Annotated in this window: 51 protein-coding genes (2 of these 51 cut by a window edge); 35 read left to right on the forward strand and 16 right to left on the reverse strand. The window is 42.4% G+C overall.

The features are described from left to right. Positions 1-2,093 carry the 3' portion of an ABC transporter ATP-binding protein gene (locus ACYQ5K_RS06420; RefSeq protein WP_459777383.1) on the forward strand. It extends 301 nt beyond the left edge of the window, so only the last 2,093 of its 2,394 coding nucleotides appear in the window; the start codon falls outside the window, past its left edge; the stop codon is at positions 2,091-2,093. Position 2,094: 1 nt separating this feature from the next. Then, on the forward strand, positions 2,095-3,942 hold the full coding sequence (locus tag ACYQ5K_RS06425; protein WP_207719281.1) for an ABC transporter ATP-binding protein: 1,848 nt from the start codon (positions 2,095-2,097) through the stop codon (positions 3,940-3,942). A gap of 216 nt (positions 3,943-4,158) precedes the next feature. Here the strand turns inward: ACYQ5K_RS06425 and ACYQ5K_RS06430 are convergent, their stop codons facing one another. The 5 genes from ACYQ5K_RS06430 to ACYQ5K_RS06450 all read right to left on the reverse strand — a co-directional run bounded on the left by ACYQ5K_RS06430 (position 4,159) and on the right by ACYQ5K_RS06450 (position 8,159). Further along, positions 4,159-4,353 carry a hypothetical protein gene (locus tag ACYQ5K_RS06430; RefSeq protein WP_173698967.1) on the reverse strand — a complete coding sequence of 65 codons (195 nt, stop codon included), beginning with the start codon at positions 4,351-4,353 and terminating at the stop codon, positions 4,159-4,161. A gap of 205 nt (positions 4,354-4,558) precedes the next feature. Then, positions 4,559-5,236, reverse strand: coding sequence for a hypothetical protein (locus tag ACYQ5K_RS06435; RefSeq protein ID WP_459777384.1), 678 nt, complete (start codon positions 5,234-5,236; stop codon positions 4,559-4,561). Positions 5,237-5,240: 4 nt separating this feature from the next. Beyond that, positions 5,241-6,017, reverse strand: coding sequence for a carbohydrate ABC transporter permease (locus ACYQ5K_RS06440; protein WP_022220100.1), 777 nt, complete (start codon positions 6,015-6,017; stop codon positions 5,241-5,243). Next, positions 6,010-6,867: a carbohydrate ABC transporter permease gene (locus tag ACYQ5K_RS06445; protein WP_195231165.1), complete on the reverse strand. Its 858-nt coding sequence runs from the start codon at positions 6,865-6,867 to the stop codon at positions 6,010-6,012. Before ACYQ5K_RS06445 ends, ACYQ5K_RS06440 begins: the two co-directional genes overlap by 8 nt. 26 nt (positions 6,868-6,893) lie before the next feature. Then, positions 6,894-8,159 (reverse strand): type 2 periplasmic-binding domain-containing protein, encoded by a 1,266-nt coding sequence (locus tag ACYQ5K_RS06450; protein ID WP_459777385.1) that lies wholly within the window; start codon positions 8,157-8,159, stop codon positions 6,894-6,896. Between the two features lie 603 nt (positions 8,160-8,762). Here ACYQ5K_RS06450 and ACYQ5K_RS06455 point away from each other — a divergent pair. Then, on the forward strand, positions 8,763-8,993 hold the full coding sequence (locus tag ACYQ5K_RS06455; RefSeq protein ID WP_243259225.1) for a hypothetical protein: 231 nt from the start codon (positions 8,763-8,765) through the stop codon (positions 8,991-8,993). Between the two features lie 376 nt (positions 8,994-9,369). Then, positions 9,370-9,840, forward strand: a complete 471-nt coding sequence (locus tag ACYQ5K_RS06460) for a hypothetical protein (protein WP_173687683.1) — start codon at positions 9,370-9,372, stop codon at positions 9,838-9,840. A gap of 70 nt (positions 9,841-9,910) precedes the next feature. Here ACYQ5K_RS06460 and ACYQ5K_RS06465 read toward each other — a convergent pair whose 3' ends face one another. Then, complete coding sequence (locus ACYQ5K_RS06465; protein WP_459777386.1) at positions 9,911-10,468, reverse strand: flavin reductase family protein; 558 nt, start codon at positions 10,466-10,468, stop codon at positions 9,911-9,913. Positions 10,469-10,601: 133 nt separating this feature from the next. Between ACYQ5K_RS06465 and ACYQ5K_RS06470 the strand changes: the two genes are divergently transcribed. Together ACYQ5K_RS06470 and ACYQ5K_RS06475 are read left to right on the forward strand one after the other, a co-directional pair. Then, complete coding sequence (locus ACYQ5K_RS06470; RefSeq protein WP_195231159.1) at positions 10,602-11,819, forward strand: hypothetical protein; 1,218 nt, start codon at positions 10,602-10,604, stop codon at positions 11,817-11,819. 47 nt (positions 11,820-11,866) lie between these two features. Continuing rightward, positions 11,867-12,502 carry a DUF5052 family protein gene (locus ACYQ5K_RS06475; protein WP_173687680.1) on the forward strand — a complete coding sequence of 212 codons (636 nt, stop codon included), beginning with the start codon at positions 11,867-11,869 and terminating at the stop codon, positions 12,500-12,502. Between the two features lie 453 nt (positions 12,503-12,955). On the opposite strand, the gene ACYQ5K_RS06480 is transcribed toward ACYQ5K_RS06475, so the two are convergent. The 3 genes from ACYQ5K_RS06480 to ACYQ5K_RS06490 are packed head-to-tail and all read right to left on the reverse strand — an operon-like array spanning position 12,956 to position 14,936. After that, the gene (locus ACYQ5K_RS06480; RefSeq protein ID WP_173687679.1) at positions 12,956-13,603 is read right to left on the reverse strand and encodes a CPBP family intramembrane glutamic endopeptidase; all 648 of its coding nucleotides are present in this window, start codon (positions 13,601-13,603) and stop codon (positions 12,956-12,958) included. Between the two features lie 47 nt (positions 13,604-13,650). Next, entirely contained in the window at positions 13,651-14,145 is a 495-nt protein-coding gene (locus ACYQ5K_RS06485; RefSeq protein ID WP_459777387.1) for a hypothetical protein, read from the reverse strand. Beyond that, complete coding sequence (locus ACYQ5K_RS06490) at positions 14,145-14,936, reverse strand: DUF1295 domain-containing protein (RefSeq protein ID WP_173687677.1); 792 nt, start codon at positions 14,934-14,936, stop codon at positions 14,145-14,147. The genes ACYQ5K_RS06485 and ACYQ5K_RS06490 overlap by 1 nt, the downstream gene beginning before the upstream one ends. A 134-nt stretch (positions 14,937-15,070) precedes the next feature. Here ACYQ5K_RS06490 and ACYQ5K_RS06495 point away from each other — a divergent pair, with 134 nt between their 5' ends. The 3 genes from ACYQ5K_RS06495 to ACYQ5K_RS06505 all read left to right on the forward strand — a co-directional run bounded on the left by ACYQ5K_RS06495 (position 15,071) and on the right by ACYQ5K_RS06505 (position 17,618). Further along, complete coding sequence (locus ACYQ5K_RS06495; RefSeq protein WP_173687676.1) at positions 15,071-15,736, forward strand: DUF1847 domain-containing protein; 666 nt, start codon at positions 15,071-15,073, stop codon at positions 15,734-15,736. After that, positions 15,736-16,458 (forward strand): HAD family hydrolase, encoded by a 723-nt coding sequence (locus tag ACYQ5K_RS06500; RefSeq protein WP_459777388.1) that lies wholly within the window; start codon positions 15,736-15,738, stop codon positions 16,456-16,458. The genes ACYQ5K_RS06495 and ACYQ5K_RS06500 overlap by 1 nt, the downstream gene beginning before the upstream one ends. Before the next feature lie 119 nt (positions 16,459-16,577). Then, on the forward strand, positions 16,578-17,618 hold the full coding sequence (locus tag ACYQ5K_RS06505) for a D-alanine--D-alanine ligase family protein (RefSeq protein WP_459777389.1): 1,041 nt from the start codon (positions 16,578-16,580) through the stop codon (positions 17,616-17,618). 492 nt (positions 17,619-18,110) lie between these two features. On the opposite strand, the gene ACYQ5K_RS06510 is transcribed toward ACYQ5K_RS06505, so the two are convergent. Next, positions 18,111-19,721, reverse strand: coding sequence for a CTP synthase (locus ACYQ5K_RS06510; RefSeq protein WP_195231147.1), 1,611 nt, complete (start codon positions 19,719-19,721; stop codon positions 18,111-18,113). 291 nt (positions 19,722-20,012) lie between these two features. Further along, positions 20,013-21,491 carry a DUF1846 domain-containing protein gene (locus ACYQ5K_RS06515; protein WP_173687672.1) on the reverse strand — a complete coding sequence of 493 codons (1,479 nt, stop codon included), beginning with the start codon at positions 21,489-21,491 and terminating at the stop codon, positions 20,013-20,015. A gap of 159 nt (positions 21,492-21,650) precedes the next feature. Here ACYQ5K_RS06515 and ftsH point away from each other — a divergent pair, with 159 nt between their 5' ends. From ftsH to ACYQ5K_RS06575, 12 genes are all read left to right on the forward strand, one after another. Continuing rightward, on the forward strand, positions 21,651-23,798 hold the full coding sequence (gene ftsH, locus ACYQ5K_RS06520; protein WP_173687671.1) for an ATP-dependent zinc metalloprotease FtsH: 2,148 nt from the start codon (positions 21,651-21,653) through the stop codon (positions 23,796-23,798). Positions 23,799-23,920: 122 nt separating this feature from the next. Then, a complete protein-coding gene (uvrC, locus tag ACYQ5K_RS06525) occupies positions 23,921-25,816 on the forward strand; it encodes an excinuclease ABC subunit UvrC (RefSeq protein ID WP_173687688.1) in 1,896 nt (631 codons plus the stop codon). 14 nt (positions 25,817-25,830) lie between these two features. After that, positions 25,831-26,754 (forward strand): HPr(Ser) kinase/phosphatase, encoded by a 924-nt coding sequence (gene hprK, locus ACYQ5K_RS06530; RefSeq protein WP_055246743.1) that lies wholly within the window; start codon positions 25,831-25,833, stop codon positions 26,752-26,754. A 14-nt stretch (positions 26,755-26,768) separates the two neighbouring features. After that, on the forward strand, positions 26,769-27,707 hold the full coding sequence (locus ACYQ5K_RS06535; RefSeq protein WP_173687670.1) for an ROK family glucokinase: 939 nt from the start codon (positions 26,769-26,771) through the stop codon (positions 27,705-27,707). 196 nt (positions 27,708-27,903) lie between these two features. After that, the gene (locus ACYQ5K_RS06540; protein ID WP_173687669.1) at positions 27,904-28,566 is read left to right on the forward strand and encodes a GntR family transcriptional regulator; all 663 of its coding nucleotides are present in this window, start codon (positions 27,904-27,906) and stop codon (positions 28,564-28,566) included. Positions 28,567-28,570: 4 nt separating this feature from the next. After that, positions 28,571-29,506: an ABC transporter permease gene (locus tag ACYQ5K_RS06545; RefSeq protein WP_243259224.1), complete on the forward strand. Its 936-nt coding sequence runs from the start codon at positions 28,571-28,573 to the stop codon at positions 29,504-29,506. An 11-nt stretch (positions 29,507-29,517) separates the two neighbouring features. Further along, positions 29,518-30,462 carry an ABC transporter permease gene (locus tag ACYQ5K_RS06550; RefSeq protein ID WP_459777390.1) on the forward strand — a complete coding sequence of 315 codons (945 nt, stop codon included), beginning with the start codon at positions 29,518-29,520 and terminating at the stop codon, positions 30,460-30,462. Positions 30,463-30,478: 16 nt separating this feature from the next. After that, on the forward strand, positions 30,479-31,504 hold the full coding sequence (locus ACYQ5K_RS06555) for an ABC transporter ATP-binding protein (RefSeq protein WP_178025699.1): 1,026 nt from the start codon (positions 30,479-30,481) through the stop codon (positions 31,502-31,504). A 2-nt stretch (positions 31,505-31,506) separates the two neighbouring features. After that, positions 31,507-32,496: an ABC transporter ATP-binding protein gene (locus tag ACYQ5K_RS06560; protein WP_173687666.1), complete on the forward strand. Its 990-nt coding sequence runs from the start codon at positions 31,507-31,509 to the stop codon at positions 32,494-32,496. A 27-nt stretch (positions 32,497-32,523) separates the two neighbouring features. Continuing rightward, entirely contained in the window at positions 32,524-34,212 is a 1,689-nt protein-coding gene (locus ACYQ5K_RS06565; protein WP_178025698.1) for a peptide ABC transporter substrate-binding protein, read from the forward strand. Between the two features lie 101 nt (positions 34,213-34,313). Continuing rightward, positions 34,314-35,384 (forward strand): amidohydrolase family protein, encoded by a 1,071-nt coding sequence (locus ACYQ5K_RS06570; RefSeq protein WP_178025697.1) that lies wholly within the window; start codon positions 34,314-34,316, stop codon positions 35,382-35,384. Then, positions 35,384-36,541, forward strand: a complete 1,158-nt coding sequence (locus ACYQ5K_RS06575; RefSeq protein WP_178025696.1) for an amidohydrolase family protein — start codon at positions 35,384-35,386, stop codon at positions 36,539-36,541. The genes ACYQ5K_RS06570 and ACYQ5K_RS06575 overlap by 1 nt, the downstream gene beginning before the upstream one ends. Positions 36,542-36,630: 89 nt before the next feature. On the opposite strand, the gene ACYQ5K_RS06580 is transcribed toward ACYQ5K_RS06575, so the two are convergent. Then, a complete protein-coding gene (locus ACYQ5K_RS06580; protein WP_195231145.1) occupies positions 36,631-39,246 on the reverse strand; it encodes a transglycosylase domain-containing protein in 2,616 nt (871 codons plus the stop codon). Positions 39,247-39,462: 216 nt separating this feature from the next. Here ACYQ5K_RS06580 and ACYQ5K_RS06585 point away from each other — a divergent pair, with 216 nt between their 5' ends. Further along, entirely contained in the window at positions 39,463-40,119 is a 657-nt protein-coding gene (locus ACYQ5K_RS06585) for a YigZ family protein (protein ID WP_173687661.1), read from the forward strand. 113 nt (positions 40,120-40,232) lie between these two features. On the opposite strand, the gene hpf is transcribed toward ACYQ5K_RS06585, so the two are convergent. The 3 genes from hpf to typA form a co-directional block, all read right to left on the reverse strand. Then, positions 40,233-40,769, reverse strand: a complete 537-nt coding sequence (gene hpf / locus ACYQ5K_RS06590) for a ribosome hibernation-promoting factor, HPF/YfiA family (RefSeq protein WP_022220288.1) — start codon at positions 40,767-40,769, stop codon at positions 40,233-40,235. A 208-nt stretch (positions 40,770-40,977) separates the two neighbouring features. Further along, the gene (locus tag ACYQ5K_RS06595) at positions 40,978-41,589 is read right to left on the reverse strand and encodes a transporter (RefSeq protein WP_173687660.1); all 612 of its coding nucleotides are present in this window, start codon (positions 41,587-41,589) and stop codon (positions 40,978-40,980) included. A 79-nt stretch (positions 41,590-41,668) separates the two neighbouring features. Next, positions 41,669-43,495, reverse strand: a complete 1,827-nt coding sequence (gene typA / locus ACYQ5K_RS06600; protein ID WP_173687659.1) for a translational GTPase TypA — start codon at positions 43,493-43,495, stop codon at positions 41,669-41,671. Between the two features lie 218 nt (positions 43,496-43,713). Between typA and ACYQ5K_RS06605 the strand changes: the two genes are divergently transcribed. The 11 genes from ACYQ5K_RS06605 to ACYQ5K_RS06655 all read left to right on the forward strand — a co-directional run bounded on the left by ACYQ5K_RS06605 (position 43,714) and on the right by ACYQ5K_RS06655 (position 56,154). Then, on the forward strand, positions 43,714-44,358 hold the full coding sequence (locus ACYQ5K_RS06605; RefSeq protein ID WP_173687658.1) for a single-stranded DNA-binding protein: 645 nt from the start codon (positions 43,714-43,716) through the stop codon (positions 44,356-44,358). 56 nt (positions 44,359-44,414) lie between these two features. After that, positions 44,415-45,305, forward strand: a complete 891-nt coding sequence (dapA, locus tag ACYQ5K_RS06610) for a 4-hydroxy-tetrahydrodipicolinate synthase (RefSeq protein ID WP_173687657.1) — start codon at positions 44,415-44,417, stop codon at positions 45,303-45,305. Between the two features lie 118 nt (positions 45,306-45,423). Further along, on the forward strand, positions 45,424-46,182 hold the full coding sequence (dapB, locus tag ACYQ5K_RS06615; RefSeq protein WP_173687656.1) for a 4-hydroxy-tetrahydrodipicolinate reductase: 759 nt from the start codon (positions 45,424-45,426) through the stop codon (positions 46,180-46,182). A 34-nt stretch (positions 46,183-46,216) separates the two neighbouring features. Next, a complete protein-coding gene (locus tag ACYQ5K_RS06620) occupies positions 46,217-48,169 on the forward strand; it encodes a fructose-1,6-bisphosphatase (protein WP_173687655.1) in 1,953 nt (650 codons plus the stop codon). A gap of 73 nt (positions 48,170-48,242) precedes the next feature. Next, positions 48,243-48,515, forward strand: a complete 273-nt coding sequence (locus tag ACYQ5K_RS06625) for a hypothetical protein (RefSeq protein WP_173687654.1) — start codon at positions 48,243-48,245, stop codon at positions 48,513-48,515. 126 nt (positions 48,516-48,641) lie between these two features. Continuing rightward, complete coding sequence (gene hisA, locus ACYQ5K_RS06630; RefSeq protein WP_459777391.1) at positions 48,642-49,415, forward strand: phosphoribosylformimino-5-aminoimidazole carboxamide ribotide isomerase; 774 nt, start codon at positions 48,642-48,644, stop codon at positions 49,413-49,415. A gap of 115 nt (positions 49,416-49,530) precedes the next feature. Next, a complete protein-coding gene (gene secA, locus ACYQ5K_RS06635; protein WP_173687652.1) occupies positions 49,531-52,098 on the forward strand; it encodes a preprotein translocase subunit SecA in 2,568 nt (855 codons plus the stop codon). A 51-nt stretch (positions 52,099-52,149) separates the two neighbouring features. Further along, positions 52,150-53,260 (forward strand): peptide chain release factor 2 gene (gene prfB / locus ACYQ5K_RS06640; RefSeq protein ID WP_173687651.1). Its coding sequence is split into 2 segments (ribosomal slippage): positions 52,150-52,224 and positions 52,226-53,260, totalling 1,110 coding nucleotides; the frame shifts between segments, so codons are not numbered across the junction. Further along, the gene (locus tag ACYQ5K_RS06645) at positions 53,253-53,693 is read left to right on the forward strand and encodes an ACT domain-containing protein (protein ID WP_008374505.1); all 441 of its coding nucleotides are present in this window, start codon (positions 53,253-53,255) and stop codon (positions 53,691-53,693) included. Before prfB ends, ACYQ5K_RS06645 begins: the two co-directional genes overlap by 8 nt. Before the next feature lie 8 nt (positions 53,694-53,701). Further along, entirely contained in the window at positions 53,702-54,919 is a 1,218-nt protein-coding gene (locus ACYQ5K_RS06650) for a homoserine dehydrogenase (RefSeq protein ID WP_459777392.1), read from the forward strand. Between the two features lie 26 nt (positions 54,920-54,945). Further along, positions 54,946-56,154 (forward strand): aspartate kinase, encoded by a 1,209-nt coding sequence (locus ACYQ5K_RS06655; protein WP_173687649.1) that lies wholly within the window; start codon positions 54,946-54,948, stop codon positions 56,152-56,154. 68 nt (positions 56,155-56,222) lie between these two features. On the opposite strand, the gene ACYQ5K_RS06660 is transcribed toward ACYQ5K_RS06655, so the two are convergent. Further along, on the reverse strand, positions 56,223-56,672 hold the full coding sequence (locus tag ACYQ5K_RS06660; RefSeq protein WP_173687648.1) for a CYTH domain-containing protein: 450 nt from the start codon (positions 56,670-56,672) through the stop codon (positions 56,223-56,225). A gap of 132 nt (positions 56,673-56,804) precedes the next feature. Between ACYQ5K_RS06660 and ACYQ5K_RS06665 the strand changes: the two genes are divergently transcribed. Together ACYQ5K_RS06665 and ACYQ5K_RS06670 are read left to right on the forward strand one after the other, a co-directional pair. Beyond that, positions 56,805-57,356 carry a DJ-1 family glyoxalase III gene (locus ACYQ5K_RS06665; RefSeq protein ID WP_459777393.1) on the forward strand — a complete coding sequence of 184 codons (552 nt, stop codon included), beginning with the start codon at positions 56,805-56,807 and terminating at the stop codon, positions 57,354-57,356. Continuing rightward, a protein-coding gene (locus ACYQ5K_RS06670; protein ID WP_459777394.1) for a hypothetical protein crosses the window boundary here: on the forward strand, positions 57,346-57,671 show its beginning. 355 nt of this gene lie beyond the right edge of the window; only the first 326 of its 681 coding nucleotides appear in the window; its start codon is at positions 57,346-57,348; the stop codon falls past the right edge of the window. The genes ACYQ5K_RS06665 and ACYQ5K_RS06670 overlap by 11 nt, the downstream gene beginning before the upstream one ends.

A 57,671-nucleotide genomic window follows, 5' to 3' on the forward strand; every position in this document is an offset into this window, starting at 1 on the left:
ATTCTGTGAAGATGGATGAAGACAAATCCGGAAAGATCTTTGATATTCTCGGGAAACCAATGCTTCTGAGTTATGGATTTGAATCTGGAAGTGATACAACGAAGAAGATGGAAGAATCCATGAAAGAGAATATGATTTCTTCTATAAAGGAACAGGCTGAAAAACAGGCAGAGAGTATGCAGTCCCAGATGACAGATGAGCAGAAAGAAGCACTTGCAGCAAATCCGGAGCTTGCCAAGAAACAGCAGGATGAAATGCAGAAAAAGATTGATGAACAGGTGAAAAAGATCGAAAATGCAGATATCTTTGAGATCCTGAACATGATACCGGATGAACAGAGAGCAGACGTTATTGATAAGATTTCAGAAAAAATGGATGATATGCCCGATACCATGCTGGAACAGGCAGCAACTTCATTTATTAAAGAAACCTACAGTGTTCTGGGTGTGAATACCGATAAGCTCCAGAACAGATATATTTTAACAACTGGCGGTAAGATGCTTGCCCTTGCATTTCTCGGAATGATCGCAAGTGTACTCGTCGGACTTCTTGCATCAAGAGTTGCGGCAAGTACAGGACGTGATCTGAGAGGAAAGGTATTCAAAAAAGTTGTTGGATTTTCCAATGCAGAATTTGACAAGTTCTCAACAGCATCGCTGATCACGAGAAGTACCAATGACATCCAGCAGATCCAGATGCTTGCAGTTATGCTTCTGAGAATGGTTATGTATGCACCGATCATGGCAATCGGAGGAGTTTTCAAGGTTCTTCATACTAATGTCAGCATGTCATGGATCATCGTACTTGGGGTAATCCTGATCGTGATGGTTGTTGCTGTATTATTTATTGTGGCAATACCAAAATTCAAGATTCTGCAGAATCTGGTCGACAGACTGAACCTTGTTACCCGTGAGATCCTTACCGGACTTCCGGTTATCCGTGCATTCAGTACAGAAAAGCATGAAGAAGAACGATTTGATAAAGCGAACAGAGATCTGACAAGAACCAACTTATTTGTAAACCGTGCCATGACATTTATGATGCCGATGATGATGCTGATCATGAACGGAATTACCATACTGATCGTATGGAGCGGTGCACATGGTGTCAGTGACGGGCAGATGCAAGTTGGTGATATGATGGCATTTATCCAGTATACAATGCAGATCATCATGTCCTTCCTTATGATCTGTATGGTTTCCATTATGCTTCCAAGAGCAGCTGTTGCAGCAGAACGTGTGGATGAGATCCTGACAAGCAGGACAGCGATCGAAGATCCGAAAACAGCGGAAAAACTGGAAGAATCCAGAAAAGGCGAAGTAAAATTTGACCACGTATCCTTCCGTTATCCGGGAGCAGAAGAAGACGTGCTTCATGATATCAGCTTTACAGCAAAACCGGGACAGACAACGGCGATCATCGGAAGTACCGGTAGTGGTAAATCTACGATGATCAACCTGATTCCAAGATTCTATGATGTAACAGAAGGTACGATCACATTGGATGGAAAAGATATCCGCACCATTTCACAGCATGATCTGAGGGATGAGCTTGGATACGTTCCACAGAAAGGTGTACTTTTCTCAGGAACAATTGAGTCCAATATTCTGTACGGCAATCCGGATGGTTCCGAAGCCGAGATGAAGAAAGCAGCGGAAATTGCACAGGCAACCGAATTTATCGAAGAAAAACATAAGAAATATAACAGTCCGATTGCGCAGGGAGGATCCAATGTATCCGGAGGTCAGAAGCAGCGTCTGTCCATTGCACGTGCGATCGCAAAAAATCCGAAGGTTTATATTTTTGACGACAGTTTTTCAGCACTGGATTATAAGACGGACGTAGCACTTCGTGCGGCGCTGAAAGAAAACACACAGGATAGCACAGTGATCATCGTAGCACAGAGGATCAGTACGATTTTGCATGCAGAGCAGATCATTGTCCTGGATGATGGAAAAGTTGCAGGAATCGGAACGCATAAAGAACTTCTGAAATCCTGTGAGGCTTATTATCAGATTGCTTCATCCCAGCTTTCAGAAGCAGAGCTGGCAAGAGACTTGAATGATGAGACTGACGGAAAGGGGGAAGCATAGTATGAGTAATCAGCCAAGAAGAAGAGGACCTATGGGCGGTGGACATGGAAGAATGGGAACCGGCGAAAAGGCAAAAGACTTCAAAGGTACCATGAAGAAACTTTTTACTTACCTTAGTGAATATAAAATCGGTATTTTCTTTGTTATGATATTCGCAATCGGAAGTACAGTTTTCAATATTATCGGACCAAAGGTTCTCGGAAAAGCGACGACCGAAATCTTCAAAGGTCTGGTCGGAAAAGTATCCGGTGGCAGCGGAATTGATTTTACAAAGATTGGTAAAATTTTGTTAACTTTATTGTGTCTGTATGTGATCAGCGCATGTTTCTCCTTTATTCAGGGATATATCATGACAGGTGTATCACAGAAACTGACCTATCGCATGCGAAAAGAAATTTCTGAAAAGATCAATCGTATGCCGATGAATTATTTTGATACGACTACACACGGTGAGGTACTTTCCAGAGTAACCAATGACGTGGATACTCTGAGCCAGAGCCTGAACCAGAGTGCAACCCAGATGATCACATCCGTGACAACGATCATCGGTGTACTGATCATGATGCTCAGTATCAGTCCGCTGATGACTGTGATCGCACTTCTGATCCTGCCGGTATCTATGGTACTGATTTCTGTAATCGTAAAACATTCACAGAAATACTTCAAAAGCCAGCAGGAATACCTGGGACATATCAATGGTCAGGTAGAAGAAGTATATGGCGGACATAATATTGTCAAAGCATTCAATAAAGAAGAAGATGTGATCCGCGAATTTGATGAGACCAATGATATCCTGTTCCGTTCCGCATGGAAATCACAGTTCCTTTCCGGAATGATGATGCCGATCATGCAGTTTGTCGGAAACCTTGGATATGTAGGAGTTTCTATCTTAGGTGGTTACCTTGCAATCAAACAGACCATCGAAGTTGGAGATATCCAGTCCTTCATCCAGTATGTAAGATCCTTCACACAGCCGATCCAGCAGGTTGCACAGGTAGCAAATATGCTCCAGTCAACAGCTGCTGCATCTGAGAGGGTATTTGAATTCCTGGACGAAAAAGAAGAAGACCAGTTTGCTGAAAATCCAGTATCTGTAGAAGGCTTACAGGGAAATGTAGAATTTGAACACGTACACTTCGGATACAATCCGGAGCATATCATCATCAATGATTTCTCTGCAAAAGTAAAAGAAGGACAGAAGATCGCCATCGTAGGACCGACCGGAGCCGGAAAGACAACCATGATCAAACTGCTGATGCGTTTTTATGATGTCAACAGCGGGGCAATCAAGATCGATGGACACAATATCAAAGACTTCAACCGGAGTGAACTCAGACAGATGTTCGGAATGGTACTTCAGGATACCTGGCTGTTCAGCGGAAGCATCGAAGATAACATCAAATACGGAAAACTCGATGCCACCCACGAAGAAGTCGTAGCCGCAGCCAAAGCTGCCCACGTACACCGTTTCGTCCAGACTCTTCCAAGCGGATACAACATGATCCTCAACGAAGAAGCCAGCAACGTATCCCAGGGCCAGAAACAGCTTCTCACGATCGCCAGAGCCATCCTCGCCGATCCAAAGATCCTGATCCTCGACGAAGCCACCAGCTCCGTAGACACCCGCACCGAAGTCCAGATCCAGAAAGCCATGGATAACCTCATGAAAGGCAGAACCAGCTTCGTAATCGCCCACAGACTATCAACCATACGAGACGCAGATCTCATCCTGGTAATGAAAGACGGCGACATCATCGAACAAGGAAACCACGAAGAACTCCTGGCAAAAAATGGATTCTACGCAGAGCTGTATAACTCGCAATTTGAAAACGCTACAAGCTGTGCATAAAGAGAGAAAGAGGCAGAAATCATGCTCGCATGAATTTCTGCCTCTTTCTCTCTTTATATAGAGCGCCAGCTCTCATCAGGAATCTATTATGCCATTAAAATGGCATAATAGATTCCTGATGGCACAGCGTCCAAAGTAAATCATTCAACCCACAAACTAATCAAATCCAGCGGAAAAGGAGCTCCCGCTCCAAATTCCGCGTCCGACATAAATTCCCTAAATCCCATACACCACCCATCCCAGCGGAAAAGGAGCCCCCGCTCCGCCTTCCGCGTCCCACATAAAACTTCCCATATCCCAGTCAATTTCTCCCCCTCCCTCACATAAAAACAATTCCTCCTCCATTCCTTTAAAATTCACAACTAGCATGTTATAATCTAAAAAAGCAGGAATAATACAAGCTCTTTTCAAAAGAGCATCCCCCATAGACATTCATTCAGAAAGCGAGGAACCCCTTCATGCCAAAAGTAATCAGCATCGGAAAACAAAAGATTCATCATTATGGTTTTGCATTTGAAGGAAAAAAAGTATTGATAGGATAAAAAGAAGAAAGTCAAACTGCTATTGCGATTTAAAACTTTTTCATATAGCAGTTTGACTTTATCCGTTTTATAGATTAATGTAAATAAAATCCCAGATCCAATATACATTCCGGAGGCAGATATTCTCGCGGAATATTCACAAGTGCAGTAATTTTCCATAAGATACCAAATCCAATCAGAATGAGTAGCATTCCTCTGACACATTTTCTATAATCTCCGGCAGGAAACTTATACAAATCTTTAATTCCAAAAGCAAAGATAAAAATTAAAATCAGGACGGTTATTCCAAACAAAAAGAAAAAAGATTTTTGCTTTTCTAAAATACGTCTGTTTTCACCAGACTGTTTTTTATGTTCACCTTCCTGATCGATGGTGACTTCATCTCCATCTTTTAATGGATATGTAGACCATTTTATGATCTGCAAAAGTTGTCCTTTTTCATCTTTTTCTTCCGGAAGAAGAATACTATCTTCGGTTATGGAAAGAGGATCGACAGCCTTTGAAAAGGCGAGAAATTTTGTTCCGAATACTCCTTCTTGCTCTGCCAGATAAAAAATCATATTTGTATCGGTATTATAGCAACTTTTGGGAATACGGATGGTAGAATTAAGCTTTTCTTCTTCTGTCTGACTGATCGTTGCAATCTCTACAGGTATCTGCATCCATTTTTCTATACGGATGGATAAAATAGTACAGATCATTAAAGAAATCAGGATCATACATCCGGCATTCCAGGTTTTCTTTTTCATCATTTTATCAACTCCATAAAATATCTTTTAGTCCATCCGTCAATTCTGTATTGTAATATAAAAAGAAAAATGTCACTGGAAGTAAACATAGTAGACCACAGACGGATTGAATTCCAACAGCATTTTGATTGAGTGATGCGAGAAAAACAGAAAGGGGATAGTCGGTTTCTTTTTCGAGAAAAAGGATAGGCTGTTCAACCATATTCCAGCTTTCTGTAAATACTAATATAAATAATGTGATAACGGCAGGTTTTGAATTTGGAACTATAATGTAGCGAATCATTTGTAGCTGATTTACGCCATCCATTCTTGCGGCATCAAGTGTAGAATCTGGGATTGCCTGGAAAACGAAAGTAAGCCATACAGTTCCAAAAGGTGAAAATATTGCAGGGATTATCAAAGCTTTCCAACTGTTTAAAAGTTTTAGTTTTTCTAATAAAATATAATTCGGCAGCAGTGTTACCTGAATCGGTAAAATCATAAATAGTGCAAATAGTATAAACCAGAATTTTTTCAGAGGAAAAGAATATTTTGCAAATGCTGTTCCTGACATACAGGAAAAAAGGGTTTGTCCTGCCGCAATCATCAGACACATGGCAAGGCTTCTCCAAAATTTTATCAGATAATCAGGTTTTGCCAGAAAAACTTTATAATAATTCATCAGAGAAAATCCGGTATCTGAATGAAAAACTGAAAATACAATCAGATAGATAATTGGAAATAAAAAAATAAAGGCTATGATCGAAAAAACAAAGAGCCGGGTGTACTGTTTGTACTTATGCATCGGCAGTCCTCCTCTTTAGAAAATAGTATATCATATAGATAAGACCACTTAGAAAAAGAATAAATACGGTAATAATAGTTGCACTGGCGGAAACCTTTTGGTAATTCAGATTTTGTAAATTATTATTCATAAAATGTTGTAAAAAATAAATACTGTTGTCTGGATGAGTTCCGCCAAGTAAAAAGGCTTCTCTGTAGCATTTAAACGCATTCATTATGGAGAGTATTAATGTAAAAAGGATAATCGGAAACAATATAGGACAGGTAATATAATAAAAGCTCTGCCATTTTCCGGCTCCGTGAAGACTGGCATATTCATAATATTCTTTCGGAATCATCTGAAGTCTGGAAGAATAAATGAAAATATAATATCCAACAAATTTCCAGAAATATAAAATACAGATGATCCAAAAAGCGCTTGATGTATGAAGCCAGTCTTTTTCAGGAAGATAAAAAAAGTTTAGTATCAGATTCAAAAAACCATTATTTTTGAAAAAAAACTGGATGACTAAAACTATAGATGCGATTGGCATGATGATTGGATAAAGAAAAGAGAGTCGGAAAATTTTCTGACCTTTCGTAATCTGTTGTAAAATTACAGAAATACAGAGAGCTGTCCCTAAAGTAACTGGTATTGTAACAAGCATATATTTACAAGTGTTTTTTACTGCCAGTAAAAACATTGTATTTTTAAATAGTTCTTTATAATTATCAAGACCTACAAATTCGCGTTTTCCGATACCAAAAGAAACAGAATACCACAAAACAATCAAAAATGGGATCAGATAAAAGAAAAGAAATCCTGATATTGCAGGGAAAGCCAGTAAGAATCCCTTCTTCTTTTTTTTCATTGCATCACGCTCGCTTTCACTTAAAACTATTCTGTCACCTGTGTATGATAATCATTCCATGCTTTGTCTGCTAAAGCCGAAAGCTTATCTTGCCATATCTTTTTAAAATCAGTTTGCGGACCATATAATAAACTACTATTTTCTATAATCTCTTCATAAATAAAATGTTCAACTTCTGTCGGAAAATATGCTCCTTCTAAGGACTGAAATGCTTTTATAGCTAAATCCTGTTTTGACTGATCTAAGAAGGACAGTTTTGTACGGATGGCAGATACTTGTACCGGATAATCTGTTCCAAGGACACCATTTGCGCTTAGTGACATTCCATTAGTGCTAGTTGATTCCTGAATTACGTTATTTAAAAAATACATTAAGAAGTGATAAGCTTCTTCTTTATAATCAGATGCCATACTTACAGCACCAAAGCAACGAATGGCAGCCATTTTTTTTCCCTGAATATCAGGGATTATGTCTATTTGCGTTGTGTGTTCGTTTATGTCATCCAAAGATGAGATTAAAATATGCGAAGAGCTAGTATCAGTATTATTTGTCTTTTCATTTTCTAAATAATCTTGTTTAAATAATAAGTATTCTAATGCGAAATTACTCCACTTTTCCTTATCAAAGAAAATCTGACCGGAATTGTAATCCGCAGCAGGTTGAAACCAGTTACCACTGATATTATCTAATTCGAATAGTGCATTTTTCAGAGCGTGGCCAGAAGAACTTTTTATATTTGAAATCCAATCTTCTAAGGTATCATTTTCCTGTGTATAATCAAGTACAGTATCGGAGATTAACATATTATAGTGGCAGGAAAGAGGAAGAATATATTGTCTTTCCTGATATTGACCGGGGAGAAGAAAAGACGGATTATAGTTTTCCTTTTGCCAATAAGAATCTTTTTTCATATATTTATCCAATGAGGCGAATACACCACTTTGCATTGCCTTATAAGGATTTTCAAAAAGAGGTTCGTTCATCTGCGCAGCTCCATCGGTGGAACAGTTAACAAGATATAAGTCAGGACCTTTTCCAGACATGATCTGTGTACGGAGTTTCTGAATTTCTGCAGATCTTTTATCAGGATCAGGAGATAATATTTTAATTTCAAATTCCAGAGAGTTATTTTTGGATGTGGCATATTTTACAGCATCAAGAACCTGTTCCTTAAAAGCAGGTTCTATAACAATAGAGAGTGTTTTGGAGACATCTTTATTTAGCTTTGTACATCCGGATAATCCAATTGAAAGGATGAGGAGTGGAAGAAGAGCAAGCCGTTTAGGTTTCATAGTATCACGCCTTCGCTGTATTCGAATAAAAATATGTGTATAAATATATTTGTTATTCCAGAGAGTATTTATATATTAGTTATAACCATGGCAACTTACAAAACGTGTTTGTGTTGAAGTTGTTGGAGGGTATGCGAGTCCGCATCTAGTACACTTAACTACAGTTGTAACGGTTCGCTGTTCCATTTTATCTGTACCATATGTATAGCCGTGAGAACAAGCTTTTTGATAAGAAGTCCATGTTCCATAAGTTGTACTTGGTAACATATTTCCAGAACAACCTGGACAAATTGTACCTCTAGCTCCTGATGCAGCACTTACAGGTGTAGCATAAAGACTTAAGAGTATTATCAATGAACATATTATTGTACTAATTTTTTTTGCTTTAATGGTCATAAAGTATTCTTTTTTCTACTACAATATATTTAGTTAGTAAAATTTAAAATTGAACATTGGTATGATCCCTCCTTAAAAATTACAAAGTATAATTGATTGAATTTAAATGATGTATATGTCTTAGTATCTGAATTTTAACACAAAAATAAAACGATGTCAAAAAAATACAAGTTATCCTTAAGAAGATGTACAAAGGAGGAAAAGAAGATGCAGATTCAGCACATTTTATTTGATCTTGATGGAACGCTGCTTCCAATGAACCAGGAAGAATTTGTTACTTTTTATATGCCACTTTTGGCGAAAAAATATTTATCGGAAGGAATTCAGTTTGATCCCAAAGCATTCATTGCTTCCATATGGAAGGGCTATGAAGCAATGGTTAAAAATGATGGCAGCTGTACAAATAGAGAAGCATTATACGCCGAATTTGTTGATTAGTTTATGATTTCTGTAATTTTCAATCAACCAGATAGACCGAATTTGTTGATCTGTTTTTAATTTCTGAAATTCTAAATCAACTATATCTGCATATTTCGTTGATTAGCTTTGAATTTTACAATATCTAAGTCAATAATAGTTCCTTATTTCGTTGATTCATTTTAAATTTTGCATATTTCAAATCAACAATAGTTATTTATTTCATTGATTTATTTTCGACTTTTGAGTTTTTCAATCATTTTTCTTCAATATAACGCATGTAAAAATGTGTATCAATGAAGAAAAAAATAAATATGAAAAACTGAAAAAATTATTGCCATCAATAAAAATCATATATATGATATTTATAAAGAACAAGCAAAGGAGGTTTAAAATAATGCCTATGAAAAAAAGATTATCCAGTTCCATTGGTGCGATTATAGTCCTCTGTGCGATCATTATAATATCGCTACAAAAATATCAGCCAGATCAGGAAATCATTACAACATTCATGCATGAATGGCTAAATGACGATTCCAAGGCAGAAACAGAATATAAAAGAATTCTGGAAACCGGAAGTGACAATCAGGCGTTATCTCAGCCTTTGCAAAAATATTTCATAACAGAAGAGTCATTCCAGTCTTTTCTAAAGACATTTTATTATTTACCAGTGAAAATTCTGCAACAATACGATTCCTATAATTTAACAGAACTTAACGTAACAAAGGAATCCAACGGATACTTAGTAAAGGTAGATTTAGAACTGATAAAAGAAGAAAAATCAAAGAATCATTCCATCACAATAAAAATCCAAATGGATCATAAAAAGTTTACCTATTTTACCATAACAGAAGGAAAAGAAATTTAACATAAAATATCCTGCTCATTCCGATATAAGTGATATCAGAATTGAGCAGGATATTTTCATCCACACACTATTATTTTAACGCATTCCCATCACTAAATGCATTTCCAACCTTCTCACCCATCACATAATACTCATTACGCACTGGCTCATAAGCAATCGGTTTAAGCTTTGCAACATCAATGTTTCCATTCTCATCCAGAATCTTCTCATCCGCATTGATATTAACGATTTCCCCGATCACATTTCCTTCTTCGGTAAATCTGACAAATTTACATTCCAGAACCAACGGAAGCTCATTGATAACCGGAGCATCCACAAATTCACTTTTAACAGTTGTAAATCCGGCGCGTTCCATTTTGTCCGGAGTATTATTTCCAGATGCGATTCCAACATAATCGCAGGCTGCTACATGATCCGCATCCCCGAAGCTGACCGTAAATTCATTTTTCAGCTGAATATTCTTAGTGGTCTTGTGCCCGTGATTCAGACAAAGTTCAATCTTATTTGCATCATAAAGTCCGCCCCATGCGGCATTCATGGCATCAGCCTTTCCATTTTCATCGTAGGTTGCAATAATCAGTACCGGAAGCGGATAAAACCACGGTTTCACACCAAAATTTTTTCTCATATCGATCATTCCTCCATTTCTTGTAATAGATCGTCTCTGCTTTCTATTATATAAAACAGGCAGTTGAAAGACAAGGTTCAAATAAGCTATAATATCCTAAACAATCATTTTACAAAAGCAGAGAGGAAATAAAATGCAGCTTGCAACAGCAATGAATTTAAGAAAAGCAATGGATGAGGAAGCCAAAAGAGAACGATTTGCTTCCTGGTACAGTACACTGCCTGGAATCCCGGCGCACGAAAAAGAAATCATAGAAAGGTCTTTAAAATACAACGTATGGAAAGAACTCATAAAACTAATTGTCGTTTATATGATCCTTTCACTGGTATGGTTTTTCGGAGTCGGGCAGTATGATCCATTTGAAAGTGTAACAGGCTATAAACTCATAGGGAAAAAAGGTGTCACTGCGGTTGTACAGGAGGATGGCGAGTCGCTGCGCCTGAAAGATCCGAATAAAGGCGAGCATGTGAGTTATACACTTGCAGAACTTGGGTTGGATCCGGTTAAGTATTCTTACGGCAGCCGGTTCCAGACATACTGGGAAAAAGAAGAGAATGGGAAATATCAGTTACTTGCGGTATTGCCGGAGAAGCAGGTATCGAAAATAGAAGGTCTTTATTATGGCGTAATGGGAGTCGGATATTTTGCGATCCTGATCGGTAGTCTTTGTGCATTTTTTATGCGAAGGAAAAAATACACAGGATGGTTTTTGCCGTTCTACTACAGGCTGGAAAAGTTTTATTCCGAATATGGTGTCTGGCAGAAATATAGTGTGGAAAGAGGCTATGACACAGTCGATGCGGTGATTGCCTACGGAAATGAAAATCCTGCATATTTTGTAAAAGAATTTTCGAACGTGCATCTTACAAAAGAGGAAGAAAAGAAAAAGAGATCAAAGCTTGTTATGGTCTGGCTGACATCGATTGCGGTCATGGCAGGGATCATACTTGTCATTTCCCTGCATGTGAGTATTACGTCAGAAATCGAACGAAGGCAAAATGAGGCAAGGACGGCAGCTGTTTTAGAGAATCTGCAGGATGCGATTGAGGAAAAAACGACAGGTCTTGGTGATGAATCAGAATATTACAATTATGCGGATATGATCGACCGGGCGAAAGATACATTTCCAGAAGAGGATGTTTACTACAAGCTTCAGACAACGGAAGATTATGTTACGATAATTGTAACAACTAAGAAGAAACAAAATGTCTGCTTTGACCGGTATGTGCCGGTTCAGGGATCCATTGGTGATGCAGATGCAGAGTATAAGCTTGAGATCGCTATGGTATCGGATGCAATGCAGCCGGACGATATTTTACATAATTATACAGGGATACTTTCTGTAAAATAAGAGAGTAGCAAAAATATGATTCAGCAAAAGGACAAAGGAGAAAATTTATGAAAAAGAAAAAATTTACAATGGTAGCAGCATGCGCAGTCATGACTATAGCACTTGCGGGATGCAGTATGCTCAGCTCCAAATTAAATGACATTACAGGAAAATTAGTGGGTAATTCGTACACGATCACGACCTATGATAATTATGGCAATCGTGTGATGACAACCACAGGAGACAAGATCAATGTGCAGGGAAATGCCGTGGAAACTTCAAGCTATGATTCGGACGGAAACGTAATTACCGGCTATGAGCTTTCTTCGGTTATCACAATTACGATTGATGGAAAGGAAATCGAGAGCTGTGGCGATACCTGTATTTTTGCGCAGGACGCGTTGAAAGCGGATGTGGATTTTACGCAGGAGGATATTGAAAGCAATGCAAGCGGTAAGATTACGGATAATACGGCAATTGCCGGTGTCTTAAATAAATATAAGAATATGTTTGGAAAAGCCAGAGTGGTTGTTATCAAATCCCAACTGGGACAGCCGATTGTAGCGTATAGTGGAGAAGATGTGTACTGGGAAATCCCGGATGATCTGCCGAAGTTTACGAAGCTGATGATTGATGGGAAAGCGCTGTACATACACCGGGCGAATTTCCAGATCATTGATAAGAGTTTGTTAGAGTCCAACTGATAAATTTACTGCATCAAAGTTTTAGAGCTGATATAATCAAAACATGGGTGCTACCATAACAGTAGGCGGTTAGTCCTTCTTCAGAGGGTGCAGAGTGCTAGTGGCACTCGTTTTGCAACGACCGAAGTAGAACGGAGACCTGTGACCCTCTGATTACATAGAAACCTTGATAAGGAATCTGCTGGAAAGGAGGGCTAAGCCAATGAGTATTTTGGATTTTATTGCAGTTGTGAGTTTTGGAATCACCTGCTTTTGTGCCGGATACACATTCGGCAAAGATAATAATAAGACACAAAAATAACCGCCCAAGCTTGCCAACTGAACGGTTATTTTTAATCAATTAGTATAAGGGCTAACCGTCTATCGGTAGCACTCTTTTTCTATAGTCATATTATCATGTGTCTGTTGAAATGTCAAATTTCTTACTTTAAATTGAGGTTAAAACCTTATATTTTAATAGAGAGACACATTCCAAAGAAAATGAGTAACTGTAAGTGAGAGAATGCTAAATTTATCAGGGAAAAAAGTTCTTAAAGAACAATATAAAATGGAAATAATACATGTATTAATAACCTGTGTAAAAGAATAAGTAACAGGAAAATGCATCAATCCAAAGAAAACAGAAGTAATAATAATAGCAAAGAAATTAGTTGATTTCTTTGATAAAAAAGTCAAAACAAATCCACGCCAAAGAATTTCTTCGGTCAGTACATTTAAAAGCATATTCAATATGTAAAAAAAGTTATCTATGTTTATTAGGTCAAATTTAGTAATTATATTACCGAGTGCTTCAGAAAAAGGTGGTGGGGATAAGAAAGTAAAACGGAAAAAGATTCCCATAAATACATAAAGAATGATTCCACAAAATAATTGAATTATTGGTTTATGTAAATGAAATCCGTATTCTTCAAGAGACTCATTATAGACAGAAATATAAATCATAATTGCAATTGACGGAATAATCGTAATCAATAAAAAGAGCATTTCTGAAATAAGACCATTCAAATATACATAGATAATTCTTTGCAATAAAAACGCACCTAAAAGAGTATAAATTGGGAGAGCTAAGAAAAATATCCATTGTTTTATTGTGCGTGTCATTATAATACCCCCCTCATATTTTTTATATCATAAAACTTGAGTTTTATTTACCAGATAACCGCAATCACCCCAGCCAGAAAACACCCCTGTGCTACCGCATTCGTGATCTGCTCGATCCAGTTATTCTTCGCCTTCGTCCCATCCAGCTTTACTGCAAACACGCTCATACAGATCATCCCAATAACTGTAATCGCAAAAAACACTACCGCAGGAAACGAAAAAATTTCATTCCTAAGAACTGAAAAATCAATCACATGCCGTCCAATAATCAGCCCGGCGATCATTCCAACAAATCCGGAAGGCATCAGAACCCGCATCTGCCGGTTCAGGATCTGGAAATCTTTCCCGGATCCGGCAAGCAGGATTTTCCAGAGAACCTTTCCGCATCCGGCAAGCGAGCAGAGCATGGCTCCGATAAAGAAGATCACATTTCGGAAACGAAATCCGATCAGTAGGATCGCAATGCTGAAAAAGAGCACCGGAAGGGCATCAAAAAGCGCGAGTGAAAGTGTAAAATTGTCATATTTTTTCTTTTCCATCATTATCCCACCAGCCATTTATATTTTGCAACACTGTAAAGCGGTACGAACGGAATCAGGATCGGTGTACTTTTCACATACTTCTGATATTCCGGATCGTTGCCGTAATTCTTGTTCTGTCTGAGTTCCAGACGTCTTGCTCCGCCGAACATAATATAGATAATCCCAAGCCATCCGATTAGGGCAGCAGTCCACTGCAAAGTGTCGTGCAGAGCAGTGGTACCGGATACAAAGACACCGGTCCATGTGATGACTTCGCCAAGGTAATTCGGGCAGCGTACAAAACGGAAAAGTCCTACATTACAGAAAGCGTGTGGATGCTCTTTTTTGAAATTATTTTTGGTGAAATCAGAAAATGATTCCAGAAGAATCCCAATTGCCATGATCAGTGATCCAAGGGAAGTGACCAGATCAGAGCCGGCATGATTTTCCAGGCGGAAGAAGACAGGGGCAGTCTCGCAGCAGTAAAGCAGTGCGCAGCTTACCCAGACCAGTACCTTTAAAAAGAAATTCATGTCAGAACCGTCTTTGATATCATTTTTCATCGTACTCTGGTAGGAAGTACTTTTCTGTTCCCGGATCAGCAGATATCCACCAAGTCTGCATCCATACACGATGAAAAGCAGTGCCATTACCAAAGTCGGGATGGTCAGTTCTCTCCAGAATAGTACGATCAGTCCTGCGCCAATCCCGGCAATGGAGAACCCGTATCCAAGCGAGATGAACCAGACAAATTTTTTAAACCCGATCGAGCTGATAACCAGTGCAATAATCAGTAAAATAAGAAACTTCATAGGTATGCCTCTTTTCTATAGAATTAGTATAATGATAGCACTTTTGTGGAAACAGGTAAAGCAGAGTTATTTCATCTTGCATTTCCCAAAAATACCAGTTATCCTTATCTGTATATCAGGAGGAGGCAGAAAAAATGGAAGAAACGAAAAAGTTGTCATGTATAGACTGTAATGTCAAGAAATGCAATGCAAAGCAGAATATAGAGAATCATAAACCATATCCCGGATTTTGCGTGTCAAATAATATGGATTCCCAAGACCGGCAGCAGGCACTGGATACTTACATGGGAGATGAAAAGGATCTGAAGATCATGCGTGCAAGTGCTGAGATCGAGCACGATTTTTACTGTCAGGCAACCCGGGTGGAGGAGACGATCCGTTGGGCGAAAAAGCTTGGTGCAAAGAAGATCGGAATCGCAAGCTGTGTGGGACTTTTAAAAGAAAGTCATCTGCTTGCAGGACTTCTGCGAGAGTATGGATTTGAAGTGTACGGCGTGGGATGTAAGATCGGGGAAGTTCCGAAGACGGAGGTTGGTATTCCGGAGCGGTGCGAAGAAGTTGGCGTACACATGTGTAACCCGATTCTGCAGGCGCAGGTGCTGAACAAAGAAAAGACAGATATTAATATCGTGATGGGACTTTGTGTTGGCCATGACAGTCTCTTTTATAAGTATGCCGAGGCGCCAAGTACGACGTTGGTTGTAAAGGACCGTGTGCTTGGAAATAATCCGGTGGCTGCTTTGTATACGCTGGACTCTTATTACAAAAAGTTACATCATCTGAATCTGGAGGAAGAATAATGCACATTCGACATATTTTATTTGATCTTGACGGAACGCTGCTTCCGATGAACCAGGACGAATTTGTTACCTTTTATATGCCGCTTCTGGCAAAAAAATATATATCCGAGGGGATTTCCTTTGATCCGAAAGCATTTATTGCATCCGTGTGGAAGGGCTATGGAGCAATGGTGAATAATGACGGAAGTTGTACCAACCGGGAAGCATTCTGGCAGTATATGGACGAACTGCTTCCAACGGATTCTGAGAATTCCGAACGGATTGCCCTTGATTTCTATGCAAATGAATTTAACCAGGCAATTGCGGTGACGCAGCCAAACAGTCTGTCGGACAAGGTTGTGAAAAAGGCAAAGGAAAAAGGAATCCGCACCTACCTTGCAACCAATCCGGTATTTCCAAAGGTGGCAACGGTGAACCGGATCAAATGGGCGGGACTGGATGCAGAAGATTTTGAACTGATCACGACTTACGAAGACAATTGCTACTGCAAGCCAAATACAGATTATTACCGGACAATTCTCGAACGCTTTCAGCTTGCACCGGAAGAATGTCTGATGGTGGGAAATGATGTGGAAGAGGATCTTGCAATCCGGAAACTGGGTGTAAAGACTTTTCTTGTGACGGATACGATGGAAAATAAAAAGAACCTTCCAATCGAAAGTGATTACCAAGGATCGATGAAAGAGTTGCTTGCATTTGTGGAAAGCCTGGAAAATGCTTAAAAAATTATTGAAATTCCAATCTTTTATTGTAAATGCAAGGCGGACGTGGTAAATTATTCTAAGTAGTATCCGGCGGAAACCGGAGAAGAGTATATAATAAGAAACAGAGGGAAACTGATATGAAGAAAAAGTTACTTGTTGTTTGTGGTGGACAGTCCAGTGAGCATTCAATTTCACGAATTTCCTGTAATTCAGTGATGAAGCATCTGGATAAAGATAAATATGAGATTACACTTGTCGGCATTGCAAAAGATGGGAAATGGTACATCTTAAAGCAGGAAGATAATGACCTGTCAAAAGATACCTGGCTTGACGGAGCAGAAGCGGTAGAAGATGTATTCGGTCTTTTGAGAAGCCAGGACATAGCGTTCCCGGTACTTCACGGACTTTATGGAGAAGACGGAACGATCCAGGGATTATTTGAACTGGTACAGCTTCCGTATGTAGGATGCCGTGTATTTGCATCCAGTGCATGTATGGATAAGATTTTTGCAAAGAAAGTATTTGAAAGTGCAGGAATCCCACAGGTCAGATCTGTGTATGTAAAGAAGCGAAATGATGGAAAACTGGTTGTAGTTGAAAAGAACATGGAGGAGACAGAAGAAGTAGAAGCTTCCATTATGAAAGAACTCGGAATGCCATGCTTCATCAAGGCAAGCCGTTCAGGATCCAGCGTGGGATGTTACCGCTGTGATAAACAGGAGGAGCTAATCGCAAAGCTGGAAGAAGCTGCAAAGTATGATACACACATCGTTGTAGAAGAATGTGTAGACTGTATCGAGCTTGAGACAGCCGTTCTTGGAAATGATGACATCATCGTATCCAGAGTCGGACAGATCATGCCACATGGAGAATTCTATACCTTTGAATCCAAATACGAAGATGCAGAAAGTAAGACCTGCATTCCGGCAAAAGTAGATGAAGAGATTCAGGAACAGATCCGTAAGTATGCAGTACGTGCATTTAAGGCAATCGATGGACACGGGCTGAGCCGTGTAGATTTCTTCCTGGATAAGAAGACCAATCACATTTACCTGAATGAGATCAATACCCTTCCGGGATTTACAAGTATCTCCATGTATCCGCAGTTAATGGAAGATTATGGATATAGTTATTCTGAACTGCTGGATAAGCTGATTGAGATCGCTGATGAGAACTAATTACAGATAATAGAAGAATGTTTTGCTGCCGCCGTAACTGGCGGCAGTTTTTTATTGTGCAGAAACATAAAAAGACTGTAAATACAAAAAAATACTTGAAGAAAACTGAAAATAATATATAATTAAAGTAATACAAATGGATGGTGGAAGGAGGTAATCCTGGTATGAAAAGAAGAAATATTATATTATTGATTTCGATTCCGTTAGGCATTATGTTAATTGTATATTATGGCTATACCGCATTAGATACCTGGATCCAGTTTCAAATTATAACAGGAAATGGTATTTTGGTAGCAAATAATGAATGGATATTTTCCATTCAAAACACATTTCTTTTCATATTGAAATGGTTTGGACCGATCTTATCAATCATATGTATATACGGAATTCTAAAATTGTTAAAAAAGAATGAATAAAGAAAAACTCCAGAATCAATTTTATACTGCTGATTCTGGAGTTTCTTTTACTTAGAAATGATATAATTTCACTTTATTACTTCTCTTTACTATATTCCAGAGAAGCTTCCACAAATCCCTTAAACAGCGGATGTGGTTTGTTCGGGCGGGATTTGAGCTCCGGATGCGCTTGGGTTCCGATGAACCAAGGATGTTCCGGAATTTCCACCATCTCTACGATTCTGCCGTCCGGAGAAAGTCCGGATAAGAGCATACCGTTCTGGGTAAGAGCATCACGGTAGTCATTGTTGACTTCATAACGATGACGATGACGTTCGTGGATTTCTTCTTTTCCGTATAATTTATATGCCTTTGATTCTTTGTTAAGAACACAAGGATAAGAACCAAGGCGGAGGGTTCCACCGATGTCTTCAATACCGATCTGGTCAGGCATGATGTGGATGACCGGATGTGTGGTGTTTGGATTCAGTTCTACGCTGTGTGCATCATGATATCCGACAACGTCTCTTGCGAATTCTACGATGGCAAGCTGCATTCCGAGGCAGAGTCCGAGGAACGGAACCTTGTGTGTTCTTGCATATTTGATGGCTTCGATCTTACCTTCGATACCACGGTCGCCGAATCCGCCAGGTACGAGGATACCACTTACATCACCGAGAAGTTCATCGACATTTTCCGGTGTGACAGTTTCAGAGTCAACCCATTTGATATTTACGGTTGTGTGGCTGTAGATGCCGCCATGTTTTAATGCTTCAACAACACTGATATATGCGTCATGGAGCTGGATATATTTGCCGACCAGGGCGACTGTTACATCCTGTGTCGGGTGCTTCAGGCATTCGACCATCTCTTTCCAGTCTTTCAGATCCGGTTCCGGACAGTCAAGCTTCAGGCATTCGCATACAACGGAAGCGAGATGTTCTTCTTCCATGGCGAGTGGTGCTTCGTAAAGGTATTCCACGTCCAGGTTCTGAAGAACGTGATCAGATGGCACGTTACAGAAGAGGGCGATCTTGTCTTTGATTCCCTGATCCAGTGGATGCTCAGAACGGCAGACCAGAATATCCGGCTGGATTCCCATTCCCTGTAATTCTTTTACGCTTGCCTGAGTCGGTTTGGTCTTCATCTCCTGGGAAGCATGCAGATATGGGATCAGTGTGACGTGGATCAGTGCAACATTGTCATGTCCCATATCATGCTGGAACTGACGGATAGATTCCAGGAAAGGCTGGCTTTCGATGTCTCCGACGGTTCCGCCGACTTCGATGATCGCAATCTCGGTATCTGTAGCAGCAGGATTACGATAGAAACGGCTCTTGATCTCATTCGTGATATGTGGGATGACCTGTACGGTTCCTCCACCAAAATCTCCACGACGTTCTTTCTGAAGAACGGACCAGTAAATCTTTCCTGTCGTTACGTTCGAGTTCTTGGTAAGACTTTCATCGATAAATCTTTCATAATGTCCAAGGTCAAGGTCTGTCTCAGCTCCATCGTCTGTTACAAAAACTTCACCGTGCTGTACCGGATTCATAGTACCCGGGTCAATGTTGATGTACGGATCAAATTTCTGCATTGTAACTGTGTAACCGCGTGCCTTGAGCAGACGCCCAAGAGAAGCTGCTGTGATTCCTTTTCCAAGACCTGAGACAACGCCTCCGGTAACAAATACATACTTAACTGCCATAGTTCCAGTTCCCTCCTTATGGTATCCTTTTTTGTGTCTACTACTCATTGTGTTCTGTAAAAAATAAGTTAGAATGTGATTTTTATTCATCAGGAAATTCCAAAAGAACCCTCTGACGGATAAAAATAGAAAAAAACCCCATAAAAAATTTATGTGGCTCCCTCGCTACTTTGATTTCCCCTTGAAATCAATTCCCCTATAAAATACTTTAAAAGTATACACCCATTCCAGAAAAAAATACAACAATTTTTTTCGAAATGGGTGTATAAAAATCAGAAATATTTCATTTTCCTACTGATAGATCGGTTTTTTCTCATATTTTGGTTCGGATGTTACCTGGATCGATAACTTCTGGAACAGACGGATATCAACATTGGCAAGCATAACCGATACATGTGCCTGGCAGCCTTTGAGGTTCGGAACCTGTCTGAGTGCCTGTTCGGCAACCGGATTGGAAGAAGCGCTGATAGAAAGTGCGATCAGAGCTTCATCTATGTGAAGTCTTGGGTTCTTGCTTCCAAGGAATTCGGTTTTGACTTTCTGGATCGGTTCCAGGGCAGTCGGTGAGATCAGGTGCATATCATGATCGATTCCGGCGAGTTCTTTTAAGGCGTTCAGGATCAGGGCAGCAGATGCGCCAAGCAGATCAGAAGTTTTTCCTGTTACGATGCGTCCGTCCGGAAGCTCCAGAGCGGCAGCCGGTGCACCGGTTTCTTCAGCGCGTGCAAGAGCGGCATCAACAACCTTACGGTCATGTACGGTAACTCCTGCCTGATTCATCAGAAGCTCGACCTTATAAGTCTCTTCCTTCGGGCATTCACCGGAAAGGAAACGGTCCATGGTGCGGTAGTAGCGGCGAATGATCTCCTGACGGGAAGCTTCTTTACAGACTTCATCGTCACAGATGCAGTTACCAGCCATGTTAACACCCATGTCTGTTGGTGATTTGTATGGATTTTCTCCGTAAATGCGCTGAAAAATTGCACTCAGTACAGGGAAGATCTCGACGTCACGGTTGTAGTTGACGGTAGTAACACCGTAAGCTTCCAGATGGAACGGGTCGATCATATTTACATCGTTAAGGTCAGCGGTAGCTGCTTCATATGCTAAGTTGACCGGATGCTTTAACGGGATATTCCAGATTGGGAAGGTTTCGAATTTGGCATATCCTGCGCGGACTCCGCGTTTGTGCTCATGGTAGAGCTGGGAAAGGCAGGTAGCCATCTTTCCACTTCCAGGTCCCGGTGCGGTGATGACAACCAGAGGTCTGCTTGTCTCAATATATTCGTTCCTTCCGTATCCTTCGTCACTTACGATCAGCGGGATGTTGGAAGGATAACCTTCTATTACATAATGGATATAAACTTTAATGCCAAGCTTTTCCAGACGTCCTTTGAAAAGATCGGCACTGTTCTGACCGGAGTACTGTGTGATAACAACACTTCCGACAAAGAGACCATTGGCTTCAAATTCATCTTTCAGACGGAGAACGTCAGTGTCATAAGTGATCCCGAGGTCACCGCGGACTTTGTTAGCCTCAATATCGGCTGCACTGATAACGATCACAATCTCTGCGGTATCCGATAATTCTTTTAGTAAATGTAATTTGCTGTCCGGTTGAAATCCAGGAAGCACGCGGGAAGCATGATAGTCATCGAAAAGCTTTCCACCGAATTCAAGATACAGTTTGTTGTCAAACTGATTGATTCGCTCACGAATGTGAGAAGACTGCATTTGCAGGTATTTTTCATTATCAAACCCAATTTTCATAAAGTTCCATCCTTTTTGTCCATAATTTTACTTTCATAGAAGCAATCCAAACCTAGTATACTATAAAATATGACTTTTTTACAATCTTTTCATAAATTTTTCATTGATTTCTAAAAAACGCCTACTTATAATAGAGAAGACGACATTTAGGAGGTAGGTATGGATAACCAGAATAATAGAAATAAGCAAAACCTTCCGGGAAATAATAATCCGAATAATAAAAATAACCGTCAGAGATGGAATATTATATTATTTACCGTTATGCTGATCTCGTTTATCGTATTTGCGCTGTATCAGTTCCGGGAAGACACAGATGCCCAGGAGATTACCTATGACCAGTTCCTGAACATGGTAGATTCCGGGGAAGTTAAGAAAGTTGTGATCGAGGATGACAAGATCGTAATCACAGCGAAGACAGAAGCTGAGATGAAGAACAGCAAGAAGAAAGGCGCTTCTGAGAGCGATGTGGTCGAAGGTTCTGTAGCAGATAACAACGACAGCAGCAGTAAGGACAGCAGCGATGACAGTACAGGTCTGTTCAGTAATGTGACAAGGAAGCAGTATTATACTGGTATTGTGAAGGATGATACCCTTTCGGACAGACTGTATAAAGCAGGTGTTGAGTATGAACAGAAGATACCGGATTCTACATCTTATATGGTGATGAATCTTCTGGTCAACATTGTTCCGCTTGTGATCATGATCGGTCTGGGCGTGATGCTGATGCGCCGTATGACAAAGGGCGGCGGCATGATGGGCGTTGGCAAGAGCAATGCCAAGATGTATGTGGAAAAATCTACCGGAGTCACATTTAAGGATGTAGCCGGTCAGGATGAAGCAAAAGAATCCCTGCAGGAAGTGGTCGATTTCCTGCATAACCCTGGCAAATACACCGGAATCGGAGCGAAGCTTCCGAAGGGAGCACTTCTTGTAGGCCCTCCCGGAACCGGTAAGACACTTCTTGCAAAAGCAGTTGCTGGAGAAGCAAAAGTACCGTTCTTCTCTCTTTCGGGTTCTGCATTTGTTGAGATGTATGTCGGTGTCGGAGCATCCAGAGTACGTGACCTTTTCAAGCAGGCACAGCAGATGGCTCCGTGTATTATCTTTATCGATGAGATCGATGCAATCGGAAAGAGCAGAGATTCCCAGCTCGGTGGAAACGACGAGAGAGAACAGACACTGAACCAGCTCCTTGCAGAGATGGATGGATTTGACAGCAACAAAGGTCTGCTCCTTCTTGCGGCAACGAACCGACCGGAGATCCTGGATCCGGCGCTTCTCCGTCCGGGAAGATTTGACAGACGTATCATCGTAGATAAGCCGGATCTCAAGGGACGTATCGATGTCCTGAAAGTACATGCCAAAGATGTCCGTATGGATGAGACGGTCAATCTGGAAGAGATCGCACTTGCAACTTCCGGAGCGGTTGGTTCTGATCTTGCGAACATGATCAATGAAGCTGCGATCAATGCAGTAAAAAAAGGAAGAAATGTGGTATCCCAGGCAGATCTTTTTGAGGCAGTGGAGGTCGTTCTTGTAGGTAAAGAGAAGAAAGACCGTATCATGAGCCAGAAAGAGCGCCGGATCGTATCTTATCATGAGGTTGGACATGCACTGGTAACTGCCCTCCAGAAAGACGCAGAGCCGGTACAGAAGATCACGATCGTTCCGAGAACCATGGGAGCACTCGGTTACGTTATGCAGACACCGGAGGAAGAGAAGTTCCTGAATACCAAAGCAGAACTGGAAGCCATGCTGGTAACAGCACTTGCAGGACGTGCGGCAGAGGAACTGGTGTTTGATACCGTTACAACCGGGGCATCCAACGATATCGAGCAGGCAACCAAGATTGCAAGAGCGATGGTAACACAGTATGGTATGTCTGAAAAATTCGGACTTATCGGACTGGAATCTATCCAGAACCGTTATCTGGACGGAAGAGCTGTTATGAACTGCGGAGAGGCAACCGCGGCAGAGATCGATCAGGAAGTTATGAAGATGCTGAAGGGAGCATATGCTGAAGCGAAGAGAATGCTTTCCGAGCATCGAGAGACGATGGATCAGATCGCCGGATTCCTGATTGAGAAAGAGACGATCACCGGAAAAGAATTCATGAAGATTTACCGCAGATGTGAAGGAATTCCGGAACCGGAAGAAAAGAAAGAAGAGAATCCTGTAAAAGAGCAGACGATCGAGATGCCGAAGAAAGAGGCAGATACCGAAGCTGCACAGCAGGAAGAGAAAGAAATACAGAAGAAAGTAGAAAGAGATGAAGACGGATTCATCCTTCCACAGAAGCGTGACTAGTCTAGAATAACCGAAGATACAGAGGTTTCAGAACAATAGGTTCTGGAGCCTCTTTTTTCTTCGGTAGATTCTTTTGCAAGAATGACTTGTATTGTCTGCAGGAAGCAAGGTATAATGTGACTATGGAAAATCAGACATTTATTATTGAAGACGAACTTAAAAAACTTCCGGGGAAACCGGGAGTCTATCTGATGCATGGGGAAAAGGACGAGATCATTTACGTTGGAAAGGCGATCAGCCTGAAGAACCGTGTCAGACAGTATTTTCAGCCGAGCAGGAACCGGGGAGCCAAGATTGACCAGATGGTGACGCATATCACCCGGTTTGAGTATATCGTGACGGATTCGGAACTGGAAGCGCTGGTTCTGGAATGCAATCTGATCAAGGAGCACCGGCCAAAGTACAATACGATGCTGATGGATGATAAGAGTTATCCATTTATCAAAGTGACAACCGGTGAAGCATATCCAAGGATTATGATGGCAAGGCAGATGAAGAAGGACAAGTCAAAGTATTTTGGCCCTTATACCAGTGTGACGGCGGTAAAAGATACGATCGAACTGATCCGGAAGCTTTACCATCTGCGTAGCTGTAACCGCATTCTTCCGCGCGATATCGGGAAAGAAAGATGCTGTCTCTATCATCATATCAAGCAGTGTGATGCACCGTGTCAGGGGTATATTTCGCAGGAAAAATACAGAGAGTCGGTTGATGAAGTACTCAAATTCCTGGGAGGAAATTATGATAAAATCTTAAAGGATCTGGAGGAAAAGATGCAGGAGGCATCGGATGATCTGGAATTTGAGAAAGCAATTGAATACCGGGAGCTTCTGCACAGCGTGAAGCAGATTGCACAGAAGCAGAAGATTACCGATACAGGGGGCGAGGACCGGGATATTGTGGCTCTTGCAAGAGAGCGTGAGGATGCGGTGGTACAGGTATTCTTTATCCGTAATGGCCGTCTGATCGGCAGAGATCATTTTTATCTGCGGATTGCCCAGGGAGATGAAAATGCAGAGATCCTCTCCAGCTTTATCAAGCAGTTTTATGCCGGAACGCCATATATTCCGGGCGAACTGATGCTTCCGGTGGAACCGGAAGAACGGGAGATCCTGGAAGCATGGCTTGGAGAAAAACGCGGGCATAAGGTTCATTTCCGTATCCCGAAAAAAGGGGAAAAAGAAAAGCTTGTTGAGCTTGCGGCGAAAAATGCAAAGATGGTACTGGAAAAAGATAAGGAGCGTATCAAGCGTGAAGAAGGAAGAACGATCGGTGCAGTAAAAGAAATAGAAAAGTTGCTTGGTCTTAATAACCTGGTGCGTATGGAGGCGTATGATATTTCCAATACCAATGGATTTGCCTCGGTAGGGTCGATGATCGTTTATGAGAGGGGAAAACCGAAACGAAACGATTATCGTAAGTTTCACATCAAGGGTGTGCAGGGTGCGGATGATTATGCAAGTATGCGTGAGGTCCTCACCAGAAGATTCCGGCATGGTCTGGAGGAACAGAAAAGCGGAAAAGAGCTGGGAAGTTTTAATGTTTTTCCGGATCTGATCATGATGGATGGTGGAAAAGGACAGGTTAATATAGCACTGGAAGTACTGGATGAACTTCATTTATCCATTCCGGTATGCGGTATGGTCAAAGATGACCACCATCGGACGAGAGGACTCTACTATCAGAATATTGAGATTCCGATCGACCGCAATTCCGAAGGGTTCCGGCTGATCACAAGAGTGCAGGATGAGGCGCACAGGTTTGCTATTGAATTTCACCGGAAACTGCGTAGCCAGGGACAAGTGCATTCGATCCTGGATGATATTCCGGGAATCGGACCTGCGAGAAGGAAAGCACTGATGCGGACATTTGCCAGCCTGGATGAGATTAAGAATGCAGAGGTGGAAGATTTGAAAAAAATTCCATCAATGGATGAAAAATCGGCCAAAAGCGTGTATAATTTTTTCAGAGGAAGCGAAACGGAAGATACAGAAGCTACTCTGATGGAAGAACAATAAAAGGAGACAGGAATATGGGAGTTACATTAACAAAAATCGTAGAGAAGATGGAACTTAGAAATCTTACTCCGGATGTCGATATGACACAGCGGGAAGTAAAAATTCCGGATATTAACCGTCCGGCACTTCAGCTCGCCGGATTTTTTGATCATTTTGATTGCGAACGAATTCAGCTTATCGGATATGTAGAGTACACTTATCTGCAGACACTGGAATATGAGCATAAGATGAAAATATATGATACACTGCTTAATTATGGGATTCCATGCTTTATTTTCTGCAGAAATCTGCAGCCGGATCCGGAATTTCTGGAGAAAGCAGTGAAAAACAATATTCCGGTATTTATTACGGATAAACAGACTTCTTCCTTTTCAGCAGAACTGATCCGCTGGATGAAAGTGGAACTGGCACCGTGTATTTCAATTCACGGGGTATTGGTGGACTGTTATGGAGTCGGTGTTCTGATCATGGGAGACAGCGGTATCGGTAAAAGTGAGGCGGCACTGGAGCTGATCAAGCGAGGTCATCGTCTGGTAACAGATGACGTGGTGGAGATCCGGAAGGTCAGTGATGATACACTTGTTGGTACAGCACCGGATATTACCCGCCATTTCATCGAACTTCGCGGAATTGGTATCATTGACGTAAAGACGCTGTTTGGTGTGCAGAGCGTAAGAGAGACACAAAATATTGATCTTGTCATTACACTTGAGGACTGGAATAAGGATCGTGAGTACGACAGGCTTGGACTTACTGAGGAGTATACAGAATTTCTTGGTAATAAGGTTGTATGTCACAGTATTCCAATCCGTCCGGGACGTAATGTTGCCATTATCGTAGAATCAGCGGCAGTCAACCACAGACAGAAACAAATGGGCTATAACGCAGCTCAGGAGCTGTACCGCCGGGTACAGGAAAATCTAAAAAAGAAAATGTAAGGAGCAGGAGACAGATGAAATATTGTTTTGGTATCGATATAGGCGGAACGACAGTAAAGATGGGACTTTTTCAGGAAGACGGAGAGCTTCTTGACAAATGGGAGATCAAGACACGTACTGAGAACCAGGGAGAAGCAATCCTGCCGGATATTGCACAGGCAGTGAAAGCAAAGATGGCAGAAAAGGACCTGGTGAAAGAACAGATCATCGGACTTGGAATGGGGCTTCCGGCACCGGTAAACGAGGATGGAATTGTTCAGAACACAGCAAATCTCGGATGGGGATACAAAGAAGTGACACGTGAACTGGAAGAGCTTCTTGACGGAATGAAAGTAATTCCGGGGAATGATGCAAATGTAGCTGCACTTGGTGAGATGTGGAAAGGTGGTGGAAAAGGTCACAAGAATGTCATTATGGTTACCCTTGGAACGGGTGTTGGCGGTGGAATCATCGTGGATGGAAAGTGCCTTGTAGGGGCACACGGAGCTGGCGGAGAGATCGGTCATCTGTGTGTAAACTATCAGGAGACAGAAACCTGTGGATGTGGAAAGAAAGGCTGTCTGGAACAGTATGCTTCTGCAACAGGAATCACAAGACTTGCCAATATGCGTCTTGCAAAAGATGAGAAACCAAGTACCCTCAGAAATGTGGCAGAGATGTCTGCGAAAGAAGTGTTTGATGCAGTGAAAGCCGGAGATGAAGTTGCAATCGAAATCGCAACAGAATTTGGAAATTATCTGGGACATGCGCTGGCGAACCTTGCAGCTGCCTGTGATCCGGCGGTTATCGTAATCGGCGGAGGTGTATCAAAAGCCGGAGAGGTTCTGCTGGATTACATCAAAGGACCATTTAAAGAAATGGCATTCTTTGCAGATAAAGATACAGAATTTGCACTTGCGGAGCTTGCAAATGATGCAGGAATCTGCGGAGCAGCAAAACTGGTACTGGAATAAGTAAAAGATATTATAAAAAAACAAAAATCTTGTGAGAAATATTTAACATTCTTGCAAGATTTTTGTTTTTTGCAGAAGAAAATGAAGAATGACAAATGTTTACATTTGACATTCTGCACAAAATGATGTAGACTTATCGTAGTAACATTATTAAATAAGTCTATGAACTCTAAATAATTGTGAAAAGGAAGACAAAATGATAATACGTAAAACATTAAGAGAGCAAGTAGTTGAAATTTTAAGACATAAGATTTTATCAGGAGAGATCAAACCGGGAGAACGAATTATAGAGGCAAAAGTAGCAGAAGAGCTGAAAGTCAGCAGAGGCCCTTTAAGAGAAGCTCTCAGGCAGATCGAAGAAGAAGGGCTGGTTGTATATGAAGCGCAGAAAGGCTGCGTAGTAAAGACGATGACTTATGAAGAGATGCAGGAAACATACCTGATCCAGTCTACGCTTGAGAAACTGGCAGTGCAGATGTGCGGGGGAGAGATCAGCAAAGAACAGGATGAAGAGATGCAGAAGCTTGTCCTTTCCATGGAGAAAGCGGCCAATCAGAAAAATCTGTATGATGTTATAAAATTCGATGAACAGTTCCATGAATGTATTGTGAAGACCGCACACAGTGAAAAACTTCATAGAATCTGGAAAATACTGGAAGGAGGGAATACGGCGGCATATTATACGATGGATACGAAAACCCTGGTACCATTTGATGTGGTTCACATCAATCATCAGAGAATTTTGGATCTGTTTCATAATGGGACAGTCGAAGATATCTGTAAAGAGATAGAATTCCACTACATGGTTGTCCCGCATGTTTTATATGAAAATCAAAAGAAAAAAGGGGAAAGGAACTGAAGGTATGGTTAAATTTATTGGGAAAAGGCTGGCATATGCTGTTTTGACACTGTTCTTGATTACCACAGCAACATTTTTTCTGGTAGCAGGTGCTCCGGGAGATCCGATCGCTGCAAAAGTCGGACAGATGCCGGAACAGGCACAGGAAATCATCCGTGAGAAATACGGACTGGACCAGCCGGTAGTAAAGCGGTATACAACGTATATGAAGAATCTTCTGACGACCGGAGATTTTGGGGAGTCAATCATTTATACCGGACAGTCAGCAAATGATATTATAAAAAATAATACGTTGGTATCAGCGAAGATTGGGTTATTGGGATTGCTGTTCCAGGTGACGATTGGTATCAGTCTTGGAATGGTTGCAGCACTGAACCGGGGAAAACCGGTGGATCATGTCATAAGGGTACTCGTTGTATTGGCAATTTGTGTTCCAAGTTTTGTATTTGCATCGGTATTGCAGTATTTTCTTGCATTCAAATGGAAATTGGTGCCGGTATTTGGCTGGGGAGAATTAAAACACTATATTCTTCCTGTTGCCGCCTATGCAATCGGAGGAATTGCATCTTATACAAAATATATGAGGAGCAGTACACTGTCTGTAATTGGGGAAGATTATATTATCACAGCGAAAGCAAAGGGATGTACGAAAAAAAGAGTGGTACGGAAACATGTTTTGAGAAATGCAATGCTTCCTATCATTACTATGATCGGACCTTCTCTGGCAGGAATTTTTGCAGGATCATTCATCCTTGAACGTATGTTTGCGATTCCGGGACTTGGATTCTATTATGTAAAAGCAGTTTCGGATAATGATTATACGATGGTAATCGGTCTTACAATTTTCTTTGCTATTTTGTTCGTCGGCTCGCTGATTGTCGTAGACATTCTGTACGGAATCGTCGATCCGAGAATCCGAGTTGCAAAAGGTAAGAAATAGGAGGGCTTCTGATGAGTACAAAAGAGGTAGTAATGACAGAAGAATGGAATGAATCAGATGATTTTAAACGTGTCGGGACGGAAGGATTATCTGGTGAAGATATCGGAGAGAAATCCCTGACCTATTGGGCGGATGTCTGGAGAAGATTCAGGGAAAATAAACTTGCGATATTTGGTCTTATATTATTAGCTGTGATCGTAGTGATCCTGTTTATCGGACCAGTGATCACAGGACAGAATTATCAGCTGATTGATGCGTCAATTAAGAACCAGGGACCAAGCAGTGCACACTGGTTCGGTACTGATGATATGGGAAGAGATCTTTTTACCCGTGTCTGTGTCGGTGGACGTATTTCAATCTATATCGGTTTATGTTGTACATTGGTAATGTTTGTGATCGGAGCACTTCTTGGTGCACTGGCAGGATTAAAAGGCGGACTTGTAGATGATATTATCATGCGTATCTGCGAATTTATCGGAAACCTGCCGTATCTGATCATTGTAGTAATTTTATCCATGGTACTTGGAAGAAGTATGTTCTCTCTTGTTTTTGCGATGAGCCTTACCGCGTGGGTAGGAACCGCGCGTATGGTACGAGGACAGATCCTTCAGATCAAGGAACAGGATTATGTGCAGGCAGCAACAGCACTTGGTGCGTCAACGGGACGTATTATTATCAAACATCTTCTTCCGAATACACTTGGAATTATTATGGTTGATATTACGATGTCAGTTCCAGGATTTATTTTCAGTGAGGCTTTCTTAAGTTATATCGGACTTGGAGTAAGACCACCGGAAACCAGCTGGGGAGCACTTGCATCAGCAGGACAGCAGCAGCTTATGTTTTACCCGCATGAATTGTTCTTCCCATGTCTGATGATCGTACTTACAATGCTGACCTTCCATCTGATCGGTGATGGACTTTCAGATGCATTGGATCCGAAGCTGAGAAAATAAAAGGGGGAACTACAAGATGAAAGAAAAAATACTGGAAGTGAAAAACCTGGAGGTATCTTTCAAGACCTATGCCGGAATCTCACATGCAGTAAGAGGGATCGATTTTAATCTTCATAAAGGAGAAACTCTTGCAATTGTAGGAGAGTCTGGTTGTGGTAAGACGGTATCTTCAAAAGCAATCATGCGATTGCTTCCAGAATCGAACACATTAATAAATGAAAATTCTGAAGTATTGTTCCACGGAGAAGATCTTCTGAAAAAATCAGAAAATGAAATGGTTTCCATTCGAGGAAGTAAGATTTCAATGATCTTCCAGGATCCAATGACTTCACTGAATCCGACCATGAAGATCGGAGATCAGATTGCGGAAAGTATTCTGATCCATAGACAGATATCAAAAGAAGAAGCTTATAAAGAAGCTTTGGAAATGTTGCAGCTGGTTAAGATACCAAATGCAGAAAAACGAATGAAACAGTATCCATTTGAGTTTTCTGGTGGTATGAGACAGAGAGCGATGATCGCAATTGCGCTTGCATGTAAACCGGAAATCCTGATCGCAGACGAGCCGACCACTGCTCTGGACGTAACGATCCAGGCACAGATCATGGAACTGATCGGAGAACTGCAAAAAGAACTGGATATGGCGATGATCCTTGTAACACATGACTTAGGTGTTGTAGCGAGCGTTGCTGATAAGATTCAGGTTATGTATGCAGGAAAAATTGTAGAACGTGGTGATGTACGAGAAATTTTCTATCGGTCTACACATCCTTACACGAGAGCTCTTCTGGATTCCGTTCCGAAGATCCATTCTACAAATAAAGAAACCTTATATTCCTTAAAAGGAACGCCGCCGGATCTTATTAATCCGCCGGTTGGATGTTCTTTCGCTCCACGTTGCGAGTATGGAATGAATATCTGCAGAAAGAAATATCCGGAGCTTACAAAATTCAGTGATACACAGGAATGTAACTGCTGGCTTCACGATCCAAGAGCGGATGTGAGCAATCTCCCTGAGAATATGATAAGGAGGAGACAGTAACCATGGACAAGAAAGAAGTACTGATCGAAGTAAAAGACTTGAAGAAGTATTTTCAGGTTGGAAGAAACCAGACACTGAAGGCAGTGGATGGAGTAAACTTTAAGATCTATAAAGGTGAGACTCTTGGAATCGTAGGTGAATCCGGCTGCGGTAAAACAACCTGTGGAAAGACCGTTATGGGGCTTTATCAGGCAACAGGCGGTGAAGTTCTTTTTGACGGAGTTGATATTAATAAACTGAATAAAAAAGAAAAGAAAGAGTTTACAAAGCGAGCTCAGATTATTTTCCAGGATCCGTATTCTTCACTGAATCCGAGAATGACAGTCGGGGACATTATCGGGGAAGGAATTGATATCCATAAGCTTTACACCGGAAAAGAACGTCAGGAAAAGATTTATGAATTACTGGAACTGGTCGGACTTAACCGAGAACATGCGCTTCGTTTTCCTCATGAATTCTCAGGCGGACAAAGACAGCGTATCGGAATCGCAAGAGCACTTGCTATCGAACCGGAATTCATCGTCTGTGATGAGCCGATTTCAGCTCTTGACGTTTCCATTCAGGCACAGGTTGTCAACCTGCTGATCGAACTTCAGCAGAAGAAAAACCTGACCTATCTCTTTATCGCACATGATCTGTCTATGGTAAAACATATTTCGGACCGTGTCGGTGTAATGTATCTGGGAAATATGGTTGAATTTGCAGAGAGTGATGAATTATATCAGAATCCACTTCATCCATATACAAAGGCGCTGATGGCAGCGATTCCGATTCCGGATCCGGACACAGAAGAACAGAAGAAGAGAATTCGACTCGAGGGAGAGATCCCAAGTCCGGTTAATCCAAAACCTGGATGTAGATTTGTGACGAGATGCAGATATGCAACAGAAAAATGTCATCAGGAAACACCGAAGCTTGAAGAACTCGTACCGGAACACTTCGTAGCTTGTCACAGAGCAAAAGAGTTGATGGAAGATCACCCGCAAGAGTAATCTTGCTGGATATAAAGGAGGAAGACTATGAAAAAAAGAAAAACATTAGCAATGGGGCTCGCAGTAGCAATGGCTGTCAGTTGTCTTGCAGGATGTGGCGGAGATGACAAAAAAGCAAGTTCTGACGGAAAAACAGAACAGGTTCTGAACATCTCCAACAACAGTGTGGTTGTCGGACTGAATCCGCTGATCAACACAACTGGTCCTGATAACGCAGCATTTAATATGGTGTTAGACCCACTTGTTAAAAGAGTAACTCGGGATGGAAATACTTATGAGATCATTCCTGCTGCAGCAGAAAGCTGGGATATAAGTGAAGACGGACTTACTTATACCTTCCACATGAACAAAGATGCAAAGTGGAGTGATGGAACGAAAGTAACAGCAAATGACTTTGAATTTACTTTCCAGAAGATGGCAACTCCATCTGTTGCAGCAACAAACGCATGGTTATTTGACGGTATTATCGAAAACTTCTCAGAAGCTCTTTACGATCAGGGAAAGAAACCGGAAGAAATCGGTGTACACGCCATTGATGAAGATACATTGGAAATCAAAATTATCCACCCGGCATCTTACTTCCTGGAACTGGTTTCTTCATCAGCTTATCCGGTAAACAAAGCAATGTATGAAGAACTTGGAAGTGATTATGCAACATCTGAAACAAAGACTGTATTTAACGGACCATTCAAGATTGAAAGCTGGAGCCAGAATACAGAGATGGTAGTGGTAAGAAATGATCAGTACTGGGGAGCCGACGATGTGAAACTTGACAAGATCAATTACAAGATCATTCAGGAATCAGCTACTGCAGTTCAGTCTTATATCAACGGTGAACTGGATGTGATCGGTACAACGGATGCAAACTGGGGAAAGACTATCGAAGAACAGGGAGAATCTGAATCTTATCAGGTTCCGGATAGTGCACCGGAATTCTTCATGCTGAATGCAGCAAACGAATATCTGTGCAATGAAAAGATCAGACAGGCTTTATCAGTAGCTTATGACCGTCAGGAAATGATCGATACTCTTCGTAATGGAAAAGGCGTTCCGATTTATTCTATGATGCCAGATACTGTCCAGGTTGGAGAAAAAACTTACACAGAATTAGTTGGCGGAAAGAACCATTTCGTTCAGGAACTTCAGGATGAAATCAAAGATCCGAAAGCTTTACTTATTGAAGGGTTAAAAGAACTTGGTAAAGATCCAGACCCGTCAAAAGTGACAATCCGCTATGCAAGCCGTGGTACAGACGAATTATCTAAAAAGATTGCTGAATGGATGAAGCAGCAGTGGGAAAGCGTTCTTGGAATCAATATCGAAATCGATATGATGGAATGGAACATCATGTGGGATAAGATTGACTCCGGTGATTACGATATCGCAACAGGCGGCTGGGGACCATACTACAATGAACCAAGTGCTCTTCTTCAGTTATTCGATCCGGATAATGGATACTTCAACGCAGAAAAGACAGGATGGTCTGGAGAAGATCCTAAGAAATATCAGGAACTTCTGAATGAAGCAAAATATGAAGTTGATGACCAGAAGAAAGCAGAGCTTTATCTGCAGGCAGAAGAATTGGTTGTTAAGTCAGGACTGATCGAACCTACTTATCTTGAAGAGGCACCTACATTTGTTAAGAAATATGTGAAGAACTACTTCGTATCTACAGTTGGTCAGGTTGATTTCTCTCAGGTTTATATTGAAAAATAGTATATTGACTTACAGAGTAAACTAAATTGAAATGTCATAGAGGTTGCAAAACCTCTATGGCACTTTAGGTTAAAAAAATAAAAGTAAATGGAGAAATGATTATGTATGTAATTAAAAATGGAACCATTCATACCGGAACTGGTGAAGTGCTTGAAAACTATGATATCTTAATCGAGGGGGAAAAGATTAAGAAAATCGAAAAGAATATCTGCGAAACAGATGCAGAAATTATCGATGCAACAGGAAAACAGGTTTTTCCTGGTTTCATCGATCCACATTCTTCTATCGGAGCTACGGGGATTCCGACTCGTTACAGAGATAATGCAGAAACTACAAATGTAATTAATCCGGATCTGAGCGTGAAGTATGCCATCGATCCAGATGAAGTGAATGCACAGGAATTCTATAAATCAGGAATTACATCTGTTGGATTTTCACCGGATCACAGCAATGTGATCGGAGGACAGATTACAGTGTGTAAGACAGCTCCGGATCATATGGCAAACCGTATTGTAAAAGAGCACGCAGCAATGAAGGGAAGCGTATGCTCAACCGTTAAGGATGTATATGGTGCAAGTAACCAGATGCCGAAAACAAGAATGGGAATTTTCCATTTGCTCAAAGAAGCAATCAGAAAAGATGACCTTTTGAAGAAATATCAGATGCCATTTGTCATCGCTGCAGAAACTGCAGGTGAGATTCAGTGTCTTATGGAGCTTCTGAAAGATGAAGATATCCAGCTTACAATCGTAGACGGATTTGAATTCGGCGATGCGATCGAAGAACTGAAAGAAAAGAAAGTTGGAATTATCTTTGGTAATTTCAGCAACCTGTCACAGATTTCAAAACATGAAATCGACCTTTCCAGATTAAAAGAACTGGTAGAAAACGGAAACCGCATCGCATTTACAAACACATGCAAAGGTGCTTCAGAAGGCAGAGAAGTATTCATCTGGAGTGCGATCGAAGTATATCGTGCAGGAATCGATGCCGAGGATGTAGTAAAAATGATGACGATCCAGCCAGCCGAGATGCTTGGTGTTGCAGATCAGATCGGAAGTATCGAAGTTGGAAAAGACGCGGACATCACAATTTACAGTGATCATCCTGTAAAATCTTATGCAGCACACGTACAGTTTTGTATGATAAATGGAAAGGTGGTATTATCGTAATGCAGACATTAATCAAAAATGGTATTTTATATACAATGACAGAGGATAAGGGCATCTTTCAGGGTGATATTCTCGTCGAAGGAGCAAAGATCAAAGAAGTAGCAGAACATATCAGTGAAGACTGCTTAGAGGATGGAGATAATCTCATTGAGGCAGAAGGATATTATGTTCTTCCGGGACTTATCGATGCACATTCTCACATTGGATTATTTGATTTCAATGTGGATCCGTGTGTAGACGATGCCAATGAGATGACAAATCCGGTTACTCTTTCTGTTGATGCACGTTTTGGAACCAATCCAAAAGCAAGAGAATTTAAAGTAGCTTATGAGCACGGAATCACAACCATGCTTCTGACACCTGGAAGCGGAAATGTATTCTGCGGACTTCCGTTTGCACTTAAGACTTATGGAAACAATGTGTTTGATATGACGATCAAATCACCATGTGCGGTGAAGATCGCACTTGGAGGAAATCCGAAAAATACATATGGTGATATGAAACGGCTCCCGATGACGAGAATGGGAATTGCCAAAGTGCTGGATGATACCTTTGCGAAGGCAAAGAAGTATGCAGAGGATAAAGAACAGGGGAAAGAAGTGGAATATGATCCGGATATGGAAGCACTTGGAATGGCTTTGAGAGGTGAAATCCCATGTAAGATCCACTGTACACAATATGATATGCTCACTGCAATTGAGATAGCGAAGAAGTATCATGTGCACTTTTCACTGGAGCATGCGTGGGGAGCAACCGATTATCTGGATGAAATCGCGGAAAGCGGATGCGATGTATGTTACGGACCAATTGCAACTTATCGCAGTCCGGGAGAGCGCAGGAAACTGGATGTGGAAGCTGTAAAAATGCTTGATGACAGAGGGGTGAATGTGGCGATGATCACTGATTCACCGATTCTGAGTGAAGAATCCCTGTATCATCATGTGGGAGAAGCAGTGCGTGAAGGACTTGCACAGGAGAGAGCAGTAAGAACGGTTACGATCAATGCTGCAAAAGTGCTGGGCGTAGAAGACCGTCTGGGAAGCCTGGAAGAAGGAAAAGATGCAGATATTATTGTAATGAAAGGAAAACTCGGACTTGATACCGATGCAATGGTATACTATACGATGATTGAAGGTAAGATCGTATATCAGAAATAGATGACCAGAGCGATAGAGATAAAAAAAGAGAGATCAGTGAATTTCAACATTCACTGATCTCTTTTTGCTCTAATTAGATGATGGGATTCTTACTGTCCATTGCCAGAATCTGTGCCGCCGGTATTTCCGGAATCAGTGCCACCACCGGTATTACCGGAATCGCCACCGGTATTGCCGGAATCAGTGCCACCACCGTTATTACCGGAATCGCCACCGGTATTGCCGGAATCACCGCCGGTACCACCGGTAGTATCCCCATTAGTGCCGGTAGAGTTACCGGAGGAGTTTCCACCTGTTGTACTATTAGAATCGGATTTGTCATTCGAATTTTTTGTACTGTTGGTGGTAGTTGATTTGCTTGCATGTCCGGAACATGTCTCAGTCGGGAGAGTATCCGGATCAAACCATTCGGTCTGTGACGGACAGCTGGAACCGGCAAGTTTACCGGAAATTGTACATACACTCTTCTGAACGAGAGAACTTGGCATCTCGAAGTCTTTGTAGGTAAGGCCCAAAGCTTCATCGATCCGGTTCATGATCTTAGCCCAGATCTTGAAATGATAGTTCCAGCTTCCTTCAGACATTTCCTGGTTACCATCGTAACCCATCCAGATACCACAGGTATAATACGGTGTAAATCCTTCGAACCAGAAGTCACGGTTGTCGGAGGTTGTACCGGATTTACCGGATGCAGGCATATTATTGAGCTGTGCATCGGTTGCAGTACCCTTTGTGACAACGTCCTGCATGGCATTGGTAAGAAGTGCCGCAGTTGTATCTTTGATCACAGTGTGGCTTTCCGGGTTGGAGTTGTCGATCAGGACATTACCATCATGATCCAATACTTTTGTATAGAGGGATGGTTTGTTATATACACCGCCGTTTGCAATGGATGCATAGGCTGCTGTCAGTTCATAGTTGTAAACACCATGGGAAATACCACCAAGAGCAAGAGACTCTACAGCATCGTCTTCGCTAAGTGTGGAAAGACCAAATTTCTCGCAGTATTCAAAACCAAGATTGATACCGATCTTATTCAATGTCTTTACTGCAATGATGTTCATGGACTGTTCGATCGCCTGACGGTATGTTACGGTACCTTTATAGTAATCGCCCCACCAGTTATGAACCTGATGATGTTCCAGGTCGTGCTGATAGTAGTATTCTTCATCAACTTCGGTAGTAGCAAGTGTAAGACCTGCACTGTCCAGCGCCGGAGCGTATACGGCAAGAATCTTGAATGTAGAACCTGCGTTACGGGTAGAACCCTTGTATGCACGATTAAGTCCACGGTTGGTTGTCTTTTGTCCACGACCACCGACAAGAGCTTTGATCTGCCCCGTTTTCTGATCGATGATGGTCAGTGAAGTCTGCGGCTGTGGAGAGAGGTTGACGTACTCATCATAAGTCTCGCCATCCTGGAGAAGACTGTTACGGAATGCGTCAATTCTTTCCTGTGCAGCTTCCTGTGATCCGAAGAGAAGTCCTTCGTCATCACCGTACTGGTCTGCCCCGAATTGTTTCAGGTGTCCGGCACTGTAGTTATCTACCGAGCCATCAGTATGATAGACTGTGAGGGCATAATCAACACCCCAGTCAATATTGGCCGGATAATTGTTGTCATCATTCAACTCTTCATCACAGATGTTCTGCATCGTAAGATTCTGGGTTGAATAAATGGTGAGACCACCGCTGTACAATGCGTTCTCTGCCTGTGTCTGGGAATATCCAAGTCCGTCTTCAGAGGTGAGATCTTCGATCAGCTGCTCAGACAGGGCATCAACAAAATAAGAGTTGACGGTGCTGGTCTCTTCGATCCGTGTATTTACGTTCTGGATTCTGGAATATACATCATCTGCCAGCGCCTCATCATGGGCAGCCTGGTCGATCCAGCCCTGATCGAGCATATTATCCAGAACTTTTTTACGGCGGGTTGCGTTGTCCTCAGGATTGGTGATCGGATTGTATCTTCCCGGATTCTGTGTGATCGCAGCGATGGTCGCAGATTCGGAAAGGTTAAGTTCATTGACATCCTTATTAAAATATCTCTGTGCGGCTGACTGTACTCCCAGACAGTCCTGACCAAGGTTGATCGTGTTCAGGTAGCTTTCAAGGATTGAATCTTTATCGAGCTGCTTTTCAACCTGAATTGCGAGATACTGTTCCTGGATCTTACGTTCCAGCTTTTCTTCAAAAGTGCTTTCATTTACAAAGTCTGGGAAGACATTGTTCTTGATCAGCTGCTGGGTAATGGTACTGGCTCCTTCAGAAAAGTTGCCGCCATGAGTGATACCAACAACAAAAGCACGGATAATACCCTGAATATCAACACCGTTATGTTTGTAAAAACGGGAGTCTTCGATTGCGACGAATGCATGCTGCAGATCCTTCGGGATCTGATCGATCGTCTTATATACACGGTTGGCACCTGCACCGGTAAATTCGGCTATTGTTGTCGTGCCGTCATCTGCAAGTGCGGTGGACGTATAACCCTGTGGTTTGATGCTGTCAGCTGTAATCTCAGGTGCATTATCAATCACATGCTTGATGATAAAGCCACCTCCGATCGCTGCGAGGATACAGCAGACAAAGATACATAATAGAAAACCTTTAAAAAGGCGAACGCCCAGTTTCTTTTTGCGCATATTCTTTTTCGATGTTATGCGTTTTTGCTTTTTAGAAGCTTTTCGCTTTCCATAATTCATGAATGCTTCCTCCTTCATATTGCAATATTATATCAAACTTGATAATCTAAATAAAGGAAAACTTGAAAACTTCAATGTTCCATTTTACAAAATTAAGAAAAACTTCGGAAATATAGGGAAATTGTAACATTTTTGTAATTTTCTTGCATCTGAAGAAATAGATTTGTATACTGGAAATAGTGAAAATATAAGGAAAATGAAGGGAAAAACGCAGACATGCAGGAAGAATACAAAACAGTATACCGGGGAGGCGAAGGGGAGATTGTTGAAAAGAAATCCCGTTTTATCGCAACGGTAAGACCGGTACACTCGGAAGAAGAAGTACTGGCATTTATAGAAGAAGTTAAGAAAAAATACTGGGATGCAAGACATAACTGTTTTGCTTATGTGATCGGTGTGACGAATCCAACTCTGAGATGCAGTGATGACGGGGAGCCTGCAGGTACAGCAGGAAAACCGATGCTGGATGTACTTACAGGGGAAGGTCTTCACGATACGGCGGTTGTTGTGACCAGGTATTTTGGCGGGACGCTTCTGGGAACAGGTGGTCTGGTGCGGGCTTATCAGGGAGCAGTAAAGGAAGGCCTTCAGGCAAGTACTGTGATCACAAAGCGTCTGGGTTACCGGTATGAGATTGGAACGGATTATACCGGACTTGGGAAGATCCAGTATATCCTCGGACAGCGACAGATCAGTGTGCAGGATACACAGTATACGGATAAGGTGCTGATGAAGGTGATTCTGCCTTATGATCAGGAGCAAAGTGTGGTTTCCGAGATTACAGAAGGGACAAATGGACAGGCTGTGATCGAAAAAGGAGACAGCTGTTATTTTGCGGAGGATGGAAAAGAAATCCTGGTTTTTGAGGAATAGAACAGGAAAAAGAACCCCCATACAGAACGGAGGATCCGTTCTGTATGGGGGTGTAATGTCTTAGTATACAGGAGAAACTGCAGATAGCAGGTTCTCTGTATGAGATTATTGTTTTACTGGAATTCCGGTTCGATCAGACCGTAGGTTCCATTCTTTCTCTTATATACGACATTGACTTCGTCTGTCTCAGCATTGCTGAATACATAGAAGTTATGTCCGAGAAGTTCCATCTGGATGCAGGCATCCTCCGGGAACATTGGTTTGATGCCGAAACGTTTGGTACGGACAATTTCAATCTCGTCTGACTCTGCTGCCGAAGTATCGGATTCAATAAATTCCTGCCGGAAATCATGTCCACCCTGCTGTTTTGCAATCAGTTTGGTTTTATACTTTCTGAGCTGACGCTCGATAATTTCTTCTACGAGATCAATGGATACATACATATCGCTGCTTTCCTGCTCGGAACGGATAATGTTTCCTTTTACAGGAATCGTAACTTCGATTTTCTGACGTTCTTTTTCTACACTGAGTGTAACGATAATGTCAGTTTCAGGAGTAAAATACTTTTCCAGTTTTCCTAATTTCTGTTCTACAGCCTGTCTGAGACCAGGTGTGATGTCAATGTTTCTTCCGCTAATGATAAAATTCATACAGCTCAACTCCTTTTTTCTCATATTTCTCATAGTATGTACGGAGATAAGTGCATCTATAAGAGCTTGACCGGCAGGATGTATAGATAGTTTTTATATCCTTCCGGCTATAGCTACATTATACTCTATCATAGGGGGGAGATGCAATGGTAAATGCAAAAAAATTATTAAAATTCTGTAAAGAAAACTGAATTATCAGAAAATTCTGTTAATGTATGGAGCGGATTACTTCGATACGACTGATCTTGCCGTTATGCATTTTGGCGACGCGCAGACCAAAATTATCGAAGAATGTACTTGCACCAACACCAATTTCAGTTTTTTCCTGTTCAAATCTTTTCGTGATCACGTCATATAAGGTCTGTTCATCTTCATATGGAATATGGACGTGCAGGATGCTGTTTACAATCTGAGCTTTGGTAGTAGCACGGAAAATGATCTTCTCAGATTCATCAAATTCAATAAAAAGGAACTTTCTGGTTGCAAATAAAAGTGCGATGGAAACCACACCGATCAGGCTGGATACCGGATTATTATGTGCCATGATCACCTGTCTGGCGATGGCAAATAACAGCACCTCAAACACAGTGGAAGGCTTGTGCTGATAAAGCATACGGATCAGTTCGACACCAATGATCAGATTGAAACAGGTTTCTACCAGGTCTTCGTAATTTGGATAAATATCCAGATCCGGAACATTTGGCATGGACAGGACCAGCTGGATCAGCAGGATGATGATTCCGGCAGCCAGAACGAATGAAATGATAAATTCCAGAAGTACGGTCAGCTTATGGAGTGCTGCGCTTAAGTATTTTTTCATAAAAAAATCCCCCTTGTTCGTTGTATACAAAGATTGTAACGGATACAAGGGGGAGGTGTAAAGAAAAATCTATAGTTTTTTACTGGAAATTGCTTCTCTTACGGAGTTTCGGATCCAGAATCTTTTTACGGATACGCAGGCTCTTCGGTGTGACTTCCAGAAGTTCATCGGTATCGATGAAATCAAGGGCTTCTTCCAGACTGAGGATTCTCGGCGGAGTAAGCTTTAAGGCTTCGTCAGCACTTGAAGAACGGGTATTGGTAAGGTGTTTGGTCTTACATACATTCAGTTCGATATCATCTGTCTTCGCATTCTGACCGATTACCATACCGGAGTAAACTTTTTCGCCAGGTCCGATGAAGAGTGTCCCACGATCCTGTGCGTTGAACAGACCGTAAGCTACAGCTTCGCCTGTCTCGAAGGCGATCAGGGATCCCTGGCTTCTGTACTGGATATCTCCTTTATACGGAGCGTAGCAGTCAAAGGCTGTGTTCATGATACCGTTACCTTTTGTATCGGTCAGGAATTCTCCACGATATCCGATCAGACCTCTTGACGGGATGGAGAATTCAAGACGGGTGTATCCGCCATTAGACATTCCCATGTTGCGGAGTTCGCCTTTTCTCTGGCTTAATTTATCGATAACTGTACCTGTAAATTCATCCGGTACATCAATGTATACGGTTTCCATTGGCTCGAGCTTCTTGCCGTTTTCGTCTTTTTTGTAAAGAACTTCGGCTTTGCTGACTGCGAATTCATAACCTTCACGGCGCATGTTTTCAACGAGGACGGAAAGATGAAGCTCTCCACGTCCGGATACTTTGAAGCTGTCTGTGTTGTCTGTCTCTTCAACACGAAGGCTGACGTCTGTATTCAGTTCACGGAACAGACGGTCACGGAGATGACGGGAAGTGACGAATTTACCTTCCTGTCCTGCAAACGGACTGTCGTTGACAACGAACTGCATTGCGATCGTAGGCTCGGAAATCTTCTGGAACTCGATCGGAACCGGATTGTCCGGCGAGCAGATCGTATCACCGATGGAAATATCTGCAATACCTGAGATCGCAACGATAGAACCGATGCCTGCTTCTTTTACTTCTACTTTATTCAGACCGTCAAATTCATATAATTTGCTGATCTTTACTTTTTTCTGTTTGTCCGGATCATGATGGTTTACAACAACTACATCCTGGTTGACAGAAATAGTTCCGTTATCGACTTTTCCGACGCCGATACGGCCAACGTATTCATTGTAATCGATGGTGCTGATCAGCATCTGTGTACCTGCATCAGGATCTCCTTCCGGAGCCGGGATATAATCCAGGATGGTCTCAAACAGAGGAACCATGTCTTTCGGTTCATCGTCGATGTTGTAAGTTGCATATCCGTCTCTTGCAGAAGCAAAAAGGAACGGGCAGTCAAGCTGTTCATCAGATGCGCCCAGATCGATGAGAAGCTCAAGGACTTCATCGATAACTTCATCCGGACGTGCTTCCGGACGGTCGATCTTGTTGATACATACGATAACCGGGAGCTTCAGTGCAAGTGCTTTTTTCAGAACGAATTTGGTCTGTGGCATGGCACCTTCAAAAGCGTCAACCAGAAGGACCACTCCGTTGACCATCTTAAGGACACGTTCTACTTCTCCACCGAAATCGGCATGTCCAGGAGTGTCAATGATATTGATCTTTGTATTTTTATAAACAACTGCGGTATTTTTGGAAAGAATGGTAATTCCACGTTCACGTTCGATATCGTTGGAATCCATTACTCGTTCGGCTACTTCCTGATTTTCACGGAAAACACCGCTCTGTTTTAAAAGTTCATCTACTAATGTTGTTTTACCATGGTCAACATGGGCGATGATAGCGATATTTCTAATGTCTTCACGTTTTGTCTTCATATTCTCAAAACCCTTCTTATTACCTATTTAAAGTTACAACCCGTATAGTTTATCACATTTTGAAAAATTTACAAGTAGTAAGAAAAAAATTTGACTTTCTGCAAAAAAAGAGTTTACTTTTTGTTCTAAAAACTGGAAAAGCTTCATAGATTAGATAGTGATCAAGAGTAAAAACGCGGTAAAATACGCCTGCGAAGAGGAAGGAGATTTACATTATTATGTCAGATAAGATTATTGAAAATAACCAGGTAACGATCATGGGAAAGGTAGCAACTGAATTTTCATTCAGCCATGAGGTCTTCGGAGAAGGCTTTTATATGGTAGAGGTAGAAGTGAAAAGACTGAGCAATTCAGAAGACCGTATTCCGCTGATGATCTCAGAGAGACTGATCGACGTGACACAGGATTATACCGGAGAGTATATTATGGTGCATGGACAGTTCCGCTCTTACAACCGGCATGAAGAGCAGAAAAACCGTCTGGTATTATCCGTATTTGTACGGGAGATTTCCTTTATGGAAGAAGAACCTGACGGGACCAAGACCAACAGTATCTGGCTGGATGGCTATATCTGCAAGGAACCGATCTACCGGAAGACACCGCTTGGAAGGGAGATCGCAGATCTTTTGCTTGCGGTTAACCGCCCATATGGAAAATCTGATTATATTCCATGTATCTGCTGGGGGAGAAATGCAAGATATGCCTCCGGCTTTGAAGTGGGAGAGCATGTACAGATTCTGGGAAGGATCCAGAGCAGGGAATATGTAAAACGGATTTCAGATACCGAGACAGAAAAGAGGGTTGCCTATGAAGTTTCGGTCAGTAAACTGGAAAAGACTCTGATTGACAGTGCCTGCATTTAATGCTAAACTTATTTTAATCGTTTAGTATCATAAAGCAACATGTCAGGAGGAATATTATGGCTATATTTACAGGATCAGGAGTGGCACTTGTAACGCCGTTTCATGAGGACGAGAGTATAAATTATGACAAACTGGATGAAATGCTGGACTACCATTGTACACATGGGACCGACAGTATTATCATCTGCGGAACAACAGGTGAATCTTCTACTTTATCAGAAGAAGAGCACATGGAATGCATCAAATTTGCGATCGAGCGTGTCAAGGGAAGAATCCCGGTGATCGCAGGTACCGGTTCCAACAGTACCTACACAACGATCCAGATGTCAAAAGAGGCAGTAGAAGACGGTGCAGACGGACTTCTGCTTGTAACACCATATTATAACAAATGTACACAGGACGGACTGATCGCACATTATACCGCTGTTGCAAAAGAAGCAAAAGCACCAATCATCCTTTACAGTGTGGCGAGCCGTACCGGTGTGAATATTGCTCCGGAGACAGTTGCGACTTTACATAAAAATATAGAGAATATTGTTGCGGTAAAAGAAGCATCAGGCAATATTTCCCAGATTTCAAAGATCATGCAGCTGACAGATGGCAAGATCGATCTGTATTCAGGCAATGATGACCAGATCGTACCGCTCCTTTCTGTTGGAGGAAAGGGTGTCATTTCGGTTCTTGCGAATGTGGCTCCGCAGTATACACATGACATCTGTGCAAAGTTCTTTGAAGGAGATGTCAAGGGAAGCTGTAAGATGCAGCTGGATGCGATTCCGCTGATCGAGAAGTTATTCTGTGAAGTGAATCCGATTCCGGTTAAAAAGGCTTTAAATCTGATGGGATGGCAGGCAGGTCCGCTGCGTATGCCTCTGACAGAGATGACAGAAGCACATACAGCACAGCTTGCAAAAGAACTGGAAGCATTTGGAATCAAACTGGCATAATAAAGGGTCAGATTATAGAGAAAAGGGACTGACTGGAGTATCCATCAGTTCCTTTTGTGCTATACAGGAATTTGTGAAAAGATACACAAGAACATAGAGATAACAAGGAGGACTACAAATGGTTAAGGCAATTATGCATGGATGTAACGGAAAAATGGGACAGGTGATCTCAGGACTTATAAAGGAGGATGATGTGATCGAGATCGTGGCAGGTATTGATAAATTTACCGGAATCGAGAATCCATATCCGGTATTTGCAAGCCTTGCAGAGTGTGATGTGCAGGCAGATGTTGTTATTGATTTCTCAAACGCAGCAGCAGTTGATGAGCTTCTGGATGTATGTGTGGAGAAAACGCTTCCGGTTGTTCTGTGCACAACAGGACTTTCAGAGGAACAGCTTGCAAAGGTGAAAGAAGCAGGAGAAAAAGTGGCAGTTCTCCGCTCTGCAAATATGTCGCTGGGAGTCAATCTTCTGATGAAGCTTTTAAAGGATGCAGCAAAGGTTCTTGCTCCGGCAGGCTTTGATATTGAAATTGTTGAAAAACATCATAATCAGAAAGTTGATGCTCCAAGTGGAACAGCGATCGCACTTGCGGATTCGATTAATGAAGCGATGGCTGACCAGTATGTATACAATTATGACCGCAGCCATGAACGAAAAAAACGTGAGAAAAACGAAATCGGGATCGTTGCAGTACGTGGAGGCACAATCGTTGGACAGCATGACGTCATCTTTGCGGGGGCAGATGAAGTGATCGAATTCCACCACACTGCATATTCAAAAGCAATTTTTGGAAAAGGTGCAGTAGAAGCTGCCAAATTCCTGGCCGGAAAACCGGCAGGAATGTACGATATGAGTGATGTGATCGGACTGTAAGCAGAAAAAGCTTTTGTACAAGAGGGAGGAAGTTATGAAAGCATTAGAGGAGAAATATCTGGAAGGGCTGTCGGAATTATTTCCATCAATCGCAGCTGCGTCCACAGAAATTATTAACTTGCAGGCAATCGTGAATCTTCCAAAAGGAACGGAACATTTTCTGACGGATATTCACGGGGAATATGAAGCGTTTGCACATGTGCTGAAGAACGGATCGGGTTCGGTAAAGCGCAAGGTCGATGATGTATTTGCAAACACAATGAGCAGCAGGGACAAGCAGACACTGGCAACTTTGATCTACTATCCGCGGGAGAAGATGGAGCGGATCCGGGAAGAAGAACCGAATATGGATGACTGGTACAAGATCATGCTGTACCGTCTGATCGAGGTAGCAAAACGCTCGGCGAGCAAATATACCAGATCGAAGGTCAGAAAAGCGCTCCCGAAGGATTTTGCATATGTGATCGAGGAACTGATCACAGAAAAGTCAGGAATGACAGATAAGGAATCATATTATAATTCGATCATCAGTACAATTATCCAGATCGGACGAGCGGAGGAATTTATTGTAGCTTTATGTGAACTGATCCAGCGTCTGGTTGTGGATCACCTGCATATTGTCGGTGATATTTACGACAGAGGTCCGGGACCACATCTGATCATGGACAAGCTGATGGAGTACCATTCGGTGGACATCCAGTGGGGGAATCATGATATCCTGTGGATGGGAGCGGCAGCAGGGCAGAAATGCTGTATTGCGAATGTGATCCGTATCTGTGCCCGCTATGGGAATCTGGATATTCTGGAGGATGGATATGGGATCAATCTGCTTCCACTTGCAACTTTCGCATGGAAACAGTATGCAAAAGATCCGTGTGAGTGCTTTTTATTAAAAGGGCAGGACAACTGCAAACCACAGGAGCTGGAACTGAATATGAAAATGCACAAGGCAATTTCTGTTATTCAGTTCAAAGTAGAAGGACTGGCAGCAGAGCTTTATCCGGAATTTGGTTTCCAGAGAAGAAACTTTCTGGATAAGATCAACTACGAGGAAGGGACCATAACGATAGAAGGAAAAATCTATCAGCTTCTGGATGATTATTTTCCGACCATAGATCCGAAGAATCCATATCAGCTTTCTGCTGAGGAAGAAGAGATCATGAACCGCCTGGTGAAAGCGTTCCAGAGCTGTGAAAAACTGCAGCGGCATATGCGTTTCCTTTTGAACAAAGGAAGTCTTTACAAGATTTACAATTCCAATCTGCTGTATCACGGCTGTGTTCCGCTGAATGATGACGGATCACTCAGAAAGGTAAAGATATACGGTAAAAGCTATCAGGGAAGGGCACTTTATGATGTGATGGAGTCCTATGTGAGAAAAGGATTTTTTGCGGTAGATCCGGATGAAAAGAAAAAAGGGCGTGACCTGATGTGGTATATCTGGCAGGGTGCGAATTCTCCTCTTTTTGGCAAAGATAAAATGGCGACCTTTGAGCGTTATTTCCTTGCAGAAAAGGAGCTGTGGAAAGAGAAAAAGAATGCGTATTATCTACTTCTTGAAGATGAAAATGTGATGAACGGAATCCTGGATGAATTTGGTCTGGACAGAGAGATTTCCCATATCATCAACGGACATGTTCCGGTGAAAACGAAAAATGGAGAGAATCCGGTCAAATGTGGCGGAAAAGTGCTTGTTATTGATGGTGGATTTTCAAAAGCGTACCAGAAAGAAACCGGAATTGCAGGATACACACTGATCTATAATTCCTATGGACTGATCCTTGCGGCACATGACCCGTTTGAGTCGACGGAGGCAGCTATTGAAAAAGAAAGAGATATCCATTCGGACAGTGTGATCGTAAAGCGGACGCTCGAACGCAAGACGGTAGGAGATACTGATGTTGGAAAAGCACTGAAGGAACGGATCCGGGATCTGGAGGCATTGCTGGATGCTTACAGAAGTGGTCAGATCATCGAAAAAATTTAAAAATAAGTATAAAAATCCTTTTTCTGCGGATAGTAATAGTACAAGTATTTTACAGAAAAAGGAGAATTACAACATGCAATATCTAAAAAGAATGGCTCTGGTTTTTACCTGTGTGATGCTGATGGGAGGAATTACAGCGTGTGGAAATGGTGATAACGCTGCAAATCCGGATACGAATACTGGTGGAACAAATCAGAACGGAACGGTAAATGATGTCACAAACGATATCGGAGATGGTGTTGACGATGTAGTGGATGATGTGGAAGACGGAGTCGATGATATGACCAGAAACAGGACAGATGACCGGAATGTAAATGATAATCATACAATAGATGGTCAGGAATAGGGAAAAGGCAAGACTTTGCGGAAAAGTCTTGCCTTTTTTGCAGACAAAAGGTGGTAAAGTGTCCGTGGGTGTGATACAATATGACGGTATGCAAAGACGAGATCAACAGAAAAAACGGAGGACTTCATGAAATTTCGACCATGTATAGATATTCATAACGGTGCAGTCAAGCAGATTGTGGGTGGCAGCCTGAAGGATGCGGGAAATGCAGCGGTAGAAAATTACATATCCAGACAGGATGCAGACTATTATGCGACAATGTATAAGAAAGACGGACTTACCGGAGGACATATTATTTTGCTGAATCCGCCGTCGTCGGAATACTATGATGCGACAAAGGCGCAGGCGCTGAAAGCACTACATGCCTACCCGGGCGGAATGCAGATCGGCGGAGGGATTACTGCAGAAAATGCTGCAGAGTATCTGGAGGAAGGAGCAAGTCATGTGATCGTTACATCCTATGTATTTCAGGATGGACAGGTGCGGTATGACCGGCTGGACCGGCTGAAAAAGGCAGTAGGAAAAGAGCATTTGGTACTGGATCTCAGCTGCCGGAGGCGGGAGGACAGTTATTATATTGTGACCAACAGATGGCAGACATTTACTGAGCTCAGACTGATACCGGAGGTTCTGGAAGAGCTGTCCGGATGGTGTGATGAATTTCTGGTTCACGGGGTTGATGTAGAAGGAAAAGCATCTGGTACAGAGGAGGATCTGGTCAGGATGCTTGCAGAGTGGAACGGACTTCCGATCACCTATGCCGGCGGAATTGGAAGCATGGAGGATCTGCGGGAGTTTGTACGGATCAGTGGGAAAAAGCTGGACTATACGATCGGCAGTGCACTGGACCTTTTTGGCGGTAAGATTCCGTATGCCAAGCTGACAGAAGCGGTGAAATAAACTGATTGAAGAATAAAAGAAATGGTGTTACAATGGATACTGTCTATCTATAGCGGAAAAAAGCAAAACGCTTCAGACAGAAGTGATAAGCAAGGAATATAAGGAGCTTAATAAAATGGGAATTATTGAAAAGATATTTGGAACGCACAGCGAACATGAATTGAAGCGGATCTACCCGATCGTGGATCATATTGATGCGCTGGAGCCGGAGATGCAGAAGCTCTCCGATGAGGAATTAAAAGAAAAGACGAAAGAATTCAAGGAGAGGCTTGCAAAAGGAGAGACACTGGATGATCTTCTTCCGGAAGCGTTTGCTGTTGTAAGAGAGGCAGCTGTCCGTGTACTTGGAATGCGCCACTACCGCGTACAGATGATCGGTGGTATCATCCTGCATCAGGGACGTATTGCTGAGATGAGAACTGGTGAAGGTAAGACCCTGGTATCGACTCTTCCGGCTTATTTAAATGCGTTAACCGGAGAAGGCGTGCATATTGTAACAGTCAATGACTATCTGGCAAAGCGTGATGCCGAGTGGATGGGAAAAGTCCATGAATTTCTGGGACTGACTGTCGGAGTTGTCCTGAACCAGATGGATAATGACGAACGTAGAGAACAGTACAATTGCGATATTACTTATGTCACCAACAATGAACTTGGTTTTGATTATCTGCGTGATAACATGGTCATCTATAAAGAACAGCTGGTACAGCGTGGAATGAAATATGCGATCATCGATGAGGTCGATTCCGTTCTTATTGATGAAGCAAGAACACCGCTTATCATTTCCGGGCAGAGTGGAAAGTCAACCAGACTTTACGAAGCATGTGATATTCTGGCAAGACAGCTGGAGAGAGGTGAGGCAAGCGGGGAATTCTCCAAGATGAATGCGATCATGGGAGAAGAGATCGAAGAGACCGGAGACTTCATTGTCAATGAAAAAGAAAAGAACATCAACCTGACCGAAGACGGTGTGAAGAAGGTTGAGAAGTTCTTCCATATTGAGAACCTTGCTGATCCGGAGAATCTGGAGATCCAGCACAACATCATTCTGGCACTGCGTGCACATAATCTGATGTTCCGTGACCAGGATTATGTAGTAAAAGATGATGAGGTTCTGATCGTTGATGAATTTACCGGACGTATCATGCCGGGACGCCGTTATTCTGACGGACTTCATCAGGCAATCGAAGCAAAAGAGCATGTAAAGGTCAAGAGAGAAAGCAAGACTCTGGCTACCATTACATTCCAGAATTTATTTAATAAATATGAGAAGAAATCCGGTATGACAGGTACAGCCCTTACCGAGGAACAGGAGTTCCGTGACATTTACGGAATGGACGTTATTGAGATTCCGACGAATGTTCCGGTACAGAGAATTGACTTGGAGGATGCTGTTTACAAATCAAAGAAAGAGAAATTTAACGCAGTTATTGATGCGATCTGTGAAGCACATGAAAAAGAACAGCCGGTTCTGGTTGGTACGATCACGATCGAAACTTCCGAGCTCCTCAGTAAGATGCTCAGTAAACGCGGCGTAAAACATAATGTACTGAATGCCAAGTTCCATGAACTGGAGGCTGAGATCGTTGCACAGGCAGGACAGCATGGGGCTGTTACGATCGCAACCAACATGGCAGGCCGTGGTACAGATATCAAGCTTGATGAAGAATCAAGAGCAGCCGGCGGACTGAAGATCATCGGTACAGAACGTCATGAGTCCCGCCGTATTGACAACCAGCTGCGTGGACGTGCCGGACGTCAGGGCGATCCGGGAGAATCCAGATTCTATATCTCTCTGGAGGATGACCTGATGCGTCTGTTTGGTTCCGAGAGACTGATGGATGTATTTACCAAGCTTGGAGTAGAAGAAGGAGAACAGATCGAGCACAAGATGCTTTCAAGTGCGATTGAGAAGGCTCAGAAGAAGATTGAGAGCAACAACTTTGGTATTCGTAAGAATCTGCTTGAATATGACCAGGTAATGAATGAACAGAGAGAGATCATCTATGATGAAAGACGCAGAGTCCTTGACGGTGAGAATATGAGAGATTCTATCTTCCATATGATCACAGATTTTGTGGAAAATACCGTCGATGCCAATCTTTCCGAGGAACAGGATTTTGAAGAATGGGATCTTGGAGCAATGAACCGAGACCTTCTGGATGTGATTCCAACGCTTCCGCCGGTTACGGAGGAAGATGCAAAGGATAAAGAGCCAAAAGAGATCAAGCATCTCCTGAAAGAACGTGCTGCAAAAGCATATGAAGAAAAAGAAGCACAGTTCCCGGAAGCAGAGCATCTGCGTGAGGTAGAGCGTGTGTTCCTTCTGCGTGTGATCGATGCAAAATGGATGGATCACATTGATGATATGGATCAGTTACGTCAGGGAATCGGTCTGCAGGCTTACGGACAGAGAGATCCTCTGGTTGAATACAAGATGATCGGATATGATATGTTCGGTGAAATGACACGTGCAATCGAAGTGGATACAGTCAGACTTCTCTTCCATGTCAATGTAGAACAGAAGGTTGAAAGAGAACAGGTTGCAAAAGTAACCGGTACCAATAAAGATGACAGTGTTGCAAAGGGACCAAAGGTACGTGCCGAGAAAAAGATATATCCAAATGATCCATGCCCGTGTGGAAGCGGCAAGAAATACAAACAGTGCTGCGGAAGAAAATAAAATACGACAGTTTGGGTTTTTATATAATTTTATGAGATTTGAGGTGATACAGTGGTTGAATTAGACGGATTTAAGCAGACATTAAATGCGTATGAAGAACCCCTGAAGGAAATGAGGGATTCACTTTGACCTGGCAGGCAAAGAAAAACGGATTGAAGAGCTGGAAAGAAAGATAGAAGAACCAGGGTTCTGGGACAAGACAGAGCTTTCACAGAGGATCATGAAGGAACTCCGGAAAATGCAGGACTGTGTGAAGGAGGTCCAGGATCTGGAAAGTTCATATGAAGATATCAATGCACTGATCGAACTTACGGAAGAGGAAGAAGACCGGGAGATGATCAAAGAGATCCAGCGTGAGATCTCTAAATTTGAAAAAGAATTTGAAGATCTCAGGATCCGGACACTTCTTTCCGGGGAATATGATTCCTGCAATGCGATCGTGACACTGCATGCAGGAGCCGGAGGAACAGACAGCTGTGACTGGGCAAATATGCTGTATCGTATGTATACAAGATATGCACAGTCAAAAGGATTTCAGATAACCGTGCTGGACTATCAGGACGGAGATATTACCGGACTGAAAGGAATCACGTTTGAAGTAACGGGAGATAATGCATATGGCTATTTTCAGTCAGAAAAGGGAGTGCACCGTCTGGTGCGTATTTCTCCGTTCAATTCAGCAGGCAAGAGGCAGACATCTTTTGCATCCTGTGATGTGATACCGGATATTGAAGATGATATTGACATTGAGCTGAATGATGACGACCTGCGGATCGATACCTACCGTTCGAGCGGAGCCGGAGGACAGCATATCAACAAGACTTCGTCTGCGGTGCGGATTACGCATCTTCCGACAGGAATCGTAGTGCAGTGTCAGAATGAACGTTCGCAGCTTTTTAATAAGGACAAAGCGATGCAGATGTTGAAAGCCAAGCTGTATCTTTTGAAAAAGCAGGAGCAGGAAGAAAAGGTATCCGGCATCCGGGGGGAAGTCCAGGATATCAATTTTGGAAGCCAGATCCGATCCTATATTTTACATCCTTACAATCTGGTCAAGGATCACCGTACCGGAGAAGAGACCGGAAATGTAAGTGCAGTTCTGGATGGGGAGCTGGATCCATTTATCAATGCTTATCTGAAACAGAGGAGTAACAATGGATAATACAAAGTACTATGTGGTAAAGAAAAAAGCAGTGCCGGAGGTGCTCATAAAGGTTGTCGAGACAAAGAGACTGCTCGCAACCAGACGTGGAATGACGATTCAGGAAGCGACAGAAGAGATCGGTATCAGCAGAAGTTCTTTCTATAAATATAAGGATGATATTTTCCCATTTCACGAAAATGAAAAAGGAAGGACTGTTACGATGGTTATTCAGCTTGATGATACACCGGGAGTTATGGCAGAGCTTTTAAACGCGGTGGCAAGGTATCAGGCGAATATCCTGACCATTCACCAGAGTATTCCGATCAACGGGGTGGCAACACTGACGCTCAGTGTGGAGGTGCTGCAGACAACAAAGAATCTGTCGGAGATGGTGGAAGAGATTGAACAGCATTCAGGTGTGCATTATTTGAAAATCGTAGGCAGGGAGTAGACAAAAAGATGAAGATTGCAGTATTGGGTTATGGTACCGTAGGTTCTGGTGTGGTAGAGGTTCTGGATGTAAATCAGAAGCTGATCGCGTCACGGGCAAAAGAAGAAATTGAAGTTGAATATGTGCTGGATCTGAGGGATTTCCCGGGAGATAAGATCCAGGAAAAGATTGTTCATGATTATGAGATTATCCTGAATGATCCGGAGATTGGAATTGTAGTAGAAGTGATGGGCGGTGTGGAACCGGCGAATACCTTTGTCAGAAAAGCACTGGAAGCAGGAAAAAGTGTCGTGACATCCAATAAGGCGTTGGTTGCCAAACATGGATCCGCGCTTCTTAAAACAGCACGGGAAAAGAATGTGAATTTCCTTTTTGAAGCAAGTGTGGGAGGGGGGATTCCGATCCTCCGGGCACTTGGATCATCCCTGACAGGTGATGAAATCGAAGAAATCGCAGGAATCCTGAACGGAACAACCAATTACATGATGACCAGGATGTTCTATGAGGGAGCGAACTATGAAGAGGTTCTCCGTGAAGCACAGAAGAATGGATTTGCAGAGGCAGATCCGACTGCTGATGTGGAAGGACAGGATGCATGCCGGAAAATCGCGATCCTTGCATCGATCATCTCAGGAAAATATGTAGATTTTGAAGAAATTTATACCGAAGGTATTACAAAGATCACAACAGAAGATATGCAGTATGCAAAGGCTCTGGGAATGAATATCAAACTTCTTGCTGAATGTAAGCATGTGGATGGAACTCTTTATGCGGGAGTTGCACCGGTGCTTCTTCATGCAGAACATCCGCTTTACAGTGTGAACGGTGTATTTAATGCCGTATTTGTAAAGGGGAATATGCTGGGAGATGCGATGTTCTACGGAAGTGGGGCAGGAAAGCTTCCGACTGCGAGTGCGGTTGTGGCTGACATTGTGGCAGTTGTACAGAATCAGGGCAGAGATATCATGAATTTCTGGAGCGAAGAAAAGCTTACATTGGAAGACAGAAGCAAGACCAGCAAGAAGTTCCTGGTGCGAATCCGTGGAAATGTGGATGCGTTCAAAGAACGAATCGGCAATGATTTTGGTGAAGTCAGATTTGTAGAGGCAGGAGTCAATGGAGAATTTGGTTTTGTCACACCGGTGATGACCGAGGGAGAATACGAGGAAAAAGCAAAAGCTTATCCGGAAATCCTGCATATGATAAGAGTAGAAGAAGAAGTCTAAAAATGCAGGAACTGTAGGAGGAAATTATGCTAGTAGTTAAGAAATTTGGCGGCAGTTCAGTTGCAGATAAAGAGCGGATCTTTAATGTAGCAAGACGCTGCGCAGAAGAGTATCAGATGGGGAATGATGTGATCGTTGTTCTCTCCGCAATGGGAGATACAACAGATGAACTGCTTGAGAAGGCGGCCGAGATCAATCCGTACCCATCAAAACGAGAACTTGATATGCTCCTTACCACGGGAGAACAGGTATCTGTAGCACTGATGGCAATGGCACTTCAGTTTTTGAATGTTCCGGCAATCTCGTTGAATGCATTCCAGGTAAAGATGCATTCTACGGCGCGGAACGGAAATGCGAGATTTAAAAGAGTGGATACAGACCGTATCACCCACGAACTGGAGAACCGCAAGGTCGTGATCGTAACCGGATTCCAGGGAGTCAACCATTATGGAGACTATACCACACTTGGAAGAGGTGGATCCGATACGACAGCTGTGGCACTTGCGGCTGCAATGCATGCAGACAAATGTGAGATCTATACAGACGTAGACGGTGTTTACACTGCAGACCCGAGAGTGGTACCGAATGCGCGTAAAATCGAAGAGATCACCTACGATGAGATGCTGGAGCTCGCAACATCAGGGGCAAAGGTTTTACATAATCGTTCTGTAGAGATGGCGAAAAAATACGGGGTTGAGCTGGTTGTACGTTCCAGCCTGAACACAGAAGAAGGAACCCTGGTCAAGGAGGTAGCAAAGGTGGAAAAAATGTTAATTACCGGCGTTGCGGCAGATAAAAATACAGCGAGAATTTCAGTAATGGGTGTAGAAGACAAACCAGGTACTGCATTTAAGATTTTCAATACACTTGCAAAGCATAATATTAACGTAGATATTATTCTTCAGTCAGTTGGACGTGACGGAACAAAAGACATTACATTTACTGTATCACAGGATGATCTTAAAGAGGCAATGGAAGTTCTGGAAGCCAGAAAAGAAGCCCTTACGATCAGAGAGATGAATTACAACGAAAAAGTTGCAAAGGTATCGATCGTAGGAGCCGGAATGCTCAGCAATCCGGGTGTTGCTGCGACCATGTTTGAGTCACTTAGCAATTCCAATATCAATATCAATATGATTTCTACATCAGAGATCCGTATCACGGTTCTGATCGATGAAAAAGATGCAGACCGTGCATTGGTTGCAATCCATGACGGATTTGGTCTGGAAGACTAATAAAAAGAATGTGGTCGTAAATGTACCGGATGGTGCATTTGCGGAAGAAAAAAGGATTGGGAAATTTCTCAATCCTTTTTCTGACTCAGTGTACTGTTATGATATTTGCTGGAAAAGGTGACATCCTCACCGAACCAGTCCGGCGGGGTAAAGGAATTGGCCTCTTCTTCGGAAGAAAATTCGACTTCGGCAAGGAGCAGCGGGGCGAGATCACCGGCGAAGACATCAAGCTCGATCATGAGATGATCTCCGTAAGGGATGCAGTAGCGCTCTTTTGTGATAATGCGTCCGTCTGCCTTTTCGAGCAGATGGTGGTAGGCTTCCTTGGTAAGAGGAAGATTGTATTCTTCACGCATCATCAGACCTTTGGATTTGTAGGTCAGGATGTAGTCATCAGCATCCCTGCGGACACGGACAACCGGTTCGGTGCAGAGATAAGCCTGCTCAAGTGTGCGGTGAGGATAAGCCTCAAGGTGATCCGGAAGCTTATGGATCAGATATTTGCGTTCGATTTCCATGGGAAAGTCCTCCTTATACGTTCATTAACAGTATAGCGGAGTTTTTCAGGGGAGACAAGGCAGAAAGTTGCCATTTTTGCAGGCTTCTGTTACAATGGGGAACATCAGGAAAAAGAAAGGATGGACAGGATTATGAGTGAAGTATGTGTATTTCTTGCAGATGGATTTGAAGAGATTGAAGGACTTACGGTTGTTGATCTTTTAAGAAGAGCCGGGATTGAGACCAGAACCGTTTCCATCATGGGACGGGAAGAGATCCGGGGGGCACACGGAATTATAGTAAAAGCAGACAGCCTGTTTGAAAATACAGATTTTTCAGAGGTGAAGATGCTGGTACTTCCGGGAGGGATGCCGGGAACAATCCATTTAAAAGAACACAAAGGTCTTGAAGAGCTGATCTTAAAACATAATGAAGAGAAAAAATATCTGGCTGCAATCTGTGCGGCACCGACCGTATTTGGCGGGATGGGAATCCTGAAAGGAAAGAAGGCAATCTGCTATCCGGGAATGGAAGAAGGACTTACCGGAGCGGAAGTTACCTGTCAGTCGGCAGTGACAGATGGACATATCACAACCAGCCGGGGACTTGGAACCGCGATTGATTTTGCACTTGCGCTGATCAGAGAGCTGCGGGATAAAGAAAGCGCAGATACCATTTCAAGGCAGGTAGTCTATGAACGATAGTTTCCGGAAAAAGAGAAAAGCAGGCAGTGAGTTTCTGGCAGTGCTGCTTTTGGTCACACTGCTTGCCGGATGTGGGATCAATGAAGGAAAGGCAGAAAAATATGTGCAGGCGAACCTGGATCTGACTTTTCAGGGACAAACCCAGGAAGCAAAGGAAATCCTCGGAGCATCAGACAGCGATCTGAAGAAGGTCTATGAGAACGGGATCAATGCTTTTGTCCAAGACTATCTGCTAAATGGTGTGGAGACGGAAAATGACTTTTCTGAGACATATGGTGTATTGATCAAAGAGATCTTTAGTTCCGTCCGTTATCA

The sequence above is a fragment of the Allocoprococcus similis genome, assembly GCF_054660775.1.

Bases quoted from the DNA above. Each gene is read 5' to 3' on its own strand.
- secA (WP_173687652.1), top strand. From the start codon at position 49,531: ATGGGAATTATTGAAAAGATATTTGGAACGCACAGCGAACATGAATTG.
- ACYQ5K_RS06510 (WP_195231147.1), bottom strand. From the start codon at position 19,721: ATGGCAGTTAAGTATGTATTTGTTACCGGAGGCGTTGTCTCAGGTCTT.
- ACYQ5K_RS06585 (WP_173687661.1), top strand. From the start codon at position 39,463: ATGCAGGAAGAATACAAAACAGTATACCGGGGAGGCGAAGGGGAGATT.
- ACYQ5K_RS06645 (WP_008374505.1), top strand. From the start codon at position 53,253: ATGGATAATACAAAGTACTATGTGGTAAAGAAAAAAGCAGTGCCGGAG.
- hisA (WP_459777391.1), top strand. From the start codon at position 48,642: ATGAAATTTCGACCATGTATAGATATTCATAACGGTGCAGTCAAGCAG.
- ACYQ5K_RS06450 (WP_459777385.1), bottom strand. From the start codon at position 8,159: ATGAAACCTAAACGGCTTGCTCTTCTTCCACTCCTCATCCTTTCAATT.
- ACYQ5K_RS06580 (WP_195231145.1), bottom strand. From the start codon at position 39,246: ATGAATTATGGAAAGCGAAAAGCTTCTAAAAAGCAAAAACGCATAACA.
- ACYQ5K_RS06545 (WP_243259224.1), top strand. From the start codon at position 28,571: ATGGTTAAATTTATTGGGAAAAGGCTGGCATATGCTGTTTTGACACTG.
- ACYQ5K_RS06490 (WP_173687677.1), bottom strand. From the start codon at position 14,936: ATGAAGTTTCTTATTTTACTGATTATTGCACTGGTTATCAGCTCGATC.
- ACYQ5K_RS06650 (WP_459777392.1), top strand. From the start codon at position 53,702: ATGAAGATTGCAGTATTGGGTTATGGTACCGTAGGTTCTGGTGTGGTA.
- ACYQ5K_RS06495 (WP_173687676.1), top strand. From the start codon at position 15,071: ATGGAAGAAACGAAAAAGTTGTCATGTATAGACTGTAATGTCAAGAAA.
- ACYQ5K_RS06660 (WP_173687648.1), bottom strand. From the start codon at position 56,672: ATGGAAATCGAACGCAAATATCTGATCCATAAGCTTCCGGATCACCTT.
- ACYQ5K_RS06595 (WP_173687660.1), bottom strand. From the start codon at position 41,589: ATGAAAAAATACTTAAGCGCAGCACTCCATAAGCTGACCGTACTTCTG.
- ACYQ5K_RS06575 (WP_178025696.1), top strand. From the start codon at position 35,384: ATGCAGACATTAATCAAAAATGGTATTTTATATACAATGACAGAGGAT.
- uvrC (WP_173687688.1), top strand. From the start codon at position 23,921: ATGGAAAATCAGACATTTATTATTGAAGACGAACTTAAAAAACTTCCG.
- ACYQ5K_RS06665 (WP_459777393.1), top strand. From the start codon at position 56,805: ATGAGTGAAGTATGTGTATTTCTTGCAGATGGATTTGAAGAGATTGAA.
- ACYQ5K_RS06605 (WP_173687658.1), top strand. From the start codon at position 43,714: ATGTCAGATAAGATTATTGAAAATAACCAGGTAACGATCATGGGAAAG.
- ftsH (WP_173687671.1), top strand. From the start codon at position 21,651: ATGGATAACCAGAATAATAGAAATAAGCAAAACCTTCCGGGAAATAAT.
- ACYQ5K_RS06540 (WP_173687669.1), top strand. From the start codon at position 27,904: ATGATAATACGTAAAACATTAAGAGAGCAAGTAGTTGAAATTTTAAGA.
- ACYQ5K_RS06445 (WP_195231165.1), bottom strand. From the start codon at position 6,867: ATGAAAAAAAAGAAGAAGGGATTCTTACTGGCTTTCCCTGCAATATCA.
- ACYQ5K_RS06535 (WP_173687670.1), top strand. From the start codon at position 26,769: ATGAAATATTGTTTTGGTATCGATATAGGCGGAACGACAGTAAAGATG.
- ACYQ5K_RS06475 (WP_173687680.1), top strand. From the start codon at position 11,867: ATGAAAAAGAAAAAATTTACAATGGTAGCAGCATGCGCAGTCATGACT.
- ACYQ5K_RS06500 (WP_459777388.1), top strand. From the start codon at position 15,736: ATGCACATTCGACATATTTTATTTGATCTTGACGGAACGCTGCTTCCG.
- ACYQ5K_RS06465 (WP_459777386.1), bottom strand. From the start codon at position 10,468: ATGAGAAAAAATTTTGGTGTGAAACCGTGGTTTTATCCGCTTCCGGTA.
- ACYQ5K_RS06565 (WP_178025698.1), top strand. From the start codon at position 32,524: ATGAAAAAAAGAAAAACATTAGCAATGGGGCTCGCAGTAGCAATGGCT.
- ACYQ5K_RS06555 (WP_178025699.1), top strand. From the start codon at position 30,479: ATGAAAGAAAAAATACTGGAAGTGAAAAACCTGGAGGTATCTTTCAAG.
- ACYQ5K_RS06460 (WP_173687683.1), top strand. From the start codon at position 9,370: ATGCCTATGAAAAAAAGATTATCCAGTTCCATTGGTGCGATTATAGTC.
- typA (WP_173687659.1), bottom strand. From the start codon at position 43,495: ATGAAGACAAAACGTGAAGACATTAGAAATATCGCTATCATCGCCCAT.
- ACYQ5K_RS06570 (WP_178025697.1), top strand. From the start codon at position 34,314: ATGTATGTAATTAAAAATGGAACCATTCATACCGGAACTGGTGAAGTG.
- hprK (WP_055246743.1), top strand. From the start codon at position 25,831: ATGGGAGTTACATTAACAAAAATCGTAGAGAAGATGGAACTTAGAAAT.
- dapA (WP_173687657.1), top strand. From the start codon at position 44,415: ATGGCTATATTTACAGGATCAGGAGTGGCACTTGTAACGCCGTTTCAT.
- ACYQ5K_RS06485 (WP_459777387.1), bottom strand. From the start codon at position 14,145: ATGATGGAAAAGAAAAAATATGACAATTTTACACTTTCACTCGCGCTT.
- ACYQ5K_RS06435 (WP_459777384.1), bottom strand. From the start codon at position 5,236: ATGATGAAAAAGAAAACCTGGAATGCCGGATGTATGATCCTGATTTCT.
- ACYQ5K_RS06620 (WP_173687655.1), top strand. From the start codon at position 46,217: ATGAAAGCATTAGAGGAGAAATATCTGGAAGGGCTGTCGGAATTATTT.
- ACYQ5K_RS06550 (WP_459777390.1), top strand. From the start codon at position 29,518: ATGAGTACAAAAGAGGTAGTAATGACAGAAGAATGGAATGAATCAGAT.
- ACYQ5K_RS06455 (WP_243259225.1), top strand. From the start codon at position 8,763: ATGCAGATTCAGCACATTTTATTTGATCTTGATGGAACGCTGCTTCCA.
- dapB (WP_173687656.1), top strand. From the start codon at position 45,424: ATGGTTAAGGCAATTATGCATGGATGTAACGGAAAAATGGGACAGGTG.
- ACYQ5K_RS06625 (WP_173687654.1), top strand. From the start codon at position 48,243: ATGCAATATCTAAAAAGAATGGCTCTGGTTTTTACCTGTGTGATGCTG.
- ACYQ5K_RS06655 (WP_173687649.1), top strand. From the start codon at position 54,946: ATGCTAGTAGTTAAGAAATTTGGCGGCAGTTCAGTTGCAGATAAAGAG.
- ACYQ5K_RS06425 (WP_207719281.1), top strand. From the start codon at position 2,095: ATGAGTAATCAGCCAAGAAGAAGAGGACCTATGGGCGGTGGACATGGA.
- ACYQ5K_RS06480 (WP_173687679.1), bottom strand. From the start codon at position 13,603: ATGACACGCACAATAAAACAATGGATATTTTTCTTAGCTCTCCCAATT.
- ACYQ5K_RS06505 (WP_459777389.1), top strand. From the start codon at position 16,578: ATGAAGAAAAAGTTACTTGTTGTTTGTGGTGGACAGTCCAGTGAGCAT.
- ACYQ5K_RS06470 (WP_195231159.1), top strand. From the start codon at position 10,602: ATGCAGCTTGCAACAGCAATGAATTTAAGAAAAGCAATGGATGAGGAA.
- ACYQ5K_RS06560 (WP_173687666.1), top strand. From the start codon at position 31,507: ATGGACAAGAAAGAAGTACTGATCGAAGTAAAAGACTTGAAGAAGTAT.
- ACYQ5K_RS06440 (WP_022220100.1), bottom strand. From the start codon at position 6,017: ATGCATAAGTACAAACAGTACACCCGGCTCTTTGTTTTTTCGATCATA.
- hpf (WP_022220288.1), bottom strand. From the start codon at position 40,769: ATGAATTTTATCATTAGCGGAAGAAACATTGACATCACACCTGGTCTC.
- ACYQ5K_RS06515 (WP_173687672.1), bottom strand. From the start codon at position 21,491: ATGAAAATTGGGTTTGATAATGAAAAATACCTGCAAATGCAGTCTTCT.